51 protein-coding genes and 7 pseudogenes (1 of these 58 running past the window's edge) are annotated in these 56,453 nt (G+C 63.3%); 29 read left to right on the plus strand and 29 right to left on the minus strand.

The window, feature by feature from the left end; translation table 11 throughout:
* Both GQ57_RS18330 and GQ57_RS18335 read right to left on the minus strand, forming a co-directional pair.
* Positions 1-711 (minus strand): electron transfer flavoprotein subunit beta/FixA family protein (locus GQ57_RS18330; protein ID WP_034198632.1); only part of this gene is annotated, 711 nt, incomplete at its 3' end.
* Positions 712-730: 19 nt separating this feature from the next.
* Positions 731-1,903, minus strand: a complete 1,173-nt coding sequence (locus GQ57_RS18335) for an acyl-CoA dehydrogenase family protein (protein WP_031397804.1) — start codon at positions 1,901-1,903, stop codon at positions 731-733.
* A 112-nt stretch (positions 1,904-2,015) separates the two neighbouring features.
* Here GQ57_RS18335 and GQ57_RS18340 point away from each other — a divergent pair, with 112 nt between their 5' ends.
* Positions 2,016-2,945, plus strand: coding sequence for a LysR family transcriptional regulator (locus tag GQ57_RS18340; RefSeq protein WP_034198633.1), 930 nt, complete (start codon positions 2,016-2,018; stop codon positions 2,943-2,945).
* Positions 2,946-3,000: 55 nt separating this feature from the next.
* Here the strand turns inward: GQ57_RS18340 and GQ57_RS18345 are convergent, their stop codons facing one another.
* The 9 genes from GQ57_RS18345 to GQ57_RS18385 form a co-directional block, all read right to left on the minus strand.
* On the minus strand, positions 3,001-4,494 hold the full coding sequence (locus tag GQ57_RS18345) for a class I adenylate-forming enzyme family protein (protein WP_034198634.1): 1,494 nt from the start codon (positions 4,492-4,494) through the stop codon (positions 3,001-3,003).
* A gap of 51 nt (positions 4,495-4,545) precedes the next feature.
* Positions 4,546-5,232, minus strand: coding sequence for a nitroreductase family protein (locus tag GQ57_RS18350; RefSeq protein ID WP_031397801.1), 687 nt, complete (start codon positions 5,230-5,232; stop codon positions 4,546-4,548).
* Between the two features lie 151 nt (positions 5,233-5,383).
* The gene (locus GQ57_RS18355) at positions 5,384-6,550 is read right to left on the minus strand and encodes a CaiB/BaiF CoA transferase family protein (protein ID WP_034198635.1); all 1,167 of its coding nucleotides are present in this window, start codon (positions 6,548-6,550) and stop codon (positions 5,384-5,386) included.
* Positions 6,551-6,552: 2 nt separating this feature from the next.
* Positions 6,553-7,791: a CaiB/BaiF CoA transferase family protein gene (locus GQ57_RS18360; protein WP_034198636.1), complete on the minus strand. Its 1,239-nt coding sequence runs from the start codon at positions 7,789-7,791 to the stop codon at positions 6,553-6,555.
* A 131-nt stretch (positions 7,792-7,922) separates the two neighbouring features.
* Positions 7,923-9,089, minus strand: a complete 1,167-nt coding sequence (locus GQ57_RS18365) for an acyl-CoA dehydrogenase family protein (RefSeq protein WP_031397798.1) — start codon at positions 9,087-9,089, stop codon at positions 7,923-7,925.
* Positions 9,090-9,114: 25 nt separating this feature from the next.
* On the minus strand, positions 9,115-9,576 hold the full coding sequence (locus GQ57_RS18370) for a MaoC family dehydratase (protein ID WP_031397797.1): 462 nt from the start codon (positions 9,574-9,576) through the stop codon (positions 9,115-9,117).
* 31 nt (positions 9,577-9,607) lie between these two features.
* Positions 9,608-10,495: an HpcH/HpaI aldolase/citrate lyase family protein gene (locus tag GQ57_RS18375; RefSeq protein ID WP_034198637.1), complete on the minus strand. Its 888-nt coding sequence runs from the start codon at positions 10,493-10,495 to the stop codon at positions 9,608-9,610.
* Positions 10,496-10,699: 204 nt separating this feature from the next.
* Positions 10,700-11,317 (minus strand): TetR/AcrR family transcriptional regulator, encoded by a 618-nt coding sequence (locus GQ57_RS18380; RefSeq protein WP_034198638.1) that lies wholly within the window; start codon positions 11,315-11,317, stop codon positions 10,700-10,702.
* 167 nt (positions 11,318-11,484) lie between these two features.
* On the minus strand, positions 11,485-12,399 hold the full coding sequence (locus GQ57_RS18385; RefSeq protein WP_031397794.1) for an alpha/beta hydrolase: 915 nt from the start codon (positions 12,397-12,399) through the stop codon (positions 11,485-11,487).
* Positions 12,400-12,778: 379 nt separating this feature from the next.
* Between GQ57_RS18385 and GQ57_RS18390 the strand changes: the two genes are divergently transcribed.
* On the plus strand, positions 12,779-13,933 hold the full coding sequence (locus tag GQ57_RS18390) for an NADH-dependent flavin oxidoreductase (protein ID WP_034198639.1): 1,155 nt from the start codon (positions 12,779-12,781) through the stop codon (positions 13,931-13,933).
* 62 nt (positions 13,934-13,995) lie between these two features.
* Here GQ57_RS18390 and GQ57_RS18395 read toward each other — a convergent pair whose 3' ends face one another.
* From GQ57_RS18395 to GQ57_RS18410, 4 genes are all read right to left on the minus strand, one after another.
* A complete protein-coding gene (locus GQ57_RS18395) occupies positions 13,996-14,730 on the minus strand; it encodes an SDR family oxidoreductase (RefSeq protein ID WP_034198640.1) in 735 nt (244 codons plus the stop codon).
* Positions 14,731-14,742: 12 nt separating this feature from the next.
* Positions 14,743-15,378 (minus strand): SDR family oxidoreductase, encoded by a 636-nt coding sequence (locus GQ57_RS18400; RefSeq protein WP_031397791.1) that lies wholly within the window; start codon positions 15,376-15,378, stop codon positions 14,743-14,745.
* 97 nt (positions 15,379-15,475) lie between these two features.
* Positions 15,476-16,249 (minus strand): SDR family NAD(P)-dependent oxidoreductase, encoded by a 774-nt coding sequence (locus tag GQ57_RS18405; RefSeq protein ID WP_031397790.1) that lies wholly within the window; start codon positions 16,247-16,249, stop codon positions 15,476-15,478.
* Positions 16,250-16,331: 82 nt separating this feature from the next.
* Positions 16,332-17,267 (minus strand): alpha/beta hydrolase, encoded by a 936-nt coding sequence (locus GQ57_RS18410; protein ID WP_031397789.1) that lies wholly within the window; start codon positions 17,265-17,267, stop codon positions 16,332-16,334.
* 329 nt (positions 17,268-17,596) lie between these two features.
* Here GQ57_RS18410 and GQ57_RS18415 point away from each other — a divergent pair.
* A pseudogene (locus tag GQ57_RS18415) lies at positions 17,597-18,421 on the plus strand (PDR/VanB family oxidoreductase); the annotation flags it as partial.
* Positions 18,422-18,558: 137 nt separating this feature from the next.
* Here the strand turns inward: GQ57_RS18415 and GQ57_RS18420 are convergent.
* Both GQ57_RS18420 and GQ57_RS43770 read right to left on the minus strand, forming a co-directional pair.
* On the minus strand, positions 18,559-19,740 hold the full coding sequence (locus GQ57_RS18420) for a porin (RefSeq protein ID WP_034198641.1): 1,182 nt from the start codon (positions 19,738-19,740) through the stop codon (positions 18,559-18,561).
* 450 nt (positions 19,741-20,190) lie between these two features.
* Entirely contained in the window at positions 20,191-20,505 is a 315-nt protein-coding gene (locus GQ57_RS43770) for a hypothetical protein (protein ID WP_235215086.1), read from the minus strand.
* Between the two features lie 505 nt (positions 20,506-21,010).
* Here GQ57_RS43770 and GQ57_RS18430 point away from each other — a divergent pair.
* Together GQ57_RS18430 and GQ57_RS18435 are read left to right on the plus strand one after the other, a co-directional pair.
* Entirely contained in the window at positions 21,011-22,303 is a 1,293-nt protein-coding gene (locus GQ57_RS18430; protein ID WP_034198642.1) for an acetyl-CoA hydrolase/transferase family protein, read from the plus strand.
* A 44-nt stretch (positions 22,304-22,347) separates the two neighbouring features.
* A pseudogene (locus GQ57_RS18435) lies at positions 22,348-22,923 on the plus strand (CoA transferase); the annotation flags it as partial.
* A 318-nt stretch (positions 22,924-23,241) separates the two neighbouring features.
* On the opposite strand, the gene GQ57_RS18440 reads toward GQ57_RS18435, so the two are convergent.
* Positions 23,242-24,438 carry an FAD-dependent monooxygenase gene (locus tag GQ57_RS18440; protein WP_034198683.1) on the minus strand — a complete coding sequence of 399 codons (1,197 nt, stop codon included), beginning with the start codon at positions 24,436-24,438 and terminating at the stop codon, positions 23,242-23,244.
* Between the two features lie 45 nt (positions 24,439-24,483).
* Here GQ57_RS18440 and GQ57_RS18445 point away from each other — a divergent pair, with 45 nt between their 5' ends.
* Positions 24,484-25,140: a PadR family transcriptional regulator gene (locus GQ57_RS18445; RefSeq protein WP_081894835.1), complete on the plus strand. Its 657-nt coding sequence runs from the start codon at positions 24,484-24,486 to the stop codon at positions 25,138-25,140.
* Positions 25,141-25,210: 70 nt separating this feature from the next.
* Here GQ57_RS18445 and GQ57_RS43780 read toward each other — a convergent pair.
* From GQ57_RS43780 to GQ57_RS18455, 4 genes and pseudogenes are all read right to left on the minus strand, one after another.
* A pseudogene (locus GQ57_RS43780) lies at positions 25,211-25,564 on the minus strand (IS6 family transposase); the annotation flags it as partial.
* Between the two features lie 10 nt (positions 25,565-25,574).
* Positions 25,575-25,804: pseudogene (locus tag GQ57_RS39625) on the minus strand (hypothetical protein); the annotation flags it as partial.
* Positions 25,805-26,326 carry a hypothetical protein gene (locus tag GQ57_RS18450; RefSeq protein WP_160257531.1) on the minus strand — a complete coding sequence of 174 codons (522 nt, stop codon included), beginning with the start codon at positions 26,324-26,326 and terminating at the stop codon, positions 25,805-25,807.
* Positions 26,327-26,504: 178 nt separating this feature from the next.
* Complete coding sequence (locus GQ57_RS18455; protein ID WP_034198644.1) at positions 26,505-26,954, minus strand: ester cyclase; 450 nt, start codon at positions 26,952-26,954, stop codon at positions 26,505-26,507.
* A gap of 302 nt (positions 26,955-27,256) precedes the next feature.
* On the opposite strand from GQ57_RS18455, the gene GQ57_RS38215 reads away from it, so the two are divergent.
* From GQ57_RS38215 to GQ57_RS18505, 12 genes and pseudogenes are all read left to right on the plus strand, one after another.
* Positions 27,257-27,736: an adenylyltransferase/cytidyltransferase family protein gene (locus GQ57_RS38215; protein WP_152603293.1), complete on the plus strand. Its 480-nt coding sequence runs from the start codon at positions 27,257-27,259 to the stop codon at positions 27,734-27,736.
* Positions 27,737-27,826: 90 nt separating this feature from the next.
* Positions 27,827-28,402, plus strand: coding sequence for a hypothetical protein (locus tag GQ57_RS38220; protein ID WP_052001372.1), 576 nt, complete (start codon positions 27,827-27,829; stop codon positions 28,400-28,402).
* An 89-nt stretch (positions 28,403-28,491) separates the two neighbouring features.
* Positions 28,492-29,049 carry a methylated-DNA--[protein]-cysteine S-methyltransferase gene (locus GQ57_RS18470; RefSeq protein WP_034198645.1) on the plus strand — a complete coding sequence of 186 codons (558 nt, stop codon included), beginning with the start codon at positions 28,492-28,494 and terminating at the stop codon, positions 29,047-29,049.
* Between the two features lie 205 nt (positions 29,050-29,254).
* The gene (locus GQ57_RS43785) at positions 29,255-29,329 is read left to right on the plus strand and encodes a 2OG-Fe(II) oxygenase (RefSeq protein ID WP_235215090.1); all 75 of its coding nucleotides are present in this window, start codon (positions 29,255-29,257) and stop codon (positions 29,327-29,329) included.
* Positions 29,330-29,343: 14 nt separating this feature from the next.
* Positions 29,344-29,994, plus strand: a complete 651-nt coding sequence (gene alkB, locus GQ57_RS18475; RefSeq protein ID WP_235215087.1) for a DNA oxidative demethylase AlkB — start codon at positions 29,344-29,346, stop codon at positions 29,992-29,994.
* Positions 29,995-30,562: 568 nt separating this feature from the next.
* On the plus strand, positions 30,563-31,114 hold the full coding sequence (locus tag GQ57_RS18480; protein WP_052001373.1) for a methylated-DNA--[protein]-cysteine S-methyltransferase: 552 nt from the start codon (positions 30,563-30,565) through the stop codon (positions 31,112-31,114).
* 2 nt (positions 31,115-31,116) lie between these two features.
* Entirely contained in the window at positions 31,117-31,761 is a 645-nt protein-coding gene (locus GQ57_RS18485) for a DNA-3-methyladenine glycosylase family protein (protein ID WP_034198646.1), read from the plus strand.
* 113 nt (positions 31,762-31,874) lie between these two features.
* Positions 31,875-32,288: pseudogene (locus tag GQ57_RS18490) on the plus strand (methylated-DNA--[protein]-cysteine S-methyltransferase); the annotation flags it as partial.
* Positions 32,289-32,321: 33 nt separating this feature from the next.
* Positions 32,322-33,029: a 2OG-Fe(II) oxygenase gene (locus tag GQ57_RS18495; RefSeq protein WP_034198648.1), complete on the plus strand. Its 708-nt coding sequence runs from the start codon at positions 32,322-32,324 to the stop codon at positions 33,027-33,029.
* A 14-nt stretch (positions 33,030-33,043) separates the two neighbouring features.
* Positions 33,044-33,355, plus strand: a complete 312-nt coding sequence (locus GQ57_RS39635; protein WP_081896694.1) for an Ada metal-binding domain-containing protein — start codon at positions 33,044-33,046, stop codon at positions 33,353-33,355.
* Positions 33,352-34,125 (plus strand): 2OG-Fe(II) oxygenase, encoded by a 774-nt coding sequence (locus GQ57_RS39640; RefSeq protein ID WP_081896695.1) that lies wholly within the window; start codon positions 33,352-33,354, stop codon positions 34,123-34,125. Before GQ57_RS39635 ends, GQ57_RS39640 begins: the two co-directional genes overlap by 4 nt.
* 38 nt (positions 34,126-34,163) lie before the next feature.
* Positions 34,164-34,634 (plus strand): adenylyltransferase/cytidyltransferase family protein, encoded by a 471-nt coding sequence (locus GQ57_RS18505; protein WP_052001374.1) that lies wholly within the window; start codon positions 34,164-34,166, stop codon positions 34,632-34,634.
* Between the two features lie 84 nt (positions 34,635-34,718).
* Here GQ57_RS18505 and GQ57_RS18510 read toward each other — a convergent pair whose 3' ends face one another.
* Positions 34,719-35,315: a flavin reductase family protein gene (locus GQ57_RS18510; RefSeq protein WP_034198650.1), complete on the minus strand. Its 597-nt coding sequence runs from the start codon at positions 35,313-35,315 to the stop codon at positions 34,719-34,721.
* A gap of 335 nt (positions 35,316-35,650) precedes the next feature.
* Between GQ57_RS18510 and GQ57_RS41855 the strand changes: the two are divergent.
* Positions 35,651-36,273: pseudogene (locus GQ57_RS41855) on the plus strand (gamma-glutamylcyclotransferase).
* A 344-nt stretch (positions 36,274-36,617) separates the two neighbouring features.
* On the opposite strand, the gene GQ57_RS18520 reads toward GQ57_RS41855, so the two are convergent.
* Positions 36,618-37,235, minus strand: a complete 618-nt coding sequence (locus GQ57_RS18520) for a TetR-like C-terminal domain-containing protein (protein WP_081896697.1) — start codon at positions 37,233-37,235, stop codon at positions 36,618-36,620.
* A gap of 117 nt (positions 37,236-37,352) precedes the next feature.
* Here GQ57_RS18520 and GQ57_RS18525 point away from each other — a divergent pair, with 117 nt between their 5' ends.
* A complete protein-coding gene (locus GQ57_RS18525; RefSeq protein ID WP_034198651.1) occupies positions 37,353-38,600 on the plus strand; it encodes an alpha/beta hydrolase family protein in 1,248 nt (415 codons plus the stop codon).
* A 41-nt stretch (positions 38,601-38,641) separates the two neighbouring features.
* On the opposite strand, the pseudogene GQ57_RS41860 reads toward GQ57_RS18525, so the two are convergent.
* Positions 38,642-38,767: pseudogene (locus GQ57_RS41860) on the minus strand (IS481 family transposase); the annotation flags it as partial.
* A 128-nt stretch (positions 38,768-38,895) separates the two neighbouring features.
* Positions 38,896-40,266: a flavin monoamine oxidase family protein gene (locus tag GQ57_RS18530; RefSeq protein ID WP_034198652.1), complete on the minus strand. Its 1,371-nt coding sequence runs from the start codon at positions 40,264-40,266 to the stop codon at positions 38,896-38,898.
* Positions 40,267-40,917: 651 nt separating this feature from the next.
* Between GQ57_RS18530 and GQ57_RS18535 the strand changes: the two genes are divergently transcribed.
* The 3 genes from GQ57_RS18535 (at position 40,918) to GQ57_RS18545 (ending at position 44,666) form a co-directional block, all read left to right on the plus strand.
* A complete protein-coding gene (locus GQ57_RS18535; protein WP_052001377.1) occupies positions 40,918-42,366 on the plus strand; it encodes an aldehyde dehydrogenase family protein in 1,449 nt (482 codons plus the stop codon).
* Positions 42,367-42,559: 193 nt separating this feature from the next.
* On the plus strand, positions 42,560-43,051 hold the full coding sequence (locus GQ57_RS18540) for a hypothetical protein (protein ID WP_052001378.1): 492 nt from the start codon (positions 42,560-42,562) through the stop codon (positions 43,049-43,051).
* Between the two features lie 253 nt (positions 43,052-43,304).
* Positions 43,305-44,666, plus strand: coding sequence for an NAD(P)/FAD-dependent oxidoreductase (locus GQ57_RS18545; protein WP_034198653.1), 1,362 nt, complete (start codon positions 43,305-43,307; stop codon positions 44,664-44,666).
* Positions 44,667-44,873: 207 nt separating this feature from the next.
* Here GQ57_RS18545 and GQ57_RS18550 read toward each other — a convergent pair whose 3' ends face one another.
* Positions 44,874-45,536 carry a TetR/AcrR family transcriptional regulator gene (locus GQ57_RS18550; RefSeq protein ID WP_081894832.1) on the minus strand — a complete coding sequence of 221 codons (663 nt, stop codon included), beginning with the start codon at positions 45,534-45,536 and terminating at the stop codon, positions 44,874-44,876.
* A gap of 817 nt (positions 45,537-46,353) precedes the next feature.
* Between GQ57_RS18550 and GQ57_RS18555 the strand changes: the two genes are divergently transcribed.
* The 4 genes from GQ57_RS18555 (at position 46,354) to GQ57_RS18570 (ending at position 53,055) form a co-directional block, all read left to right on the plus strand.
* A complete protein-coding gene (locus tag GQ57_RS18555; RefSeq protein ID WP_031397774.1) occupies positions 46,354-47,718 on the plus strand; it encodes a DUF1329 domain-containing protein in 1,365 nt (454 codons plus the stop codon).
* A 75-nt stretch (positions 47,719-47,793) separates the two neighbouring features.
* Entirely contained in the window at positions 47,794-49,635 is a 1,842-nt protein-coding gene (locus GQ57_RS18560) for a DUF1302 domain-containing protein (RefSeq protein ID WP_034198654.1), read from the plus strand.
* A 61-nt stretch (positions 49,636-49,696) separates the two neighbouring features.
* Positions 49,697-52,057, plus strand: a complete 2,361-nt coding sequence (locus GQ57_RS18565; protein WP_034198655.1) for an efflux RND transporter permease subunit — start codon at positions 49,697-49,699, stop codon at positions 52,055-52,057.
* A 29-nt stretch (positions 52,058-52,086) separates the two neighbouring features.
* Positions 52,087-53,055, plus strand: coding sequence for a WD40/YVTN/BNR-like repeat-containing protein (locus tag GQ57_RS18570; RefSeq protein WP_034198656.1), 969 nt, complete (start codon positions 52,087-52,089; stop codon positions 53,053-53,055).
* A 102-nt stretch (positions 53,056-53,157) separates the two neighbouring features.
* Here GQ57_RS18570 and GQ57_RS18575 read toward each other — a convergent pair whose 3' ends face one another.
* Positions 53,158-54,186: a DMT family transporter gene (locus GQ57_RS18575; protein WP_081896699.1), complete on the minus strand. Its 1,029-nt coding sequence runs from the start codon at positions 54,184-54,186 to the stop codon at positions 53,158-53,160.
* Positions 54,187-54,285: 99 nt separating this feature from the next.
* Between GQ57_RS18575 and GQ57_RS18580 the strand changes: the two genes are divergently transcribed.
* Both GQ57_RS18580 and GQ57_RS18585 read left to right on the plus strand, forming a co-directional pair.
* Positions 54,286-55,293: an alpha/beta hydrolase gene (locus tag GQ57_RS18580; protein ID WP_034198657.1), complete on the plus strand. Its 1,008-nt coding sequence runs from the start codon at positions 54,286-54,288 to the stop codon at positions 55,291-55,293.
* Positions 55,294-55,530: 237 nt separating this feature from the next.
* Positions 55,531-56,172, plus strand: coding sequence for a DUF2325 domain-containing protein (locus tag GQ57_RS18585; protein WP_235212639.1), 642 nt, complete (start codon positions 55,531-55,533; stop codon positions 56,170-56,172).
* 48 nt (positions 56,173-56,220) lie between these two features.
* Here GQ57_RS18585 and GQ57_RS18590 read toward each other — a convergent pair whose 3' ends face one another.
* Positions 56,221-56,453, minus strand: the end of a protein-coding gene (locus tag GQ57_RS18590; protein ID WP_034198658.1) for an Nramp family divalent metal transporter. 1,066 nt of this gene lie beyond the right edge of the window; the window shows 233 of its 1,299 coding nt (coding positions 1,067-1,299); its start codon lies beyond the right edge, outside the window; it ends in the stop codon at positions 56,221-56,223.

The following is a 56,453-nucleotide window of genomic DNA, read 5'->3' on the forward strand; positions in this document are numbered from 1 at the left end:
CGTCTTCACGTCCGGCACCTTCACGCCGGCCGCGCGCTTCGGCGGCTCGACCACCTTCAGCGTCTTCAGACGCGGCGCGACATCCACGCCGAGGTCTTCCGGTTTCACGGTTTCCAGCGGCTTCTTCTTCGCCTTCATGATGTTCGGCAGCGTCACGTAGCGCGGCTCGTTCAGGCGCAGGTCGGTCGTGATGACCGCCGGCAGCGACAGCGACAGCGTTTCCGCGCCGCCGTCGACTTCGCGTGCGACCGTTGCGCGGCCGTCTGCGACCGTCACCTTCGACGCGAACGTCGCTTGCGGGAGACCGGACAGCGCGGCCAGCATCTGGCCCGTCTGGTTCGAATCGTCGTCGATCGCCTGCTTGCCGAGGATCACCAGTTGCGGCTGTTCCTTGTCGACCAGCGCCTTCAGGATCTTCGCGACGGCCAGCGGCTCGACGCCGTCGTTCGACTCGACCAGGATCGCGCGATCCGCGCCGATCGCCAGCGCCGTGCGCAGCGTTTCCTGCGCCTGCGCCACACCGACCGATACCGCGATCACTTCGGTCGCGACGCCCGCTTCCTTCAGGCGCACCGCTTCTTCCACCGCGATTTCGTCGAACGGGTTCATCGACATCTTCACGTTCGCGATGTCGACACCGGATTGATCGGACTTCACGCCGACCTTCACGTTCGCGTCGACCACGCGCTTGACGGGTACGAGAATCTTCATGAAAGACATCCTTCGGGAATCAGTAGGAACGGGGCAGTTGCAGCACGTGCTCGGCCACGTGCCCCAGAATCATGTTGGTGGAAATCGGCGCGACCTGGTACAGGCGCGTCTCGCGGAATTTGCGCTCGACGTCGTATTCGCATGCGAAGCCGAAGCCGCCGTGCGTCTGCAGGCACGCGTTCGCCGCTTCCCAGCTCGCCTTCGCGGCCAGGTACTTGGCCATGTTGGCCTCGACGCCCGCGTTCTGGCGCGCGTCGATCTTCTCGCACGCACGCCAGCGCATCAGGTTCGCGGCTTCCAGCTCGATGAACGATTCGGCCAGCGGGAACTGGATCCCCTGGTTCTGCCCGATCGGGCGGCCGAACACCTTGCGCTCGACCGCGTAGTCGCGCGCCTTCTCCAGGAACCAGTAACCGTCGCCGATGCACTCGGCGGCGATCAGCGTGCGCTCGGCGTTCAGGCCGTCGAAGATCACCTTCAAGCCCTTGCCCTCGGTGCCGAGCAGCGCGTCTTCCGGCAGTTCGAGGTTGTCGAAGAACAGTTCGTTGGTCTCGTGATTGACCATGTTGAGGATCGGGCGCACGGTGAGGCCGTTGCCGATCGCCTTGTCCAGCTCGACGATGAAGCACGACAGCCCGTCGCTCTTCTTCTGCACCTGGTCGAGCGGCGTGGTGCGCGCGAGCAGGATCAGCAGGTCGCTATGCTGCACGCGCGAGATCCAGACTTTCTGGCCGTTGATGACCCAGCGGCCGTCCTTCTTCACGGCGGTGGTCTTCAGCTTGGTGGTGTCGCTGCCGGTGGTGGGCTCGGTCACGCCCATCGACTGCACGCGCAGCTCGCCCGATGCGATGCGCGGCAGGTAGCGCCGTTTCTGCGCGTCGGTGCCGCTGAACACGATCGTGTTCATCACGTACATCTGGCCGTGGCACGCGCCCGAATTGCCGCCGGAACGGTTGATCTCTTCCATGATGACCGACGCTTCCGCCATCGACAGGCCGGGACCGTCGTATTCCTGCGGAATCAGCGCGGCCAGCCAGCCGGCCTGCGTGAGCGCGGTGACGAACGCCTCGGGATAACCGCGCTCCTCGTCGATCTTGCGGTGGTACTCGGCGGGGAACTGGCTGCACAGGCCGCGCACGGCGTCGCGGATTGCCTGGTACTGGTCGGGGGCGGAAAAAATGGAGGCGCTCATGAATCCTGTCTCGTCATTGGCATCGGTTAGGCCCATAATAAGTTTTGATGGATTCGTTAAAAAATAGAATTTTTTGATCGATGTATCAGTTTTCGGTATCGAGGACCCTGCGATGGATCTCAAGCAACTGCGCGCCTTCGTCACCGTGGCCGAAACCGGCAACGTCACGCGCGCGTCGAGCCTGCTGAATCTCGTGCAGCCGGCGGTGTCGCGCCAGTTGCGCCTGCTCGAGGAAGACATGGGGACCGAGCTGTTCGAGCGCGGCCGTCACGGGATGCAGCTCACGCCGTCGGGCAAGACGATGCTCGAATACGCGCGGCGCATCCTCAACGAGGTGGCGCGCGCCAAGGCCGAGATTCAGCCCACCGACGGGCCGGTCGCCGGCATCGTGAGCATCGGCCTGCTGGCCAGCACGTCGGATCTGCTGGCCACGCGGCTGGCGAGCGAGGTCGCGCGGCGTTACCCGCACATCCGCCTGCGGCTCACGATCGGCTACGCGGGGCATCTGCAGGACTGGCTCGAAGCCGGGGACGTGGACGCCGCGCTGCTGTACGGGCAGAAGGAAACGCCCGCGCTGCACGTCAAGGCGTTGATCGAGGAAAGCCTGTGGGCGGTGGCCGCACCGTCGGCCGGGCTGTCGCGCAAGCGGCCGCTCGCGCTGTCGCGCGTCGCGAGCGAGCCGTTCATCCTGCCGTCCGCACCGCAGGGCCTGCGCGCGGCGATCGAGCATGCGGCGGCCGAGGCGGACGTGACGCTGCGGGTCGTCACCGAAACCAATGCGCTGAGCGTGCAGAAGGATCTGGTCGCGCAAGGCCACGGCTGGACGATCCTGCCGGCCGTCGGCGTCACGCGGGAAGTCGAGCAGGGCACGCTGTGCGCGGCGCCGCTCGCGGCCCCGGGCATCAAGCGCACGATCGTGCTGGCGGCGCCCAGCAGCCGGCAGGCCACGGCGCCGGTGCGCTGCGTGGTCGGCGTGCTGCTCGACTGCGTGAAAACCACGTTCGACGAGGGGTGCTGGCCCGACGCGCGCTGGCTGGGCTAGGGCCCCGCGCAAGCCCGTTATCGGCGCGAACGCGCCCTGGGGAGACGCGTACGGGCTAGAGCCGTTCCAGCAATTGCCGCCGCATCAGCTTGCCGTTGCTGTTGAACGGCAGCGTGTCGACGGGGATGATGCGTGCCGGATGCTTGTACGGCGCGAGTTGTTCGCGCAAGTACCGGCGCAACGCGATTTCGTCCGGCGGATGCGCGGCATCGAGCTCGACGAATGCGACGACCGCCTCGTTGCCGTCAGCCTCCTTGTGCCCGACGACGGCCGAGTTCAGGATGCCGGGGAAGCGGTTGAGCGCCTGTTCCACTTCGGCCGGATACACGTTGAACCCGGAGCGGATGATCATTTCCTTGAGGCGCCCGACGATGAACAGCGCGCCGTCTTCATGCAGCTCGCCCAGGTCGCCCGATGCGTACCAGCCGCCGTCGCGCATCACGTCGGCGGTGGCCTGCAGGTCGCGGAAATAGCCGGGCATCAGGCCCGTGCCGCGCAGCCAGATCTCTCCGCGCGCGCCGGCGGGCAGCGTCCGGCCGCTGGCCGGCTCGACGATGCGCAACTCGGCGCCGGGGAATGCGTAGCCCGCGCTGGTGTCGCCGCGCGTTTCGCCGAGGCGGGTGGCGTGCAGCGAGCCCGCGTATTCCGACAGGCCGTAGCCGTGATGCAGCGGCTGCCCGAACAACGCCTCGACCTGCTGCTTGAGCGCCATGTCGAGCGGCCCGGCGCCGGCGTAGAGATAGCGCAGGCAGGGCGCGTCGGGACGGACGATGCCGTGCTCCGCGCAATACCGCAGCAACCGGGAGAACAGCATCGGCGGCCCCTGCACCTGGCTCACGCGGCGGTGCGCGAGCGCGTCGAACAGCTCCGCAGGTTCGAATTGCGGCCGCATTTCGAGTGCCGCGCCCGCGTGCAGCGATGCCAGCAGCACCGTGCCGAGGCCGAAGATGTGCGTCATCGGCGCATACGCGTAGACGCGATCGTCGGGGCCCAGCGCGCGCGATTCGGCCGATACCCGCGCGAAATGCAGCACGCCGCGGTGCGTCATCATCACGCCCTTGGGCGCGCCCGTGGTCCCGGACGTGAAGATGACGGCCGCCACGTCGCTGGCGAGCGGCTCCGGTTCGACCCGCGCCGCGAGCACGGCGCTGCGCGCGAGGCCGTTCACGCATGACGGGCGGCCGCCGTGCCGCGCCGCATGCGCGGCCGCCGCCGGCGATACGCCCGACGTGAAATACAGCACGCGCGCATCGGCCTTGCCCGCGAACGCGTCGACTTCGCCCGGCGCCATGCGCGCATTGACGCCGCACGACCACGCGCCGACGCGGCTGCACGCGATCAGCAGCGCCGCATGTTCGGCGCAGTTCTCGGCCACCACCAGCACGCGGTCGCCGCGGCGCACGCCGTCATCCCGCAGCTCGCGTTCGAGCGCATCGGCCAATGCGCCGACGTCCGCGTAGCTCAGGCTGCGATCGGGGAGATGGATGAACGGGCGCCCGGGGGCCTCGGACAGCCATCGATCCAGCAGTTCGTGAATGCGTGCGGTCATGCGCGATTCTCCTCGTCCCTTGCTGCGATACGCGTGCGACGGCCGGCCGGCTCAGGCGAAGCGCACGAGGTCGTCCACGTCGGCGCGCGTGGTGCGGAACCGGTTGACCGGATGCGCGTCTTCCGCGTAGCCGAACGAGATGCCGCAGATCATCTGCTGCGTATCGGGAATGCCGAAATACTCGCGCACGAACCGGGCATGGCGCGCCAGCGCGCCCTGCGGCGTGGTGGCCACGCCGTGCGCATAGGCCGCGATCAGGAACGACGACACGAAGCCGCCCGCGTCGACGAGCGCATACGGGCCCAGCTCCGCGGGCACCGTGACGATCGCCACGTGCGGCGCGTCGAACAGTCGGAAGTTGCGGAATGCCTGCTCGGCGCTGCGCTCGGTGTCCTTCGGGCCGATGCCCAGCGCCGAATACAGCGCGATGCCCGCGCCGCGTCGCCGTTCGCGGTAAATGCCTTCATAGCTCGGCGGGAAGGGCAGGTCCGATTCGTTGTCCGGATGCGCGTCGACCCGCTGGATCAGCGCCTGCCGAAAGCGTTCGGTGCTCTCGGGCGTTTCGGTGATGACCAGTTGCCACGGCTGCACGTTGCACCATGAGGCCGAGCGGCCCGCCATGCCGACGATGCCGCGGATCAGTTCGGTATCCAGCGCCTGATGTCGATAGGCGCGGCATGTCGAGCGGCCGCTCGTCAGGCGATCGAGCGCCGCGAGTTCGGGGGAGAGCGATGTCATGTCGGTTGCGTCCTTGCCAGTTGCACGGCCCGCGCGCTTCGGGAGCGCGACGGGCGCGAGCGGAAAACCATCGAGGGGAACACACCGGCGAGTGCGCTGACGGCCGCCGTGCGGCGCGCGCGACGCGATCGCCGGCCATGTGCGCCGCCGGTCAGATGAATGTGCCCTGCGCGCGCAAGGCGTCGATGCGCGCGTCGGGCAGCCAGTCCTGCAGCGCGGCGATCGCGTTGTCGGTCGTCGGCGGCGCAGGCGGTTCGGGGTGTGCCGCGGGCGTGCGCGAAAACCGCGGGCCGGGCGCCGGATGCGTGACGCCGTCCAGGTCGATGAACGTGCCGCGCGCCTTCACGTGCGGATGGTCGGGCGCTTCGTCGAAGTCGAGCACGGGCGCCACGCACACGTCGAGATGGCCGAGCCGTTGCGCCCACTCGTCGCGCGTGCGTTCCCTGAATTTCGCGGCGAGGATCTGCTTGGCGTCGGGCCATTGCGCGCGGTCCATCTGCGCCTGCAGCCGCGGATGGTCCTGCAACCCGAGCTGTTCGAGCAGCAGCCGGTAGAACTTGCCCTCGATGGGGCCGACGCTGACGTACTTGCCGTCGGCGCACGCGTACACCTCGTAGAACGGCGCGCCGGTGTCGAGCAGGTTCGTGCCGCGCGCCTTGTCGAGCATGCCGGCGGCATGCAGGCCCATCGTCACCGTCATGATCGAGGCCACGCCGTCGACCATCGCGGCGTCCACCACCTGGCCCTGCCCGGAACCGTGCGCTTCGAGGATGCCCGCGAGCAGCCCGAAGGCCAGGTACAGCGAGCCGCCCGCATAGTCGCCCAGCACGTTGAGCGGCGGCGTCGGCGCCTGCCCGGCGCGGCCCATCGCATGCAGCGCGCCGGTGATCGAAATGTAGTTCAGGTCGTGCCCGGCCACCTGCGACAGCGGGCCGTCCTGCCCCCAGCCGGTCACGCGGCCGTAGACGAGGCGCGGGTTGCGCGCCAGGCACGGTTCGGGGCCGAGGCCGAGGCGCTCCATCACGCCGGGACGAAAGCCCTCGATCAGGCCGTCGGCCCGGTCGATCAGCTCGAGCACCAGCTCGACGGCGGCGGGATCCTTCAGGTCGACGCGCACGGACTTGCGATTGCGCAGGCCCAGGTCGAACTCGACGGGGCGCGGCGCGCCGAGCCCCGAAGGCTCCTTGCGGTCCACGCGGATGACGGTCGCGCCCAGGTCGGCCAGGAACATCGCGGCCAGCGGCCCGGGGCCGATGCCCGCGATCTCGACGATCCGGATGCCCGCGAGCGGGCCGCGACGGGGTGGCACGGCGGTCATGGTCAGATCACTCCCTGTTCGCGCAGTTGCCGCAGGCGATCGTCGGACAGCTTGAGCAGCCCCCGGTAGATCTCGTCGTTGGCGGCGCCGAGTTCCTGCGCCGGCTGGTCGAACTGCACGGGCGTCTGCGACAGCCTGATCGGCAGGCCCATGCCCATCGCGTCGACGTCGGCCAGCCCCGGGTGCTCCAGCTTGACCACGGCGCCGCGCGCCTGCAGCACCGGGTCCTTCAGCACGTCGATCGGCGAGCGCACGGGCGCGGCCGGCACGCCGCGCCTGACCTGCAACTCGGCGATGACTTCCTCGGTGCTGTGGCGGCTCGTCCACGCCTCGATGATCGCGTTGATCTCGGCCGCATGCTTCATGCGCGGGCCGCGCGTCGCGTAGCGCGGGTCGGTGACGATCTCCGGCCGGCCCACGGCTTCCATCAGGTTCTGGAACCAGTCTGGCTGAAACGCCACCATCGCCACGTGACCGTCGCGCGTGCCGTAGACGCCGAACGGCACCAGCCGGTCCTGGAAATTGCCCGAGCGCTTCGAGTAGCCGTGCTTCAGGAACACGTCGAAATGCTCCTCGGCCACCAGCGACGACAGGCAGTCGAGCATCGACACCTGCACCGACTGGCCCACACCGGTGCGGCCACGGTGAATCAGCGCGGCGAGGATGCCGTTGACGGCGTACAGCGGCGTGATCAGGTCGGCGATCGGCAGGCCCGAGCGGGTCGGCGGACCGTCGGCGAAACCGGTCACGTCCATGATCCCCGACAGCGCCTGGACGATGATGTCCATGCCCTTCAGGTTCTTGTACGGGCTCGGTTCGCCGAACGCCTTGATCGATGCGTAGACGATCCGCGGATTGACCTCGCGCACGCTCTCGTAATCCACGCCCAGCCGCGCCGTCACGCCCTCGCTGGCGTTTTCGATGACGACGTCGGATTCCTTGACCAGCGCCATGAACAGCGCCTTGCCCTGTTCCGATTTCAGGTCGAGCGTGATGCTTTTCTTGTTGCGCGCGCGGTTGAGGATGGTCAGCGACACCTCGTCGTCGCCCTTGACGCCGAAGTGGACGCCGTCCTTGCCGACATAGGGGGGATTGTTGCGTGCGATGTCGCCGCCGCCCGGCGATTCGACGCGGATGACTTCGGCGCCCATGCCACCCAGCAGCAGCGATCCGTACGGGCCGGCCAGGGCCACGGTCAGATCGAGCACTCGGATACCTTCCAACGGTCTTGCAGCTGACATGCTTGTCTCCTGAAACTGGTCCGCGGCCGGTGCGCGCCCCGGATGCGCCGGGCGCGGCCCGCAGACAGTTCTTCGTGCCTGTTCGATGCCGGCGTTTCCCGAACCGGGAAAACCCCGGCGGATCACCGGGTTCAATAAGACTTCGGCAACCCGAGCTTGCGCTCGGCAATGTTCGACAGAATGAGTTGCGGAGTGACAGGGGCAATGTAGCCGATCCACGCCTCGCGCATGAACCGCTCGACGTGATACTCCTTCGCATAGCCGAAGCCGCCGTGCGTGAGGATCGACGTCTGGCACGCATTCATGCACGCCTCGGACGCCAGCAGCTTCGCCGCGTTCGCCTCCGAGCCGCACGGCTGCCCCCGGTCGTACAGGTCGGCCGCCGCGAAGATCATGTGGTTCGCCGCTTCCAGCTCCGCCCAGTTGCGCGCGAGCGGATGCTGCACGCCCTGGTTTTGCCCGATCGGGCGGCCGAACACGACGCGCTCCTTCGCATATTGCGTCGCCAGGTTGAGCACCGCGCGGCCGATGCCGACCTGCTCGACGGCCACCAGTACGCGCTCGGCGTTCATCCCGTGGAAGATGTAGCTCAGGCCCTTGCCTTCCTCGCCGATCAGCTCGTCCTTCGACACCGGCAGATCGTCGATGAACAGCTCGTTGGTATCGACCGCCGCGCGGCCGAGCTTGTCGATCTCGCGGATGTCGACATACCTGCGGTCGAGCTTCGTGTAGAACAGGCTCAGACCCTCGCTGTGCTTCTTCACTTCCTCGATCGGCGTGGTGCGCGCGAGGATCAGCATGTGATCGGCCACCTGCGCGGTCGAGATGAAGACCTTCTTGCCCGAGATCAGGTAATTGCCGTCGGGCTGCTTCTTCGCGACGACTTTCAGCTTCGTGGTGTCGAGGCCCGTATCCGGCTCGGTCACCGCGAAACAGGCCTTGTGCTCGCCGCGTGCGAACGGCGGCAGCCACGCCTTCTTCTGCGCGTCCGTGCCGAAATGCACGACCGGCTGCAGCCCGAAGATGTTCATGTGGATGGTCGACGCCGCCGCCTGGCCACCGCATTCGGCGACCGTGCGCATGAACAGCGCCGCTTCCGTCACGCCGAGGTTCGCGCCGCCCACGTCTTCCGGCATGCAGATGCCGAGCCAGCCGCCGCTCGCGACGGCCGTGAAGAACTCGTGCGGGAATTCGTGGTTCTTGTCCTTGTTGCGCCAGTATTCGAGCGGAAAGTCCGCGCAGATTTTCTGCGCCGCATCGACGATCGCGACCTGGTCGGGGCTCAGTTGGTAGTCCATGTCCGGTTCTCCTGCGGAAACGAGGTCAAGCCTGGCCGGCGGGGCGCAGCATCATCAGGCCCGTGCGCACGGCCGTGCACACGATCTCGTCGCGCTGGTTCCGCGCCACGTGCTTGAAGGTGACGATGCCCGAGTCGGTGCGGCTTTTCGACAGGCGCGCCTCGACGATCTCGGTCTCGACGCGGATCGTGTCGCCGTGGAAGGTCGGTTTCGGGAATGCGATCTCGCCGAAGCCCAGATTGCCGAGCGTCGTGCCGAGCGTGGTCTCGTACACGGTGATGCCGGCCACCAGCGCGAGCAGGAACATGCTGTTCACGAGGCGCTGGCCGTACATCGTATTCTTGCTGTATTCGGCGTCGATGTGCAGCGGCGCGCAGTTGTAGGTCATCGCCGAGAACAGCACGTTGTCGGTCTCGGTCACCGTGCGGCGGATCGCATGCTCGATCACCATGCCGGGCTTGAATTCTTCGAAGTAAAGGCCTGCCATTTTTTGTCTCCTGACGTATTCGGGTGCGGAATCAGCGGTTGAACGACTGCGCGAGCGCGATGATTTCGCGTGCCGTTTTCGCGTGGGCGATGTCGATGTGCTCGCCGTCATAAATGCACGACGCGCGGCCTTCCGCCTGGGCCTTGTCGAGCGCGTCGATCATGCCCTGGTAGAACGCGACTTCTTCTTCGGTGGGGCTGTAGGTGCGGTTGACGATCTCGACGTTCGACGGATGCAGCACCAGCTCGCCGCTCATGCCGAGCTGGCGGTCGTTCGCCGACGAGACCCTGAGCCCGTCGAGGTCGTGCACCTGCTGCCACACGCCGCCGATCGGCAGCTTGCCGGCGGCGCGCGCGGCCATCACGATGCGCGACTTCAGGAACTGCGTTTCGCGGCCTTCGAGCGACCAGACGGTCTTGAGCGCGCGCGCCACGTCGGCGTTCTTCGCGGTCGCGCCGACGATCGCCGGCACCCGGTCGTGCTGCGCGATTTCATACGCGAGCTGCAGCGAGCGGGCGGTTTCCAGCAGCGGAATCACCTTGGTATGGCCGACTTCGACGCCGGCGCGGTACTCGGCTTCGGCCAGCATCGACGCCACGGTGTGGATGTCTTCCGGCCCGCACGGCTTCGAGATCACGATGCCCTCGACCACCGGGTTCACGATGGCCAGGATGTCGTCGAAGTCGTACAGGTGCGCGCTGCGGTTGATGCGCACCCAGACGCGCTGTTTCTGCTCGGCCAGCCACGCCAGCTTGGAGCGGACGATCTCGCGCGCCTCGACTTTCTGCGCCGGCGGCACGCTGTCCTCGAGATCGAGGATCAGCGCATCGGCGCCGGACTGAATGGACTTCTCGATCCAGGTCGGCTTGTTACCCGGAACGAAAAGGAAGGAACGGATCGGTTTCATCTGCGTCGTCATGACTGTCTCGGCGTGTTGATGGGGGCAGCGGATGCATGCGTCAGGCTTTACCTAACAACTGGTAGTTAGTTTGATGCGCAAACGCCGGGATCGTCATTGGGGTTTATACCGAGATGCTGACGCTGTGGTGCTTCGGCGCGCACGCCGGTCCCTGGTTCGAAGGCGGCGCACGGCGCTTGCGGGTTGCGGGGAAGCGCGCGGCAATCAGCGCGACGCCAGTCCCGCACCGGAGAAGAACATGGTGCAAAGCTGGTCGGCGATCCGCTCCAGCGAGCCCTTTTGCGGGTTGAACCACGACTGTATCGAGTTGATGCTGCCCAGGATGTGGATGCGCGCGAGGTGAATGTCCACGTCGTCGCGGAGTCGGCCTTCGGCACGCAGGTCTTCCAGCAATCCGTTCCAGAGCGTCTGGTGACGCTCGCGCCGCACGACCTGCCGATCGCGAATCGTGTCGGGCAGCTGGCCCAGCAGCCTGCCGTGGGCGACCGCGAAATCGCCGTGCATGACGAGGCCGCGCATCTGGCCGAGTACCGCCGCGCGGAACCGCTGTTCGGCGGTGGCGCCTGCGCCGAGTGCATCCAGTTGCGCGTTCAGGTGATGGACGATGTGCAAGGCGCCTTGCTCCATCACCGCTTCGACGAGTTCTTCCTTCGACGAGAAGTGGTAGTAGATGCTCGCGGCCTCGATGCCGGCCTGATCGGCGATGTTGCGCATGGTCGTGGCCGAATAGCCTTGCATGCCGAACGTGCGGGCGGCAAGACGGATCAGCAATTCGCGCGTCTCGCACGTGCCGGCGGAATTCGATTTCGATCGTTTGGCCATACCCTGGTTGCCTGCGCATGATGAATCATGCCGACATACTAACAGTAGTTAGGTTTGTGCCAGGGTGGTCGAGATGCACGAACGGATCGCCGCGCGAAGGGGGCGATCCGTTCGTTGTCCGTGCGGTCGGCGCGGTGCGCGGTTGCGCGCACCGGCCGCGTCCCGCGTTACAGCGTGCCCTTGAAGAACGGCGCGAGCACGGAAACCGCCTCGTCGACGTATTGCGGGATGTCGTACAGCGACATGTGGTTGGCGCCTTCGACCACGTGGAAACGCTTGTCGGCGCTGGCCGCGCGGGCGAACAGGTCGTCGCTCATCCACTTGCTGCCCGCGACGCTGCCGGCCACGATCTGCAGCGGCTGCGTGAGGAACGCTTCGGCCTTGTTATACGCGTCGTACGTGATGATCTGGTTGAGGCTGCGGGCGGTCATGAAGCCGGGCGCGTTCGGGTGTTCGCAGCGCGGCGTATGGTAGTACTCCCATGCTTCTTCCAGTTCCTTGTTCGGCGCGTCCTCCTTGCGCATCGGCGCGAGCGGCAGCGTGGCCAGCTGCGCGCCCGACGCATCGCTGGTGCGTGCCTGCGAACCGTGCGCGATGTACGGGATCGCATCGGCGTCCTTCACGTTGTTTTCCCAGCCGTTGCGGAACATCGAACCGATGTTGACCGCGCTGACCGTGCCGAGCGCCTTGATGCGACGGTCGTTGATGGCCGCGTTGGCCGCGTAGCCGCCGCCCGCGCAGATCCCCATCGCGCCGATCCGCTCGGCGTCGACGTACGGCAGCGTGGTCAGGTAGTCGACCACCGCGCTGACGTCCTCGGTGCGGATATACGGGTTCTCGAGCTGGCGCGGCTCGCCGGTGCTTTCGCCTTGGTACGACGCGTCGAACGCGATCGCGACCAGACCGTTCTCGGCCAGCTTCTTCGCATACAGGCCGGCCGTCTGTTCCTTCACGCCGCCGCCCGGATGCGCGACGACGACGGCCGGGTACTTCGCGTTCGAATCGAAACCGGCGGGAACGTGGATCACGGCGGCAATCGTGACGCCCTGGCCGTTCAGGTTCTTGAAGTTGACTTTCTGCATGATGGGTAACTCCGGTGGTGGGTGGCAACGAGGTGATGTGATGTCATGGTAGGCAAGAAATTGATGCAGATATATGGGCTAAAACAGACTTCAGTGTTAAGCCTGTCTTTACATGTGCCGGGAGAGCCCACTTCGCCGCGATACGTTGCCCCGGGTGGCGATTGTTAAGTCTGGCATACGACTGATGTCAGATTTGCGCGCTTGAGTAATGCCAATCGGCCCCTACGATAGGAGGGTCCGCCGCACCGCCGGCCCGGGCCGCGTTTCGCGAGCCCGGCGTCGGCGAGGCGAGCGCCACATCAACGCGGCGTCGAGCCGCACGTTCCACTCCATGCCGCACCGTGATCGTACTGCGTGCGGCAGCCCATCAGGAATTCCCATGACCCAGGCATTTCAGACGCTGTTCCAGCCATTCACGTTTCCCAACGGCGTCACGTTCCGCAACCGCGTGCTGATGGCGCCGATGACCACCTGGTCGTCGAATCCCGACGGCACGGTGTCCGATCAGGAACTCGCGTATTACCGCCGCCGCGCGAACGGCGTCGGCGCGGTGCTGACCGGCTGCACGCACGTGACGGAAAGCGGCATCGGCTTCACCGATGAATTCGCGGCGCACGACGATCGTTACGTGCCGAGCCTTCGCAAGCTGGCGGACGCCGCGAAAAGCGGCGGGGCGCCCGCGATCCTTCAGATCTTTCACGCGGGCAACAAGGCGGTGCCGGCGCTCGTGCCGGACGGCGTGCTCGTCAGCGCGAGCGCGATGAAGGCGCCGCCCGGGCCGTTCAACAGCGGCGAGCTCGAGAGCCGCGCGCTGACCCACGACGAAATCGGCGAGATGATCCGCGCGTTCGGCGAAACCACGCGACGTGCGATCGAAGCCGGTTTCGACGGCGTCGAACTGCACGGCGCGCACGGCTTCCTGATCCAGAATTTCTTCTCGCCGCGCTTCAATCAGCGCGCGGATGCATGGGGCGGATCGCTCGAGAACCGGATGCGCTTCCCGCTTGCGCTGGTGGCTGAACTCAAGCGCGTGATCGCGCTGCACGCGGATCGTCCATTCGTGCTCGGCTACCGGATCTCGCCGGAAGAACCCGATGCGGACGGGCTGCGCATCGACGATGCGCTGACGCTGGTCGATCGCCTGATCGTCGCGGGCATCGACTATATCCACGTGTCGCTGGTGGACCTGCTGAATGCGAAACCGCTCGATGCAAGCGACGAGCGCCGCACGATCGAGCGCGTCGCCGACATCGTGCAGGGCCGCGTGCCGCTGATGGCGGCCGGCACGATCCGGACGCCCACTGAGGCGGAAGCCGCGCTTGCGCTGGGCGTGTCGGTGGTGGCGGTGGGCAAGGGGCTCGTGATGAACCCCGGCTGGGTCGAGCATGCGCGGCGAGGCGACGCTGCCGCGATCAATACGCAGCTGAATCCGTCCGATGTGCCGCAGCTCGGGATTCCCGACAAGCTGTGGGGTGTCATCGACGCGACGACCGGCTGGTTCCCGGTGCAGCGCGACGTGCGTTCGGCCGCCTGACGCAGCGATGCCGCCGGCGGGGCAACCCGGCGGCGGCATCGGTCGCGGCGCGGCCGCGGCGCCTACAGCGTGAGCTGCAGGCTAGGGCGGATCTCGAGTTCATTGACGAGCACGCCCGGCGGTTGCGCGAAGCTGTACACCAGCGCGCGGGCGACGTCATCGGGCAGCAATGCACCGATCGCGTCGCGACGCTCGCGCATCGCTTCGGCCGGGACGTTGTGCCCCCATTCGGTACGCACGGCGCCCGGATAGATCAGCGACACGCGGATGCCGTCGCCGGCCAGTTCCTGCCGCAGGCCTTCGCAAAAACCGCCGACCGCGAACTTGGTCGCGCAGTACACGGCCCAGTTCGGTGCCCCCGTCTTGCCGCCGACGCTGGACACGGTAGAAATCATCGCGCCCGCGCGGCCCTTCATCAACGGAATGGCCGCGTGCGTGCAATGCAGCATGCCGTACAGGTTGGCGTCGATTTGCGTACGCCATTCATCGGGCCGGCTGTGTTCGAACGCGCCGGCGATGCCCATGCCGGCGTTGTTGAACAACAGATCGAGCCCGCCGAAGTGCGCGCGCACCGTGTCGAACAGCGCGGCGACCTCGGCGGCGTCGGAGACGTCTGCCGCCACCGCAAGCGCCGCATCGCCGAGTTCGGCAGCGAGCGAGTCGATCCGCTCCTTCCGGCGCGCAGTCAGCACGACCTTCATGCCTTCGGCCGCCAGCAGGCGCGCGGCGGCTTCGCCGATGCCGCTCGACGCGCCGGTAATCACGGCGATCCTGCCGCTCAGGTTCTGCAACGTCATCCGTGTCATCCCTTACATGAAGTACGGCTTGTCGCCGTCGCTGCCGGGCCGGTTGACGCCGAGGTTCTCGCCCACGTGCAATTCGGGCGAAGCGACGATCCGCACGATCAGGTCGCCCACGCTCTTGCGCGACACCACGGTGCCCTTGAACGGTTCGTTCCTGCCCGTGAGTTCGTAGTCGACTTCATCCTCGTCCGTCAGCCAGGCCGGGCGCAGGATCGTGTACTGCAGGCCGGACGCCTCGATCGCATCGGCCGAGCGGCGGTAGGGCTTGAGGTCTTCGCCGATGATCGCGTTGTTCCAGTCGCCGAACTTGCCGGGCACTTCGTCGTAGATGCCGAGCGACAGCACGAAGACGAGGCGCTTGACGCCCGCCGCCTGCATCGCCGCGATCACGCCCGCCGCCTGCGTGTCGAGGTTCGCGCCGGCAAGGTTCGCGTAGACGATGTCCTGCCCTTGCACCGCGTTCAGCAGCAGCGTCCGGTCGAGCACGTCGCCGGTCACGACCCGCGCGTTCGACGGCGTATCGCCGAGATTTTTGGGGTTGCGCACGAGCAAGGTCTGACTGATGTTCCTGTCGGCCGCGAGTGCGTCGATCACCCAGCGGGCGATCTGGCCGTTTGCGCCCAGAATGAGAACGTGCTTCACGAGATGACTCCTTTTACGATGATTGCGATGCGTCGGCCGGCATGCGGGCCGGCGCGCACGCGGCGCGCCCGATCTCCCGCCACGCCGGCCGGGCCCGTCATGCGCCGATGTAGGCGCCGTTGTCCACCACCAGCACGCGGCCGGTCACGGCCCGGCTCAAGTCGCTGGCGAAATAGAGGATCGCGTTGGCCTGGTCGGCCGGCTGCGTGAAGGGCAGGTCCTGGTTCGCATACTTGCCCGCGTATTCGACCATCGTCGTGCCGCCGGGCAGTTCGCCGGCCGCCCACGCCTGGGCCATCGGCGTGTCGGTATTGCCGGGCGCCACCGCGTTGCAGCGGATGCCGGTGCCCGAGAAGCGCACGGCGATGTTGGTCGTCATCGTGTTCACGGCGCCCTTGGTCGACGTGTAGGCCACGCCGCCGACCGGCAACGAGCCGTTGATCGACGTGACGTTCACGATCACCCCTTCGTTGCGCGGCAGATAGTGCTGGATCGCTTCGCGGCAGAAGCGGAACACGCCCGCGAAGTTGACCTGTACGACCTGGTCGAAGTGCTCGTCCGAGCATTCCTCGATGGAAACCATGTCGCCGTAACCGGCGTTGTTGACCAGGATGTCGACCTGGCCGAAGGCTTCGATGGCCTGCGCGAAGACCGTCTTGGGCGCGCCCGGGTCGGCCGAGTCGGCCGGCACGCCGATGGCCTTGCCGCCGGCCGCGACGATGCCGTTCACGGCCGCGTCGAGGTCGGCCTGCTTGCGCGCGGTCAGCACGACGTTGGCGCCTTCCTGCGCGAACAGTTGCGCGGTAGCGAGGCCGATGCCCTTGCTGGCGCCGGTGATGATGGCGGTCTTTCCGGAAAGCAGTGATTTCATGGAAAATTATTCTGGATGACTAATGGAAAACGGGCGTGAGCCATGCCCGTCCGGTGAGTGGCGTCGCGGCTGGCCGTGATGCCTAGAGGGTTTCCTTGAAGAACGGCACGACCTGCTTCATCGCGATGCCGACGGGTTCGGGTTTGTCGTACAGGTCGTAGTGCGACCAGCCTTCGGCCACGACGATCCGCTTGTCCTTCGATGCCGCGCGGCCGTAGATCTCCAGGCCGTCGCGATACGCGCCGAAGCCGCCCGGCTTGTCGCCGATCACGACCAGCAGCGGCTGGGTCAGCAGCACTTCGGCGTTCAGGAACGCATCCCAGCCCATCGCGGCGCTGCTGAACGACATCAGCTGGCTCGTGGCGCCGTTGGGCTGCTGGCCGCGTGCGGTCTTGTAGTACTCGGTGGCTTCGAGCACGTCGATGTCGGTGATGCCGGCCTGCTTGCCGGCGGCCACGGACTCGGGCAGCAGGTTGGCGACGTGGCGCTCTCCGCCCTGTGCCTCCGCGGTACGCATCGCGGCCATGTTCTCGAGGAACTCGACCGGCTTGAAGTTGGCGAAGCCTTCACGGATCAGTCGGCCGTAGTTCACGCCGGTGATCGACACCAGCGCCTTGATGCGGTGATCCGTGATGCCCGCATGCACGGTGTAGGCGCCGCCGCCGCACACGCCGATCGCGCCGATACGGCCCGCGTCGACATACGGCAGCGACTGCAGGTAGTCGACCGCGAAGCGGATGTCGGACACGCGGATCGACGGATCTTCGATGAAACGCGGCAGGCCGCCACTGGCACCCTGGAAGCTCGCGTCATGCACCAGCACGACGAAGCCTGCCTCGGCCAGCCCCTTCGCGTAGATGTTGCCGGCGGTCTGCTCCTTGCAACTGCCGATCGGGTGCGTGCTGACGATGGCCGGATACTGCTTGCCCTCGTCGAAACCAGGCGGGAAGTAGAGATCGGCGGCCGTGTCCCAGCCGAGGTTCGGGTAGGTGACGGTCTTGATCGGGGTTGTAGTCATGAGTGGCTCCGGTGTGGCGGGGGACGGCACGATTCGCGTCCTCGCAAGGACTCGCTTCGACGCGCGTCGGGAAGACTGTGCGAGCACGGATACGGCCGAGGTAGCGCATGGCGGCACGTCGTACAGCGACACGAAGTTCGCCCCAGCACACGTCGTGCATCGGTTGGCGTGGCTGGCTGCATGAGACTGCAGGTCGTCGCTCGATCGGCGAGGCGTGCTGTCAGGTTCAAATGGTAGGAACCGAATCCACCATCGACAAGTGCCGCCCGGCTACTACACATGTAAGCCTGGCTTGACAATGCACCGACTGGCTTATCCTCCTGGAAGGTGATGCCCTGACGCGCCAGTATTCGCTGTGCAACGCACCTGACGAAAATCATCGCTACAGGATTGCCGTCCTGCGCGACCCGAAATCGCGCGGCGGATCGGCCGGCATGCACGATCGCGTGAACGCCGGCGACACGCTGACGATCGGCACGCCGAGGAATCACTTCGCACTCGCGCACGACGCGACGCGCAGCCTGCTTCTGGCAGGCGGCATCGGCGTGACGCCGATTCTCTGCATGGCGGAGCGGCTGGCGCGCATCGATGCGCCGTTCGACATGCACTACTGCACGCGCTCACGCTCGCGCACGGCCTTTCTCGATCACATCGCACACGCGCCCTATGCCGGCCGCGTGCAGGTTCATTTCGACGACGAAGGCGAAAACCAGCGCTTCGATATCGCGGCACGGCTCGCTGTTCCCGAGCCCGGTACGCATCTGTACGTATGTGGCCCGAAGGGGTTCATGGACGCGGTGCTGACCACCGCGCGCGCGAGCGGGTGGCCGGAAGTGCAACTGCATTACGAGTTATTCGCGGCAGACGCGCGGCAGACGGATCAGGACGGCCGGTTCGAAGTCGAGATCGCCAGCTCGGGCAGGGTGATCGTCGTCGAGAAGAACGAATCGGTCGTGCGGGCACTGGCGAAGGCCGGCATCGCGATCGAGACGTCGTGCGAGCAGGGCGTATGCGGCACGTGCGCGACCCGGGTGCTCGCGGGAGAGCCCGAGCATTTCGATTTCTGCCTGACGCCCGACGAACGCGCGGCGAACGACCAGTTCCTGCCGTGCTGTTCGCGCTCGAAATCCGCGCGGCTGGTTCTGGATCTGTAACGAGCGTGCGTCGACGGCCGGTTCCGGCTCGTCGCAGCAGAGGCAAAATGCAGTGCACCGCACGAACCCGCCGGAAGTCAGCGGCGGATTCGTGCGGCGCGGTACATCGGCGCGACGACCGGAATCGCCGCGATGCGTCAGAACTTGTGTCGCATCGCGATGCGAAGCGCGACCTGATGATTCGACGTCGACGGCGTCAACTGGTTGATCGACGCGACCGCGCTGCGGCCGGTCGAATCGGTTCCGCTTGCACGCTGATACGTGCCGACGAAGTAGACGTCCGTGCGCTTCGACAGAAAGTAGTCGGCGCCGACCGACGCCTGGTTGTAGTGGGCGCCCCCGGTCGCATCGGCGCCGCTGTTCTTCGTATAGACATAGTTCGCGCCGACGATCAACGCCGGTGTGATCTGGTACTTCACGTTCAGCTCCGCGTTGTTGAATGTCGCGGTGCCGCTGATCCCGCCGGCGGGCACGGGGCCCGACGTGGTATCGCCGAGATGACGGTACTGCGTATTCGAATACGTCGCGCCCAACGTCAGCGAACCGATCGTATAGGCCGCGCCCGTGCCGATCACCTGCAGCGTCTGCGCCGACGCATACCCCGAAATCACGGGCGACGCGCCGAAGTTCGAGCCGGGCACTTCGTTGACCGTCGCGGCGACGGTTCCGCCCGATCCGTAGAACGACGTGTTCGGGTTCCGGACGTTGAGGTAGCCCGCGCCCAGCGAAAGCGGGCCGTTCGCGTAGCTGGCGCCGGCCGACCAGATCTGGTTGCGTCCGGTGCGGCCGGGCACGCCGCCCAGCGAATAAAGCGCGGTCGCGGTCACCCCGTGAAATACCGGGCTGGTGTACTTGATCGCGTTGTTGACACGGTTGGTATTGTTGAAGTTGTCGTTGTCGGACGGATGGGCGGCGAGGTAGCCGCCCCACTGATCGCCCGCCTCTAGCAGGCCGACCGAGTCGACGACGGAATCGTATTGACGCCCGAGCGTGACGACGCCGTACGGGCCGGACAGCCCGACATAGACCTGCCGGCCGAATTCGAGACCGCCCTGGCCGAGCTTGCCGGTATTGACGTCGAAGCCGTTTTCCATCACGGCGACCGCACCGTAGCCGCCGCCGATATCCTCCTTCACGCGCAAGCCCCAGCGGCTGCCGTTCAGCACGCCGCTCGCGAGGCTGTAGAGGGGATGGCCCGATGCGTTGCTGACGTAGTTGACGCCTTCGTCGAGGATCCCGTACAACTGCACGCTGCTCTGCGCATGTGCCGCACCGCAGACGCATCCTGCCGCCGCGCAAAGCGCGATCGTCTTTCTCATTGAAAGTCTCCAAGTTTCTTCTGAATTTACGTGTCGTGACGTCGCAATCAGTGGTCGATTGAATGATTTGGATGACTAATTTATGGAGGGCAATGGATGTCATTCTCCAACGCCCCGTTCGATCGTCTCATCCGAAACTTCAACGTCCCGCCGCAGCAACGTTCGGTGATTAGATGCGTGGCCGATATCACCGTCAATCGAGCGGGCGATCCGATTCCGTGCAGTGAAACTGGTGTGGCGCGAGGTCCTTCGATCCGCGTAGAGACCCTTAAGGGTAAAGCCGCGGCGTGCGGGCGCGATCGCATTCTGTCGCGATCGTGCTGCGTTGCGGGTGACAGGTCGTCGACGATGTGGGGGAGGTCGATCGCCGGCGGCGATCGTAGTCGCAGGCGGATGCATGCACCCGATCGATCATGGGGGTGCGATCAGGCAGGATGAACGAAACCGCCGCTACTTCACGAGGCGAATCCTTCGTCCGGATTCGGTGGATGCAGACGGCGTATCGATGCACGCGGTGCCGCCGCCCTCGACGTTTTCCTTTGCGATCCGCATCGCCTGATCGAACTGCGTGCCGGTGGCGACGTGACGATGATCGACGCTGACCAGCCATCCGCGTCCGCTGTGGCACCAGCGTATCCGCCGTTCGTCGAGCAACGCGGCGAACCATCGCCACAGCGCGGCGTCTTCCGCATTGGCGCTCTCGCGTGCCGCGGCGCGTTCGACCATCATGCTCGATAAGTAGTTCTCGGTTCGTCGCTTCTGCATTGTCTGAGCCTCGCAACGAGCCAGGCTGGCCCGTCGATTCCGGCATCGCATCGAACCGGACGCCGACGAGGCCGCCATTGACCACGCGTTCGACCGGAACCCGACCGTGCCGTAGCATCAACAGTGTCGGTCCGGTTATCGCGGCGTCAATAGCGCCCGCCCGATGATTCCGTACTTCGGAAGTCGCATCGGGAATGTGGAATCGGTCCTGCCGGACAGGTCATGCGTCGCGGACGAAAAGGCCCGATGCCGGCGTTCCGACGTACGGAACAACCGCCGGCCGCGGATTGACGGGCCCATGGTGCGCCTCACAGGATGAATGCCGATGACCGTCGCATCGTCCTGCGACCGGGCCCGGTTCCGGAAATCACGCCCCTCCGGAGCTCCCGTCGATGCGCCGCCGCCGCAAGCGCGACGCACCGCAACCTCAATCCGTCACGACGACGAACCCGGACGACTCGAACGATGCCGGAGCATGCGACGTGACCTTCGACCTTGTCCATTCATGAACCACGCAGAACCCGCGATTCCGGGCGGTTCGACCGATGCCCGCCAGGGCGGCGACTGTTCCGCACTCTCCACGCTCGTTCGTCCCGGCAATACGGTGATGTGGGGGCAGTCGCACGCCGAGCCGGTGACGCTGATGCGCGCGCTGGTCGCCCAGCGGCACGACCTGAAACGGATTCGCCTCTTTCTCGGCATCGGCCTCGCCGACGTGCTCGCCCCCGAACACGCCGACGCATTCGATTTCCTCGCCTATTGCGGCAGCGGCGCGAACCGCAAGCTTGCGCGCGCGAACGTGCTCGACATTCTCCCCGCGCACTATTCGCAACTGCCGGAGCTGATCCGCAGCGGCGCGTTGCGGATCGACGTCGTGATGCTGCAGGTCTCGCCGCCGGACGAGCAAGGCCGCCACAGCCTCGGGCTCGCGCGCGAGTACCTGGTCGAAGCGGTGAAGCATGCACGGGCGATCGTCGCGGAAGTGCATCCCGACGTGCCGTGGACCTATGGCGGGCCTTACTTGCGCGCCGCCGACATCGATTTGCTGGTGCCGTCGGACGCGTCGTTCCCGGACGCCGCGCCGACGACACCCGGGCCGGTGGAACAGGCGATCGGGCGGCACGTCGCGTCGCTCGTGGAAGACGGCGCGACGCTGCAGACGGGTATCGGCGCGATTCCGGATGCGGTGATGGCCGCGCTCCACGGCAAGCGCGACCTGGGCGTGCACACCGGCAGTATCGGCGACGGCATCGCGACACTGTGCGAAGCCGGCATCGTGACGAACGCGCGCAAGACGATCGACGCGGGCGTCACCGTCGGCGGGGTCATCATCGGCTCCGCGCACGTGCGCCGTTTCGCGCATCGCAATCCCGCGCTCGAGCTGCGCGGCACCGAATACACGCATAACCCGCACGTGCTGCGCCGCATCGATCGCTTCGTCGCGATCAATTCGGCGGTGGAGGTGGACCTGACCGGCCAGGTCAATGCCGAGGTCGCCGCCGGCACGTACGTCGGCGCGATCGGCGGCGTGGCCGATTTCCTGCGCGCGGCGCAGGCCAGCCGAGGCGGTGTGCCGGTCGTTGCATTGCCGGCCACGGCGGGCGCGCACAGCCGTATCGTGAGCCGGCTGGCAGGCCCCGTCACCGTGCCGCGCAGCGATGCGTGCGTGATCGTCACCGAATACGGGATCGCCGATTTGCGCGGCCTGTCGCTTGCGCAGCGCATTCCGAAGATGATTTCCATTGCCCATCCCGATCATCGCGAGCAGATGGAGCGCGACGCCCACGCGCTCGGCTGAGCGGGACCGCGCGGCACGCCACCACATGCGCGGCGCGCCATTTCCTCGGGCCGGACGCGTGTCTCGCGATCAACCCGGCGCTCGTCTACGGCCGGATGACCGGCTGGGGGCAGGACGGCCCGCTCGCGCAGGCGCCGGGCCACGACATCAACTACATCTCGCTGAGCGGCGTGCTGCATTCGGTCGGCGCGGCTGGCGGCCCGCCGGTGATCCCGCTCAACCTGGCCGGCGACTTCGGCGGCGGCTCGCTGTATCTCGCGCTCGGCGTGGTGTCGGCGCTGCTCGAAAGCCGGCGCTCGGGGCAGGGGCAGGTCGTGGACGCCGCGATGGTCGACGGATCGGCGTCGCTGATGACGCTCTTCTACGGCATGTTTGCGAGCGGGTACTGGAATCACGCGCGTGGCAGCAATCGCCTCGACTCCGGCGCGCCCTGGTACAACGTGTACGAGACGAAGGACGGCCGCTGGGTCAGCGTCGGATCGAACGAGGCGCGCTTCTGGCGCAATACGCTGGCCTTGCTCGGCCTGCCCGAGCGCGACATGCCGGATCAGCACGACCGCACGCGATGGCCCGAGGTCCACGCGAAATTCGCCGCGATATTCCGCACGCACACGCGCGACCCCGGGAACCGTGCTGGTGCAGGGGGCGGGCGGGATGCTGGCCGCGCACGTAGATCACGCCGTCGATCGCGCTGCTGCCGCCGAGGCCCTTGCCGCGCGGCCAGGACACGGTCCGGCCGCCGAGCGTCGGCGCGGGCTCGGTATCGAACGCCCAGTTGAACCGCTTGTCCATGAACCGCTTCCCGGTGCCGGCGGGCATGCGTGCATTCGACGCTCCGCCGGTATCAGCCGTGGTCGATGCCGGCACGACGTCCAGCGACGATCGCCCCGAAACCGCGATCGCGCGGCACATCGCTGCCGAGGGCGCAGACGGGACGCCTATAGCGCAGCGGCATCCCAGTCGATCCGGTAGGCGTGGACGGAACCCAGCATCTTCATCGGATTGAAGACCGTCTTCAGCGCGATGGGCATGACGACGTGCATGATCGCCTTGCCCAGCGGCCCCAGCGCCTTTCGGGTATTGGTGCGTGCCGCGGCCGCCGAGATTGCTTCGACGCGCTCGCGCCGCAACTGCTCGTAACGCGCAAACGCCAGCGAAGGCGTCGGGATGTCGCGCAGGCAACGCGCGAGCTGAATCGCGCTTTCGATAGCCAGCGATGCGCCCTGGCCCGAACTCGACGACGGCGCGTGCACCGCGTCGCCAACCAGCACCATCCTGCCGCTGTGCCAGCGAGGGACGGGCGGCATCAGCTCGCTCGCGATCGGCGCGAACAGCTGGGCCGGGGCGGTGTGCCGCAGCAGCGTTTGCGCCGGATAATCGTCGCGGTAAAGTTCGCGCAGTTGTGCGAGCCACTGCGTCGACGGTATCTCGCGGATCGCCTCCATCGATGCGGGCGTCGCATGCGGCAGATTGCCGAACCAGCAGATACCGCGATCCGGATCCGCCCAGTAGCCGAGAAAGGCGTGCCTGCCGAACACGAAGGTCATCGTACCGGATGGAATGCGCAGCGTATCGAGCGGCGCCAGCGCCCCGAAACCCAGGGTTCCCGCATAGCGTGGCGCAGGCGCGCCGGGATCGATCAGGCCGCGCACGGTGGAACGAATGCCGTCCGCGCCGATCAGGATGTCGCCGCTCGCATGACTGCCGTCCGCGAACGACACGTGTACGCCGTCCGCCGCCTCGCTCGCACTCACGAGCCGCTTGCCGTGCACGATCGGGATCCCGGCGGCCACCACTGCGTCGCGCAGCACCCGGTACAGATCGGAGCGATACACGACGCGACCCGGCTGCATGCCTTCCAGCCCGTCGAACCGCGTCAGCACCTTGCCGCGGGCATCGGCCATTGCCATATGCGCGATCGGCTGGCTCACCGCACGGAGTGCCGCATCCACGCCGACGATCTTCAGTGCCTCGAGCCCATTGGGCGACACCATCAGGCCCGCGCCGATACCGTCCGCGGATGCGGCGTACGACTCGTAGAGGGTCGATCGGATGCCGGCCCTGGCCAGTGCCAGGGCCACGACGGGGCCTGCAATGCCGCTACCGGCGATCAACGCGTGCCGTACCTTGTTCATCGGGATCACCTCATGATCATATTATGACTAAAGTATAGTCAAACTATGAATATGAAGGCAAGCCACGACCCTACTCGACATCAGGATCCGCAATTGAAACCCCGCTCAAGGCAACCTTCTCCGCTTGCGATGGTGATACTCGGCTTTGTGCTGGAGGCCCCGTCGCACGCGTACCGGATGCACGAACTCATCCGGCAGCGCGGCAAGGACAACGTGGTGAACGTCGCACAACGCAACAGCGTCTACCAGACCCTTTCACAGTTGAAGGCTGCCGAACTCATCTGCGTTCGCGAAACCGCGCAGATGGAAGGGCGGCCGGAACGCGTGGTCTACGAGATCACGCCGCTGGGCAGGAAGACGTTCTACGCATGGCTGGAAGCGATGCTCGGCGAACCTCGACGCGAGTTCAACGAATTCCCTGCCGCGCTCGCCACGATCATGGCGCTGACTCCCAAGGTCGCGCATGCGCGGCTGCAGCAACGTCGCGACACGCTGAAGCAGCAACTGGCCGAGGCGGCATCGACATGTCGGCAATGGCAGGACAAGGGCTTGCCGCGTCTCGTGATGCTGGACGACGAATACAAGCAGGTGCTGCTGCAAGCAGAAATCACATGGCTGGACGGTGTGATCTCGGAACTCGCGTCGGGCGCGCTGGACTGGAACGAGAAATGGCTGCGCGAACTCGCGGCGCAGTTTGGGTAAGGTCTTCGGAGGAGGGTGTTGCCAGCTTGGTGGAAGATGACTGGGTGAGATGGAAACCGAATCGGTATCCTTATCCAAGTGCGAGCTTGGCAGTAACGATCACGGTCCAACGATGCCACGCTGCAGGGCGCGCCTTGGGTGGGTGAGATGGGACTGCGCCGTCATGCAACGGCGGGACAATGCAAAGCGTTGACGGATCGGGACGAAGCCGGATGGAAATACCTGCGTGCGAAGCGGATGCGAAATCCGTTCATGGTGCGCTCACGGCGCGCGTAGGTTGGCGACTGTTCTTGGCACGGTTATTCACCCGTGCAGCCGCCTTCACGAACAGGCGCTAGAAGCCCGCCAGTTCTACCATGTCTGCCTTCGCAGTAGGGTAACTGCGCAGTTGGTCGGTGGCGATTTTCCGGGGCACGGGATTCGATCCGCGGCGCTTTTCCGTCCCGCAGCAACTGCGATGGGGTATGGAAGCCCATCGGCTGGCTGTTGAGCCGCGCCGTCAGAAACACGGCCAGCTCGTGCCGGCGCACCAATCGTTCGCATGGACGAGCAAGAAAAAGCTGGCAGCATGGCTTTCCGGGAAGCGGTACTCGCCGAAGCCATCGATTTGCTCGCTGATCGATTCAGCGAACACGCGATCGTAGTCGCGCTCGAGCATGCCACTCTATGCGGAGCCACGAGGGTCGACCGCCAAAGAGTTTGAGAGGTTGAGGCATGCTCTCAATGCGCCGTAAAGTTGCATGGCGATATAGGCGGGGAGCAGATCGGTGCGTTGCGTGCCGTCCATATGGGTGCATCTGATTTCGCACGCGTCACCGCGGTCAAGAACCACAAAGGATTTCACGCAATGTTTCTCGAGACCAATGCGATAGTCCCGCTCCGTCAGTATCGGCCGCTCACCCCGCATCGTGTGAATCGGATGTCGAGCCGGCAGCCCCGTGCCGAAAGAGGTATCTTCAGAAACGCGCTCTAGATCGGAACCGTAGTAATGGACCGCGCTGTAATGCTCGACGCAATGGTACAGCGCCCGCAGTTGCTTCGCATCCCACTGAGACAAACGAAACGTGCCGTTGTACATCGATAACTTGATGCACACGCTCTCGGCAGGGCCAGTTCCACTGAAGGCAGCCGTGAAACTACTCACAAGATTTGGCTCATCGCTCGCCTTGCGTTTTATGAGGGTCATCATGTGCTCCTGACCAATTTATGGTTCGTGGCTGACCGCGAGAAATTCCCTGGGGATTTAGCGGTGGAATCCGTTTGACCTCAGCACCATGGGTCGAAAGAAAAGCGGATCGGCCAAGGCCGATCCGTGCTCACGTCATTGCATAAATGGGCGAGCCGTTACACCCGGGTTCGTTCGCTCATGCCTTCCTGATCAGCTCGAGTTGAGTCAGCGCCGTCACGCCATCGTCCAGACCGAGTTCTTCAACGATCAGACCGTCCTTCAGACGAAGAACCGTCGTGCCGGTGAAGTGCATACGGCGCCCCGTTGCAGCGGGCAGTCCGCCGATCAGGAAGTCGTCGAATGCCGGGCCCGTATGCGTGCCTCCACCTTCCCACTGACCGACGACGTAGTCGCCTTCGGCGATCAGGTCGGTCACACCCCAGAAGTTGAGATCCGGGAAAGCAGCGCGGAAGTCGGTCATGAATGCCTTGATGTCGTCACGGCCGCGGCGCGCCTCGTGCAGCGAATACTTCAGCAGCATGTCCGGCGCTGCAATCTGGTCAACGATGCCGAGATCGCACTTCTCACCCCAGAAGTTCGTGAACCAGCGGCCGACGATTTCCTTGTTGTCCTGCTCCTTCGACATGTTCGACTCCTTTCTACTCTCGGTTGACGGGGAAGCGGAACTGCTCCGCCCGAACCGAACAATATCGATAGGGGCGGCCCGCTTCTATCCGTTTCTTGCGGGACAATTCACATCGCGCGCTCCCATATCTCGGACAACATATTCATCGAATTTACGGAGCAAGAAACGGAGCGAATATCCGGTTCAGCGCACTTATCCTGTGACTCATCGACGTGACCAATCACGAGCGCACGGGAAGGATCGACGTTGCGATCGCTGATCCGCAGTCGAGACCCACCACCTGGACACGGACGAACGCAATCATGAGACTGGTTGGATATCTGTCTGACACGTTCGATTTATTTCATGTCGGTCATTTGAATATTCTTCGCTACGCGAAAGAGCATTGTGACTATCTCGTTGTCGGCGTCGCTACGGACGAGCTCATTCACAAGACCTCGGGCATGCATCCTGTCATCCCGTTCAATGAGCGGCTTGAAATCGTTCGCAGTGTGCGCTCGGTCGACTCGGCGATCGCGGATGCAACAGGCGATTGGATTGATGCATGGGGCGTATTGCAGTTCGATTGCCTGTTCGATCGGGCGGCCAACGTCGTCTCGTCCGCTGAAAAGCTCGGTGCCGGAATCGCAATCCCCGATGTCGAGGTGGTTCACCTCAAGCCACTCCCGACCACCTCCAGCGCGTCGCTTCGCGACACACTGGAAAGTATCAATCGTCTGGCGCGCGACGTCTGCTTCGACGTGGATCCGGCATCTCTCGCGATCCGACGCGCGCTGCAATAGCACCGACCGAGTCGGCGCTCTCTCAAGCGCGTTTGAGGTGGCAACTGAGGTCATGCATCGACCAGCCGAGAAACGTCTTGTTGATTTCCAATGTACACGTACACCCGAGCACCTTCGCTTGTCGCTACCACCACGCAGTCTGCGGACATCATGCTGGGCGCGCTGCATGATGCAGCACGGACAACTATTTCTGCGGACGAAATCCGGCTCGATCGGCTCGTCTTTTCGTTGCTCGATATGGACGACGCCGAGGCAAAGCAGATCGAGGCACTGACTGGCGAACCGGGTGGCTCGCCCCTGAGAGAGCCTCGCCGATTTCATGAAACGCTGACTCTCGCGATCCGGGAACTCCGGCTCACATGGTTTTTCTGCCAATCCGATCAAGGTCCGTATCACCGGGCCATTTGTCCGAGCGCATATGACGAACGACGCGGTGAACACCATCCCGCGGAAATGGCGGAATGGCGCGCCCGTTTTCGTGCGCACGCTCCCGAACGACAGATGGTCGTGGCGACGATCATCTGGCTCTACCGATCGGGGCCCGACTCAATCTGGCTTCGCCGCGTTCCGTGCAACTGGCGCGCAATCGACGCATTGCGGTACATGGGCGATGCCGGCTGCCTCTCCATATGGATTCGACTGATCACAAGGTATCCGGGCTGGTAATCGATCGAGTTTCACCGCAAGGAACGGAGTGTGGTCGCGGGAACCGATGTCTAAACTGCAGACATTCTTTAATGAATGGGAGGTCAATCATGAAGAACCGTCCGTCCACGGCTTTCAAATACAACTTCCGGGCGCCGGGCAGCGATATCGAAGGCCCGATTCGCTTTGCCATCGGCAAGACCGTGCGAGAAATGATTCTGGTCGGGAAAAGCCCGCAGGGGATCTGCGCGATCTTCCTCGATGACTCGGAAGACGCGCTGCGCAGGCAACTCGAGGCCGAATTTCCGAAGGTGAAACTGGAAGCGGATCAGATCGGGCTGCATCGCGAGTTGCGCCAGGTGATCGCGTTCATTGACAAGGATATCGCCGAGGGAGTGATTGACCTCGACATCGGCGGCACGCCGTTCCAGCAACAGGTATGGCAAGCACTGTGCGGCATCCCGGCAGGGCAAACACGCAGTTACGGCGATGTTGCGCGGGATCTGGGCGTCCCGGAGGCGGTGCGTGCGGTAGCCAGCGCCTGCGCGGCCAACGTGCTGGCGATTGCGATACCGTGCCATCGTGTCGTTCGTCGCGATGGCGCGTTGTCCGGCTATCGTTGGGGTGTCGATCGCAAACGCGCGTTGCTCGCGGAGGAGCGCGAGTAATGCGCGCGAGCGCCGGCACACCGCACGCCTATCCACCGCTATCCGATACAGGCGTCGATTTCGAGGGCGGAGCATTCACGATGATCGAGAACTCGTCGCGCGGGCAGCGGGTCGATGTGGTTGCATTGGGGTAAGGGGACGGCGTGGCGTTCACGGTGCATCAGCGACCGGCGCTGGCTCTCGAAACCAGGCGCGCAAAGTTGCGATGCGTCATGGTGTGGACGTGATCCGGCGTGGCAAACGTCACCCGCTCGGACTGATTTTTCATGATTCGCGGTAGATCTACGTTATCGGATGAACATGCTGCCCAATTTGTTGCTCCCGCTTTCAGACGAGCGGGAAGTCCTCGGCCAGGAGGCCTTCGTTCTTCGAGGATTTGCGCTGAGCGAGACCAGCGAGTTGCTTGACGCGATTTCAAGAATCGACGCTCGTGCTCCGTTCCGTAACATGGTGACACCAGGTGGTTTCACGATGTCCGTGGCACTCACCAATTGTGGCGCCCTGGGATGGACAACGGATCGAAGCGGCTATCGCTACACCACGTTTGACCCTGATTCCGGCGAGCAATGGCCGGCGATGCCAGGCGTCTTTTCCGATCTGGCAACCCACTCTGCAGCCGCTTGCGGCTTTCCCGACTTCAGGCCCGACGCATGCCTGATCAATCGCTACCTTCCGGGGGCGCGGCTCTCGTTACACCAGGATCGGAACGAGCGTGATTTTGATGCACCGATCATGTCCGTCTCGCTTGGCATGTCTGCAACGTTTCTGTTTGGAGGCAATACGCGGACGGACAAGGCGGAACGCATTCCGCTACATCACGGAGACGTGGTCGTCTGGGGCGGCGTCGACAGGATGCGGTTTCACGGGGTCTCTCCCATGAAAGATGCGCCGCACCCGGTATTGGGAAGCCAGCGCATCAATTTCACATTCAGAAAGGCGGGGTGACCGATTCAGCGTCACCGCAAAACGAGTAGCGCGATCAATTGACAGCGAAAAGCAAGATGACAGCCAAAAATCCTGGAAGCATGAATCTGAGCGCAAGAGTCGGAGTGTTGCGATCGCGACGACACAGTACAGTAGAGCCAATGAATCGCGGTTCGAAAGGGGCATGGCTCGCCAGTTGTGGCTGAGAGCGTCGAGTCCGAGTGTTCCGAGACTCGTCTCTGAACCGGATTGCCGATATGTCACCGCGATGCCCCAGTCAGCAGGAACACCGAGCCACCCATGTCCATAAGCCAGCGCCCACCACCTCGTTTCCTGCCATCGGATTACGAAGAGGCAATGTCGGATTCGCGACGCCAGGTTGAACTGTATTGCCAGGATCTCGTTGACGCTGGTGTTGCAAGATGGCGAACGAATGACGCCGGGGACACCGAGTTGTGGATGGAAAGCGGCGAGAGATATCTCTTTGGTGAGCATGGCGTCACCCGACGCAACTGACGTTCGGGCCGGCAGGCGACACGAAATTTCCCGACAGGACCAACGTAGTCTCTTCACGAATTGGGAGCTGACCATGCAACTCCTTCAAAGTCGCCTCCATACGCCTCTGGGCGAGATGTTGCTTGTGACCGATACCGACGGTACGATTCGCGCGCTTGGGTTTTCGGACCACAAGGCTCGCTTGCTTCGTGGGCTGCGTGAACACTACGGCACGAGCAAACTGGCGACAGGCCAAGCACCGGAAGCGATCGCGCACGCGATGGAGCGATACTTTTCCGGTGAGCTGACTGCTATCGATGAACTGCCAACGGCCGCTGCCGGCACCGAGCTGCAGCGTCGCGTCTGGGCCGCGCTTCGAGAGATTCCGGCCGGCACCACGACCACCTACGGAAAAATCGCCAAAGAGCTGGGGTTCACCGATCCCCGTGCTGCGATCGATGTCGGGGCGGCGAACGGGGCCAACCCGATCGCGATCGTGATTCCTTGTCATCGGGTGATCGCAAGCAATGGCGATCTCAAGGGCTACGCCTGGGGTGTGTATCGCAAGTGCTGGTTGCTCACGCATGAAAATGTTCCGGCATTCGCGAAACGAGTGCCCTATACCATGTCGCTTACGGGGTTTTAAAGTTGGCAGAAACATCCTCTACTTCCACTTCACGGCGGGAGTTTCGTCAGGCTGCGCGCTTTTTGTCTGGACTTGACAATGACTGGGCTCGACATATCGCCAATGTTGGCCCGTGCAAGCACGAGGCGAAGCCGACGCGAGAACCTTATGAGGCGCTCGTGCGCGCGATTGCGTATCAGCAACTGCATGCGAAAGCGGGCGACGCTATCCTCGGGCGCTTGCTCGCACTCTATCCTGATGTTGCCTTCCCGTCACCCGAGCGTTTGCTTGGCACCGATCCTGCGCTTCAACGGGCATGCGGATTCTCTGCTTCGAAGCTGGAGACCATTCGCGGGATCGCACAGGCAATGGTCGATGGTCTCGTGCCGTCGCGCGAAAGCGCTTTGCTACTTCCGGATAATGCGCTGATCGATCGTTTGACGACGTTGAAGGGTGTCGGTCGCTGGACTGTCGAAATGTTCCTGATCTATACGATGGAGCGGGTCGACGTTCTTCCTGCGGACGACTTCGGTGTCAGGGAAGGCTATCGGCGATTGAAGAACCTCGAAAAGACACCGACCGCTCGCGAAATGCGCGCACTCGGAGAGGTGTTCAGCCCGTGGCGCACCGTGGCCGCGTGGTATTTGTGGCGCTTGCCTGCCCGTTAGAGTTTGTTCGCAAGAATCGGAGTTCTTGCGATTCGGGTCCCGGCTATTCTGGTTCCGGGATCAGTACTCCGGGACAACAGCAATGCACTCCATTTCATCTAATGTTTCGTCGTATGGGCGATGACCCGGACGCGCTCGTGAAGGATCTGCAGGATCAGTTTCCCAAGGCCGATCTCATTGGCGGCGATGCGGAGTTCGAGAAGCTGGTCGCAGAGGTCGTGGGGGTCTTCGAAGTACCGTCGATCGGCCTGAATCTTCCGCTCGACGTGCGAGGAACCGCATTTCAAGAGCGTGTTTGGCAGGCGCTGCGGGAGATTCCGCCCGGAGCAACGGTGAGCTATTCCGAGATAGCTGAGCGGATCGGCGCACCCAAGGCTATGCGAGCCGTTGCGCAGGCCTGCGGAGCGAACCATCTTGCCGTGGCTATTCCGTGTCATCGCGTCGTCAGACAGGACGGCGATATCTCCGGATATCGATGGGGCGTGGATCGAAAGCGTGAGCTGCTTCGGCGCGAATCGGCATCGTGATCGACAACGACAATCACAGCACGGAACTCGAACATGACGGACTCCACTTTGAAATTCGCCCACCTGGACTGGGATGACATCGGTGCCCAGCTTGATGCCGAAGGATATGCACTTCTTCCAGGAATACTCTCGCCCGCGGATGCACGCGACCTGTCTCGACAGTACCTCTCGCTGAAGACGCTCCGTCACGTCGAGCTCGCGGCCGATGATCTCGGGCATGGCGATGTGATGCGCCTCGGGCTCAGCCTTCCGATGCCGTGGGCCAATTGGCGTGCCGCCCTTTACCGGCATCTCGTGCCGATTGCGAACCGCTGGAATGCAACACTAGGCATCGCCTGTCGGTACCCGGAGGATTTGGCCACCTTTATTCGGCAGAATCACGACGAAGGTCAGACGGAACCGATGTCGCACCTTAGTCGCCTGGCCGCCGGCGACTACCTCGCGTTGAGCCAGAACAACGCGGGCGAGCACGTGTTTCCGATGCAGATCGTCGCTCTGTTGAGCGAGCCTGGGGTTGACTTCGAGGGGGGAGAATTCGTGCTTGCCGAGCAACGACCCCGTATGCAGTCGCGCCCGATGGTGCTCCCGCTGAAGCTGGGCGACGTTGCCATCATCAGTACCGCACAGCGGCCGTTCAAGGGAAGCAGCGGCTACTACCGAGTCAACATCAAGCACGCGATCAGCCGCGTCCGATCGGGCGAACGTATCGGGCTTGCGTTGTATCTTCACGATTCCCCTTGACGCGAGTAGTGGCCATGATCACGAGGTCATCGAAGACGTACACCTTGCTCGGCTCGGACCTGAGATCGTACGCAAGCCCGATACCGGGTACGTTCGGCGGACACCGCAGCAGCCGGATATATGGTCGCCTTGATTGTCGTTCCGCCTTGCAGGCTATTGCTCGTGGAGGGTACGTTAAAAATCGGGTCTTTTTCCTCGACGAGCAGGCGGCCGAAGCGGCCGGATACCGGCCGTGCGCGGTATGTCTTCCCGAAAAATACGCCGCGTGGAAGGCTCGGACCGCGGCGATCGCATTAACGACGACAAAAAAGGGGCGTCACTCATGAACACGCAAGCGTCATTGCTGCTTTCACCGGACGGCGTCGAACGCCTGGAAACTGCACGAGACGTCGCCATCGAATCAAGAATCGGTGCGCTCGACTGGTCGGGAGTCGAGATCAATCTGACGTGTAACGGCTTTACGGTACTACCCGGGATGTTGGAACCGCGACAATGCGACGAGTTGGCCGTGCTTTTTCCACAGGACGAACGCTTCCGGAGCCATATCGTGATGTCTCGTTATGCGTTCGGGCGGGGGGAATACAAATACTTCGCGGAGCCTCTGCCTGATCTTGTCGGGTCGCTGCGCACGTTGCTCTATCCGCACCTTGCTCCGATTGCGAATCGCTGGCATCAGCAGATGCGAATCGGCGAACGATTTCCCGCGACGCATGCCGAGTTTCGCGATGTCTGTCGTCGTGCGGGTCAAAATCGTCCGACGCCTCTCCTGTTGCGATACCACGAGAACGACTATTGCTGTCTTCACCAGGATCTTTACGGGGAACACGTATTCCCGTTTCAGGTCGTCTTTCTCTTGAACGAGCCGGGGCGCGACTTCACGGGTGGCGAATTTGTGCTTGTCGACAGTGATCCGAAGAAACCCGGGCGGGCGGAAGTCGTTCCCTTGCGGCAAGGCGACGCGGTCATCCTGGCTGTCAATCATCATCCGGTGCGATCGGCGCGCGGCTTCTATCGTGCAGGGCTACGCCACGGCGTCAGCAAGCTTCATCGCGGCACGCGGCATACGCTCGGAATAATCTTCCATGATGCCAAGTAGTAGCCGATGCAGTCCAATAGCCAAACCAGGGGGGCATCATGCAAAGAATCGGGTACGCGCCTGGCGCATACGACCTGTTTCACATCGGTCATCTCAACCTGCTTCGTCAGGCGAAACAGCGATGTGACTTTCTGATCGCGGGTGTTGTCGCGGATGACGTGCTGACTCGCAACAAAGGGGTCACGCCGACGATTCCCCTGTCCGAGCGTCTCGAAATTGTGCGAAGTGTGCGGTTCGTCGATGCGGCGATTCCCGCGATGACGAATGACAAGGTCGAAATCTGGAAGGCCATGCACTTCGACGTCTTGTTCAAAGGTGACGACTGGCAGGGTACCGACAAAGGTTTGAAGCTCGAGCGCGAGTTTGCTGCACTGGGCGTTGAGGTCGTCTACTTTCAATACTGCGCATTGACGTCCAGCAGTGCGCTGCGTCGCACGTTGCGTGAGATCGACCTGCTGGCGCATGCATCATCGCATACGAAATACAAGTCGCTTTCGCGGGCGGCCTGACGCATATCGAGCGTGTTTTCGGTCGGATGCGATCCATCCGAGACGCCCCCCAATCACGGGGCGTCTCGTCGAAACGACGCCGGGCTACGCTCTAAAATTCGTTCCCAGGTGCGGCCCAAGCGAGAAATACTGGCGAAAGACATAGTACAGCGGGTGCCATCGCTCGAGATGGATTCGATCTGCGCCGGAAAGCAGTCCGGAATGTACGTGTACCCGCAGTGCTTTAAGTTCGGCGGCGACCATAGCGTCGACCTCCTTGCCTATCCTGTGGATACGGACCATGCGCGCTTCGATCTGTATCGGGCATTCAGCTACTCGCATTGGAGCGATGCATTCGCTTGCTTTCCTGGTGAGGCCTGCGCACTTGAATTTATCGTGCTCGAATCTGTATCCCATCTGCTTCTTCGTGTCAGGCATGGCGTCAGACCCAGAGGTTGCTGCGATAGCCTCGACGTTCGCCCACAGCGGTGCATCCGGCAAGTTGAGTACCAGTTCCTCGCACCGTTTCAGATTGCGGCGGCATTGACCTGTTTCGCTCAGTCCAACCAGAAACGTATCGGACAGCGCCCAGTAGGACGAGATCGGGCTGAGATTCGTGGTGCCATCCGGATTCAGGCTGGAAACGAGGGCGACCGGTGTGCCGAAATACAAGACAGGGAGGCTGACGCTACGGGTTTCCATGATATTTGAACGAGAGTTTCCACACCCTATTTTCGACGTGATCCGGATCACGTCGTTTCGGTGTTGCATGAAACGTCAATGCATGACGCCAACTCGTTTCATCGCAAGAAACGGAGTTGCCGGACAGCCGTTTGCAGGCAAATTGTCGCCACGTGCACGTCGGATCAGTGCACACGGTCACGAATAGAAATGAGAGAGCAATGACGGCAAACGATGTTTCTCGGTGACAATTTCCCTGTATCGATCAATCGAACGCTGCACCAACACTCACACGGAAACTGCTTGAAGAGGGCGGGATTGACGCCATTGCGGCTGTCGATTCTCCTGGCATGAAGATGCTTACGGAAGTTGAACGGCTGCAATCGCTTCGCGAGACGCTTGCCGTGCGTCCGCCTGGAGACGTGTGGGTCTTCGGATATGGCTCACTGATCTGGAATGCGGCTATCGATGCCATTGAGCGACGTGTCGCAAGAATTGATGGTGGCATCGTTCATTCTGTCTCTCGATTACCGCGCTTCGCGCCACGGTCGATCGTCCGGGGTTGATGCTGGCGCTGGATCGTGGCGGATCTTGCTTTGGTGCTGCGTATCGACTTGCGGAGGAGCGCGTCGAACGCGAACTCCTGCTGCTTTGGCGCAGAGAAATGGTTTGTGGCGCCTACGTGCCCCGGTGGGTTGAAATGAAGGACATCGAGGGCAAGGCGCTTGGCTTCGCGATCACCTTCACCATCGATGCTTCTGCGCCACAGTATGCCGGCGATCTCGATCAGGACGTCGTGGTCGATCGCTTGGCCACCGCCGCGGGAGGGTTGGGCAGTTCGAGCGAGTATCTGTTTCAGACGTGCCAAGGCTTGCGTTCAAATGGTCTTCGCGACGCTGAGCTCGAACATCTGGCGTCACTGGTTCGCATCGCACATGAAGACCAGGGGGGGTCGGGCCCCCGTTCGCAGGCATATTGACGATCCGAAAATGCCTGTGCGGGCTCCGGATGGGCAAGGGCGGGTTCATCGGGCGATGCATGAACACACCGTTCATTCCGGCGCAGGATTTCGAGATCGCGAGGGGTTTGGGCGTCGGCGCGCGGGTGCGGAGATGAGCCGCCGACCAGAACATCGAAGGCTTACGCCATTCGCGACGGATCGGATTTCTGTTGGACTCATCTTGCCGCCTACGCCACCTTCGTCGCCAGCTGGTGCTCGTGGCAGGGCCCGCTCGCGGTCGGCGAGGATCTCGCACGGCTGCGCGCGCCGGGATGGATCAGGTGCGAGCCACGCGTCCACGTTCGACGATTGGGATTTGATGACTAGCCCGTCGCATCCTTTCCAGCGCAGTCCCGAGCAGCTTCGATACCGGCCAGCAGGAACGCCCGGTCGACCCGTCGAGTCGTACCTTCCAGCGTCTGCGGCGAGCCGGCAAACAGCGCCTGCATATAAATCGGTGCGAGCACGACTTCCGCGATCAGCCCGGCGCTGGGCACGACGTCGCCGCGTCTGCGCGCCGCTTCGAGCATTTGATCCAGCTCTTCCAGCCGCCGTCCAATGGGCGTACTCATGATGTCCCGCTCCTCTGTCGCAACCTGAGGCGTCATCGCCATCACGCGCAACAGCGACAGCGAATGCTGGTTGTTCATGGAACGCGCGATCGACATCGCCCATGTCACCAGGTTCTCGCGCACCGATCCACCGGTCGGAATCGGCTCTTCGCGAATGAGCCGGTCAATTGCGACGTCGGCCATCAGATTCCGGATATCGCCCCAGCGTCTGTACAGGCTCGTCTTGTTGACGGCAGCCCGCTCCGCGACCTCGAGCATGGACGGAATTTCGCCGTGCCGCTCGATCAGAAGCGCTTCCACCGCGTCGAATACCGCGTTCTTGACCCGCGTGCTCCGCCCCCTCGGGCGCTTTTGTGGTGTCTCAGTCATGTCTAATTAAAGCAAATTAAGTTGCATTTTGTCCAGGGGTGTGTAAAAGTGAATTTAGTTGCTTTAGCTTGGCGCGCCTGGCCCCCGGGCGATTGCCGATTTCTTGAGGAAACAGCCATGACCACGCACGCAGTTGCAAGCCCGCCCGTACATTCTGGCCCCCTTCTTTTCCCCGGCGACGAACAGTTCTGGTTCGAGACGGTGCGCATGTTCGGCGCCGACGAATACGGCGGCGGCTCGTTCGGCGAGGTCATGGCCGTCAGCGCCCGCATCACGGCGGGCGACTACGACAGTTGGTACGAAGCATGGAACGCCATGGCGGATCGCATCGCTGCGGAGGGCGATCGCCAGCTCGCCCGCAGGCACGGGATCAGCGCTCGCGACAGCTATCTGCGCGCCTCCAACTATTACCGTTCCTCGGAGTTTTTCCTGCATGCCAATCCGCAGGATCCCCGTGTCAGCCGAGCATATGAGCGCTCGGTCGCCTGCTATCGGTCCGCGGCGGCGCTCTACGATCCTCCGATCGAACCGGTGGACATTCCCTATGAAGGCACCACGTTGCCGGGCTATTTTCACCACGCCGGCGAGGGCGTCCGGCCGTTGCTGATCCTGCATAGCGGCTTCGACGGCTCCGCCGAGGAACTACACTGGAGCGGGGCGCGGGCAGCGGTGGAGCGCGGCTATCACGTGCTGTGCTTCGACGGCCCCGGGCAGTGTGGCCCGCTGCACAGCGAGGGGCTGGTTTTCCGGCACGACTGGGAGAACGTCGTCACGCCAGTGGTCGATTTCGCGCTGACACTGCCCGGTGTCGATCCATCGCGTATCGCACTGCGCGGGGAAAGCCTCGGCGGCTATCTCGCGCCCCGCGCGGCGGCCTTCGAGCATCGCCTTGCGGCCCTGATCGCCAACGACGGACTTTACGACTACGGTGCGCCCCACGTGAGCCGCATGCCGGAGGCCGGGCGGGACGCGCTGTTGAACGCGTTGCGGGCCGGTCCCGTGCCGCAGATAGATCGGGCGATGGAAGCGGCCATGGCGGCGTCGCCGGTGGCGCGCTGGGCGATGACTCACGGCATGTGGTGCTTTGGCGCCACAACGCCCAGCGAATACATCGGCAAGACGCTCGACTACACGCTGGCGGGCGGGATTGCCGGGCAGATTCGCTGCCCGACCCTCGTGTGCGAAGCCGAGGACGACCTGTTCTTCAAGGGGCAACCTCGGCAGCTTTACGACCATCTCACGTGCCGGAAAACCCTGATGACATTCACTAACGAGGAGGGCGCGGGCGCGCATTGCGAGGTCGGAGCCGGCCGTCTTGCCAATGCCCGCATGTTCGACTGGCTGGATGAGACACTGGGGATGTGAAGTCGTATATATCGTGGGATGTGCGGTTCGCAGACATCGGTTCACTTTCTTGAAGACCGTGTCTTTGGCGTGTCGGAACCAGCGGCTCCGGTAGGGGACACGGGTTCCGACACGCACCGATGAGGTTCGCCGAGGATCTTGTCGACCCGCCATTCGCGGTGGCGAATTATCGGCTAATGGAACCGCGCGGCTATCTCCCGCCTGCCGAAGCGGAGGCAAACTGCTGCAGGCGCCGCCGAAATGCCTCTAACGTGTCCGCATTAACCTGACCACCTCCAGAATTCCCCGGTGCGGTTCATTGGCGCAACAGCCCGATCACCTCATTGGCGGCCCGGATGCCGGACTCCAATGCGCCTTCGAAATATCCAATGCACTCTGTTGCTGTCTCGGTGCCAGCCCAATGAATGCGACCGAACGGTTCGCGAATACTGTCTCCGTATGAGGTGAGCACACCGGGAGGCATGTGGCAGGCGTAGCCGCCGAGCGCCCATTCGTCCGTTGTCCAGTCGTAGTCCGCATAGCCGAGAGGTACCGCCGCTTCGTCACCGAAGTAATGCACCAGATCGGCAACGATATGCTCCCGGCGCGCCTCCTGGCTCAACCCGCTCAGTTCAAGCGCGTGATTCCCTTCGATCAGACCGACCAGTACGCCGACACTTTCGTCTTCCGGCGACTGATCGAACACAAAACCCAGATGATGGCCGACGCTGGCAACCGAGCCATTCAGCCCGCGACGGCGCCAAAAGGGCGTGGGATAAGCCACATGTATCTTGATGACCGCACCCATGTGCATTCTTTGCAGCAATCCTGCTCGCTTGACAGGCAGCGGGGGCCTGAAATGAATGCGGGATGCCAGCGGAGGCGGTGCCGTCACGATCGCGTACCGCGCATCGAACGTACCCTGTGCGCAGGTGATGCGCACACCGTCGGCATGTTGCTCGATCGCGCTCACGGGCGCGTTCAGCAAAATGCACCCGTCCAGGCGCTCTGCCATGCGTTTCGGGATCTGCCAGGCGCCGCCAAGGAACTTGTCCTGTTGGGCGCCACCTTCGACGCCCATCATCGTTTCCAGGCCGCCGCCCTGCCGGAGGCATTCCAGGAAGAACAGATAGGAGACGTGCAGGGACTCGGTGCAGGTAATCGCGCTCGTGACAAGGCGGGCAAAGTCGCGGGCGGCGGTAGTGTCGACATGCCTGTCGAGCCATGCCTCGATGGTCATCGCATCCCATTGAAGGGCATTCTCCGCAAGCCACGGGGCGCCGGCGGGAAGGGTCTGCATGTCGCGCTTCCAGCGGTGCAAGGTCAGGCCAAGCTCCAGGGTGGATAAAAACGGAAGCTTCGGCGTGCTTGAATAGGCGTGAACCTTGCCGTCGATATTTACAAGGCTGTTGCCGTTCGTGTATTGGCGATACGTCGGTACGCCAAGTTCCGTGGCTTGTTCCCGCAACAGCCTTTGTGACGCGCCGAGCCATTGGCCACCGAAGTCCACTGTTTGCCCGCCGACTTCTCCCGGCATCGATCTCCCGCCGACCCGGTCTCGGGCCTCGAGAATCAGCACCTGCTTCCCGGCTTTCCTGAGCTCGAGTGCCGCTTTCATTCCCGAAAGGCCGGCTCCGATAATGAGGACATCCGATTTCCGGTCAGCCGAATTGACAGTAGTTGCCACGATGCTCCTCTCTTGGTCACATTTCCGCCGTGCTGGGTCACGACAAGCCCGTCGTCCAGCGTAGCCGACTTCAAAAAACTTCATCCCGCCGCCGATACGCCGCTGGCGAGGGCACTGCCCATGGTTTTACGTTGGCACGCGACGGCGCACGAAGCTACCGTGCGGCGTTGCGCATCGGGCAAGCGCTCGCGATGCCGGGATGCATTGTTATAGGTCGATAGACCAATTTTTGCAAGTCTCCGGATGACTTTCCACGGGTGCTCCGCGGGAGGAACATGCACGTCATCCATCCCGGAAATCGTATTCAGCGCCGCGGGACGACACACGACGCTGGCCGGAATAACGTCTGACGATTAGCCAAAATTCTCAAATATCTCGCGGAAATCGAGTCGTTTCGTCCATCGAGCAGCCCCCCGGCCTGCTATCGGAGCCGATGTCACAATAGGGTTTTCCGCGCTGCAGCATCGTTTCAAGTTGTCCTGAGTCAAGATGTGTTGTATAACGCGAATTAGGTCATTCGACATATTGTGTGGTGCTGACTACGAAGGGCACCCAACTACGTGTGTACGGAACGTGTCGTTCGCCGCCCGTGAAGCGGGGCGGATGATCGTGGGGCCCATATCCGGCGGCTCATTTTGATAAGGAACAACCATGACGTATGAAAAGGCGGAGCTGGAACGCATTCTCCATGTTCAGCGTGCGGCATTCCTTGCCGAGGGCGGTGCGTCCGCGGCGGTGCGAAAGTCGCGCGTGGGGCGGCTCGCGATTGCGATTCTTTCGAATTTCGATGCGATTGCACAGGCTCTGAGCGCCGACTATGGCAACCGTCCGCCCGAGTTGACCAAGGCGCTTGAAGCGCTGCCGTGGTCCGAAGACATTCTCCACACGCTCGACAACATCGAGAGATGGATGGAGCCGGAGGAAATCCCGGGCGGATTCATTCAGCAAAAGCCCAAGGGCGTCGTCGGCGTCATGGGTGCGTGGAATTTCCCGGTGACACTCACCTTCGAACCGGCCCTGAGTGCGTTGGCGGCCGGCAATCGAGTCATGATGAATTTTCCCGAATATCAGGTTCAAACCGGGCGTCTGCTGGCGAAAATCGTCTCGGAAACCTTCGATGAGGCTGAGGTGGCTTTCATTCACGGTGACCTGTCGACGGCCCAGTCATTCTCGGGGTTGCGGTTCGATCATCTGTTCTTTACCGGCTCTCCCAACATCGGATCGATCGTCGCACAAACGGCGGCAAGCAATCTCGTTCCCGTTACAACGGAACTCGGCGGAAAAAATCCGGTGGTCGTGGCGCCCGACGCCGACCTGGATCTGGCCGTCAGCCGAATTGCAACGACACGCATCGTGAATGGAGGGCAGGTTTGCCTTTGTCCGGATTATGTCTGGGTGCCGAAAGGCATCGTGACGACCTTCGTTTCCGGGCTGATCGATCAGTACAACTCGATATTCACGACTTATCTTGAGAATCCCGCTGTCGTTTCCGTCGTCAACGAGCGAAATTTCGACCGCGTCGTCGACCTCGTGGATGACGCGGTCGCAAAGGGCGCGAAAAAGTACGTAGCGGTGCCGGAAGGTGAAGCCGAGCGGTTGCCCGATCGTGCGTCGCGAAGAATTCCGCCGACTATCCTGATCGATGTGCCTGAGACGGCCGAGATTACCAATGAGGAGGTATTCGGCCCGGTGCTTGTCGTGTATGGATACGACGACTTGCAGGAAGCGATCGAATACATCGCGGCACGCCCCGAGCCGCTCGCTGCCTACTGGTATGGCGGCGATGGCGACGATTTTCAGGACTTTCTCGATCGCACGACGAGTGGTGGGGTCACGCGCAACGACGGGTTGCTGCATGCCATGCTTCCCGGCGCTCCGTTCGGTGGAATCGGTAACTCAGGGTCGGGTGCCTATCATGGCAAGACCGGTTTCGATACGTTCACACATCGTCGCCCAGTGGCCTCGGTGACCCGTCCGGACGGGGTCGCCAATCCGCTCGTTGGCGACTCGTTGGTGTCGGCGCAGATGCAAGGCTATCTTGACGGCGCGATAGCGTCCGTCATCGAGGCGTTCAAAGCCAGGCTGACTGACGCCAAGTAGTTGAAACGCGTTGCGATGTCGGGTCGCGGCATGCGTCTTGCTCGTTCCGGGCAAGCCTGCTTCTGCCGCACCAACGACAGATAGACGCGCCGCCCGACCTCTTCGCCAGTCATGTGGTTTGGATCGGGATGTCTGAAATCCCGTCGCGGGAATTTATTTTTTGGCCAGGCACGCGTTGCGTGAGGTAATTGTCATGATGCCTTCCAATGAGTTTTCAAAGGGATTCAAAGGCGAAATCCAGAATCGGGCGTTCGCGCTTCGCGCCATCGGGCGACTGGCAAATCGTCTCGAGGGTGATCCGCGTCAGCCGCTCTGGGCGGCCTATTTGAGGCTCGAAGAGTTCAACGAGCCGATCTATCGTCAGGTAGCAGGCCGGTGGGGGATGGATGTGACGCCTGGAACCGGAACGCTGATCAAGGCGTGGGTACTCGGCTCGGTACCGAAATTCCTGTTAAAGCCATTTTTGAAACTCGTTTATTCGAAAACGGTTGTCTATTGTGACGAGCTACGAAAACTCAGAAGCATAGGACCATCGAATTCCAGGGATTTCCTGGACTACATGGTCGATCAGGAGGATTTCCAAATAGAAATGATGCGGCTCTCGCTTGACGGTCAGGATGCCGTGCTTGCCCGGAAGATTGATTCGTTCGTTCAAAAGTACGGTCGAACGTTCATGGCCAGGTAGCGTCGCAAAGATCGACACATCTGAGTCGACCGGGCAACGACAGATGTTGCGGGTGATTGCCGTGATGACACGGCGGTCGTTCCTGAACCCGGGGCGCGCATCTTGTAGTGAACCCGCCTGCTTCCCGAAGGAGACAGGCGGGAAAGCATGGTCCATACACCGGCCGGACTATCTGGCCACTTTGTCGCCCCGGTACCTTGGCAGAGGAACCCGGCTGCTCCTGAGTTTGATCCCGTCACGTGGAAACGTCACTATGTCATTTGATCAAGCATCACTTCTTCAAAGCAGGTCGTTCTGGCAGCACACCTATGGGCCATATTCGCCGAATCCACCTTTGGGAGAAGATCTCAAGGTTGACGTGGCGATTGTCGGCGGCGGATTCACGGGGCTGAACACGGCATGGCAGTTCAAGAAAGACAATCCCAATGCGCGTGTAGTCGTGCTTGAAGCCGCTATCGTCGGCTTCGGTTCCAGCGGTCGGAACGCGGGCTTCAGCACGAAAATGTTCGGTCTCGAGCCCGAGATGGTTCTGTTGCGCTGGGGCAAGCAGAAGATGGTTGACGCCCACCGCTATTTGCAACTGGCGGTGGCGCATACCAGGCGCCTGATCGAAGAAAACAATTTTCAGTCGGACTACTGTCACGGTGGGCTGGTCCGCGCCACCTATACAAAGCAGCAGTTGAGCCGAATGCAGAAGACCCATGAGCTGTTCCAGCAACTCGGCATCGACGAGGACATGGAGTGGCGGAGCGCGGAACAATTTCAGCAGGACTTCCATTCGGAGCGTTTTTTCGGCGGCATCTACGAATCGGAGACCGGATACCTCAATCCTTGCAAGCAGGTACGGGCCCTCAAGACCTTGGCGGAATCGGCCGGCGTCTCCGTTTACGAGACTACCCAGGTGACGAATGTCGAAAGGACGTCGTCGGCGATCGTCGTCACCACATCGAACGGAAAGGTCACGGCGGACAAACTGGTCGTTGCGACCAACGCATACACTCGGGGGGTTCCCGGCCCGCAGAAGTTGCGCTCGCGCCAGTATCCGCTTTGGACCTATCAAGTTGTCACCGAGCCGCTGAGCGATGCCCAATGGAAAAGTATCGGCTGGAACGAGCGGCAATCGTTCGGCGACAACCGGCAGATGCTGCATTATTTCAGGCCCACGGCGGATGGTCGGATCGTCATGGGCGGCGGCGACGCGATCACGTACCGGACGGGCGCCATGGAAGAGGCCTCCGCCCCGGCTGCCTGGCAGCATTGCGAAGATCATCTCAAGTGGATCTATCCTCAACTCAAGAATACGCGCATCGATTATCGATGGGGCGGCCCTGTCTCGATCACCCTGGACATGGCTCCCGAAATCAGCTTCATCGACGACGAACGCATCATTTACTCAGGCGGATGCTTCGGGCACGGTGTCGCATTGACGCATCTCAATGGCCGGACGATCGCCGATCTCCTTGCGGGAACGCGATCCGAGCTGACTGACTTCTGGATTGTGAACAGAAAGTCGTTGTCGATGAAAAGCGATGCACTCTCCTATCTCGTGGGCAGGGTGGCGCGCCAGGCGCTCAAGTCTTGGGATTGGTGGGAGGAGAAAGGCCTCAGGAGGTAACGTCGACGGCCGTCGCGGTTTTGCAACTGCGGCATTCGACGGAACGGCAATGCGTCGTCGGTATCGCGCGGGGTATTCGGCGGTCGCTCGACCTTGAACCCCGCTTCATCGCACTTGCCGTGTCAACCACGGGCTTGCCGTCGCTTTCGGTGCATGTCCCTTGCCATGCGTGACGGCTACCGGACTCAGTCGCTTGCGGGGCGCCTGTCACGGCATGGATGCAACCGTGAGGATCGCCTTCACGGCTTCGTCCTCGATGCCTTTGATATCCGACGGGAAGCGGTTGCGCTGGGGGATGAGCACCAGGAGCCCTTCGATTTGCCCCGCTATGAGCGCGGCGCGACGAGCACGCACATTTGGGGACAGCCGTGGGTTGACGGCTGCGACGAAGCCGCCAATCATGCGGCGCTGGAACAAATACGCGTCTTCCATGCTCTTGCGCGCGAATTCCTGCATTTGCGCCAGCGCCCAGAAATTGACAAAGAGGCTTTGGGTTCGCGGTTGTTTGCCGTCTTCGATGAGCAGGCGGACAAGCTTCTCCAGCCGTTGCTCGGGGGTGAGCGACGCGTCGGTTCGAATGCTGTCGTAGTTTCCCGAATACTCCGCGGTCGTCTCGGCAATGATCGCCGCGAAGAGGTCTTCGCGCGTAGGAAAGTAGTGCTGCAAATTCGATAGCGCCAGCCCCGCTCTGGTCGCCACCTTGCGCATGCTGAGCCCACCGTAACCCTCTGCCACGAAAATCTCGATGGCGCTCGCGAAGATACGCGCAACCGTGTTGCGACCACGGTCCGTCAAAGGACGGGTCACGCCACCGACCGATGGCGCAAGGGACGCATTGCCACTTCCGCCTGTCAACGATCTCACGGCCATCGGGTTCGCTTCCTGAGTTGAGCTGTGAACGCATTCCTGCGTTTGCAATAACGGATTGCCGGTCGGGTGACCTTATTCGGCCAGGCGATTGCTTGACGACCTTCGATACCGGGCGCGGCGTCACCCCGACCTGAACCGGGATCCACAACTCGCAGCAGATCGAAAGTGCACAGCGAGACCGCATCGCGGCCTTTTCCCCCAAGTTTAACCCGCGCAAAACACTTTTGGATCGTCGTGCTGCGGACCGGCGCGGCGCCTCCGAGAGCGGGTCGATAAACGCACCTCCGCCCCGATGGTCAGTCGCCGTTCCGTGTTCCTCGGCGTAGCTCAATCCATCGAAAGCTTTATTTAAGGTCGGATGACTAAATCATGTGAATGCGGCGGTGTGCCGGAAGGGCCGGTTCCCGGCCCCCGCGCTGACGGATGCGGTCATTTTTCAGACGCTGCAGGATCGATGTTTTTATCAATGAGATCAAGGTCTCAGACAGGATCTCCGTCGACATTCCGCGTGCCTCCGCTACGTGCAAGGGTTTAGCCTTAGTTGCGATCAAAAATACCCGTGTGTATAACGACAAATAGGTCGAACGACCAATTTATGGCTGGATGAACAAGGATCAGGCGGTAAAGGTGCAACTGCGTCCCTCCATGCGGGACGTGGTATCCGCGGTGGCAGTGATCGTTGTTGTCAGTTGGCCGGGATCAAGAACGACGGGGATTTCGCATCGACGATTCGCGGCGTTCCACATCAACGTCCTGCATGGTTCACGCCGAAGAGCCGTGGTCCGTGTGCGAGAACAGAGACAAGAGGAGAGTGACGATGTACAAGCGAAAAAACGTAGGCGTGTCTTGCTTGGCTGCCGCGCTGGTGCTGGTCAGTGCGACGGCCGTCGCGGACGGCGATCTCACGCCCGCCGGCGCGGAAAGTGCGGCAAGCAAGGACGGCCTTGTTCCTTCGTTCGTCGGGCGACAAGCGCCCGCATCGGGTTGGGAATGGGGCAAATTCCGGGGGAGCTTCTGGAAACATCGGACAGAGAAGCCGCTTTACTCGATCGATGCGTCGAACGTCGACAAGTACGCCGACAAGCTCTCGCCCGGCGAGATTCAGTTGGTCAAGCAACTGAAGGGCTATCGCATGGACGTGTATCCGTCCCACCGTGAATGCCAATTGCCGGATTTCGCCGAACAGAACTCGAAGTCGAATCTGACGACGGCGAAGCTCGATGCATCCGGGGAAACGATCCAGACCGCCGTGTTTCCCGGCGTGGCGTTTCCCCAGCCCAAGTCGGGGGCCGAAGCGATCCTGAATTACGAAACCCGCTATCGGGGCGTAGGGGTCGAGTGGGCGCCGATCGTCACTTCGATTTCCCCGCGTCCGGGCAGTAGCGACTGGATCGATGCGGTCGGGCCGCAAGTCTTTTTCTCCCCGTACGGGAAGAGCGGCAAGACGGCGCCGCAGGACGTGGATCAGCTCAGCCTGGCTGCTTACTTTTCGGCGACTTCTCCGGCCGCCCTGGCAGGACAGGCCTTTGTTCAACGCCAGTATTTCAACCGGGATTCGGAGACGTACTACTACTTTCCCGGCCAACGCCGCGTGAGACGCATGCCGGCCTACACGCACGATGCGCCGCTGATCGGCTTCGAGAACCAGTATCTGATCGACGAAGCCAACATGTTCAACGGCGCTATCGATCGCTTCAACTGGAAGCTGGTGGGCAAGAAGGAGATGATCGTTCCGTACAACGACTTCGGTATGTACGCGTTCAAGGACAAGTTGCATGACGTGGCGACGCCTGGCGGCATCTCGCCGGACCATCGCCGTTACGAGGTGCATCGTGTCTGGGTGGTCGAGGCGACGGTCAAGCCCACCGCCCGTCATGCTGCGTCGAAGAAGGTGTTCTATCTGGACGAGGACAGCTGGCTCGCGCTCGTTGGCGAAGACTATGACGCGCAGGGCAAGCTCTGGAAGGTGCGCGAGAGCTATCCGGTTCCGGTGTGGGAACTGGGCGGCGCTTGCGACAACGAGCCGTTCGTCCAGTACGACCTGATCAATGGACGTTACGTATTCGACGGTTCATCCGTCGGTCAGGGCAAGGACCTTCACTGGTACGAGCGCGCCGACGATCCGCGCCTCAAGTCCGACTTCTTCACGGCCGAATCGCTGAGATCGGCCAGCGAACGCTGATTGCCCTGAAAAAAGAAAGCAGGCCCGACGGTCGCGCGTGCGCCGTCGGCATCCGGTCTGGAGAAGAGTGACGCGATGAAAGCAGGTAATATCGTTAAGAGTACTACGGTATCGATTGCAATGCTGGGTGCGGCAACATCGACTGCATACGGGTACGAGTTCACGCTCGATGACGGCAGCATTCAGGGATCGTGGGTGACCAATCTCACCGCGGGCGGCGGGATCCGCACCAAGAATCCGAGCTGCTCGCTGACCGGAGATCCGAACGCGTATGGTTGCGGCGCGGCCGCCAATACGAACCAGTGGGGCTATGGCGACGAAGGCGACCTCAACTATCGCAAGGGACAGCCGTTCAGTACCTACGTGAGCGCGACCAGCGAGCTGCTGCTGAAGATGCCGGCCGAAGGACTGAAGTTCATGGTGCGCGGTACGGGGATGTACGACTTCCTTGCCGGGAACACGGCCCGAACGCCGCTGTCGAGCACGGCTTCCGCGCAGGTGGTGTACAACGCACAGCTACTCGATCTGTGGGCGCAGAAGGACTTCACGATCGGCGGGCAGAGTGCTCACGTTCGGCTCGGCAATCAGGTGATCAACTGGGGCGAGAGCATGTTCGCGCAGAGCGGCATCAACTCGACCAACTCGATCGACGTGCAGAAGCTGCTGATCCCGGGTTCGCAGCTCAAGCAGGCGCTGCTGCCGGCCCCGATGCTGAGCCTTGCGGCCGACCTGTCGCACGGGTTCAGCACCGAGGGCTATTACCAGTTCCAGTGGAACGGCAACCGCCTCCCGCCGGTCGGCTCGTACTGGTCGCTGGCGAACGTCATCGGGCGAGGCGCCGAGCCTTTCACGATCAACACGAACAACCCGAACGTGGCGGGCCCGGGCGTCGGCACGATCGCCAACGCAATCGGCGGCGGGGCGGCGGCGGGCAACCAGGATACGCTGAATGCGATCCGGAACGGGCTCGTCAACGGCACGTACGCCGGGCCGCCGTTCAACGACATCGGCGTTCCGGTCACGACGCAATTGCCGTCGAAGTACCGGCCGCAGTTCGGCGTGAAGTTCAATTACTCGCCGCGCGCATTCGATGCGAACTTCGCGTTCTACTACCTGAACTACACGGACAAGTCGCCGGTGCTCTCAACGCTGGCGAATGGCACGGCCCAGTGGTCGTATCTCCAGAACCGGCAGTTGTTCGGCGCGAGCGCGAACTTCGGGGTCGGCCCGTGGGCGATCGGCTCCGAGCTGTCGTACCGGCCGCGCGATGCGGTCGCGCTGTCGAGCTGCTACGGCGCCGGCGGGCCGACCGACCTGATCACGAACGGCGTGCAGGGCGTCAACTGCCAGCAGTGGGCCGACAAGAAGAAGCTCCAGCTGGACGTCAACGGGCTGCTGGCGCTGACTCGCAGCGAGTATCCGTTCCTGAAGCTGATCGCCGCGGATTCCGCGACGCTCACCTGGGAACTCACGTGGATCTACTACCCCGGCCTCGGTTCGGACGTCACGCGCACGCTCGACGGGCAGGCGGTCACGCAGGTGCCCGCCACCGGCTATTTCCCGTGGCTGAACAACAACTCGGGGCTCGGTTATCCGATCACGCAGGGGCAGGGCACGTCGAGCTCGGTGGGGGCGACGATCGATTTCAACTGGACCTACGACGGTTCGCTGATTCCCGGCTGGCAGGTCACGCCCGGCGTAACGTTCTCCGACGGCCTGTACGGCTATACGCCGACGTTCACCGCGAACTACATGCAGGGCGCGAAGTCGGTCAACGTCTACGTGCTGTTCAACCAGAATCCGCCGACGTGGCAGGCGGGCATCAACTTCGCGGCATTCTTCGGCGGCCACAACACGGTGGGGAATCCGTATGCGGACCGAAATTTCGTCGGTGTGTTTGCTACCCGGAACTTCTGACGGGAATAAACGCAAGCGAGCGCGTGTCGAGCATCGCCGGTAATCATGAAGGGGTCATGCAGTGCTTAATCGTCTGGTCAGTCGCCTTGAAAGGCTCTTCTTCGGTCATCGCGCGATCGTGCTCGCCGCGATCGGCCTGTTCACTGTCGTGATGGCCGTGTTCGCGCTGCAACTGCGCATGGATGCAGGTTTCGAAAAGCAGATGCCGATCGGTCACGAGTACATCCGCACGTTCCAGCAATACCGGAACGACCTGCTCGGCGCGAACCGGATCACGGTCGTCGTGCGCGCGAAGCACGGCTCGATCTGGACGCCCGATGGTCTGACAAGGCTGTACAAGGTGACCCAGGCGGTGACCTACCTGCCGAACGTCGACCGGATCGGCGTGCGCTCGCTGTGGACGTCGAACGCGTTCGTCAATGAAATCACCGATGAGGGGTTCCGCGCGGAGCCGATCATTTCCGGCACGATCACGCCGGATCAACTGACGCCGGAGAGCGTCGAGAAGATCCGGCGCGCGACGACGCTGGGCGGCTATGTCGGCACGCTCGTGTCGCACGGCGAGGACAGCGCGATGATCACGGCCGAGCTGAACGAGCGCGACAGTGCCGGCAAGGTGCTCGATTACGTCGCGTTCAATCATTTGCTGGAACAGAAGATCCGTCAGCCGTTCGAGGACGCCGGCTATGAAGTGCAGATCATCGGCTTCGCGAAGCAGATCGGCGACATCGCCGACGGCGCGAAGGGCGTGCTCGGCTTCTGCGGCATCGCGCTGCTGCTGACCGCGCTCGCGGTGTACTGGTATTGCCATTCGCTGCGCTTCACGGTGCTGCTGATCGCGTGCTCGCTGACGTCGCTGGTCTGGCAGTTCGGCACGCTGAAGCTGCTCGGCTTCGGCCTCGATCCGCTCGCGGTGCTGGTGCCGTTCCTGGTGTTCGCGATCGGCGTGTCGCACGGCGTGCAACAGGTGAACTACATCGTCCGTGAGATTTCGCACGGACACAGTTCGTACGAGGCGGCGCGGCGCAGCTTCAGCGGCTTGCTGATTCCGGGCGTGCTGGCGCTGATTACCGCGTTCGTGTCGTTCATCACGCTGCTGCTGATCCCGATCCCGATGGTGCGCGAACTGGCGATCACCGCGTCGCTCGGCGTCGCGTACAAGATCGTGACGAACCTGATCCTGCTGCCGGTGGCCGCGTCGTGCTTCAACTTCACGAAGCGCTACGCGGACAATGCGCTCAAGCGCGGCGAGCGTCGCGGGGCCTGGCTGCGCCCGCTCGCGCGCATCGCGCAGCCGAAGTATGCGGGCGCGACCGTCGCACTGACGCTCGTCGTGTTCGCGCTGGCCGCGTGGCAAAGCCGCGATCGCGTGATCGGCACGCTGCAGCCGGGCGCGCCGGAACTGCGCGCGGACGCACGCTTCAATCGCGACGCGACGGCAATCGCCGGCAACTACGACATGGGCCTCGACTGGCTGACGGTGGCGATCGAGTCGGCCGGCAAGGCCTGCGACAACCCGGCGGTCGGACTGTACGAAGACGATTTCGCGGCCACGATGCGCACCGAGCCGGGCGTGGTGTCGGTGCAGTCGTACTCCGGCATGCTGCGCGCATACAACCAGGGCTACAACGAAGACTATCCGAAGATGAACGTGGTGCCGATCGACCCGGAAAACTACGGAGCGGTGTCGGTCGACGTCGGGCGCGTGAAGGGCTTCATGAAGACCGACTGCACGATGTCGGCCGTGCACCTGTTCCTGGCCGACCACAAGGCGACGACGATCAACCGCATTCTCGACGACGTGAAGCAGTATCGCGCGTCGCATCCGTTCCCGGGCATCACCGTGCGCCTCGCGGCCGGCAACGCGGGCGTGCTGGCGGCGACCAACGAGGAAGTCGCGGAAAGCGAGTTGCCGATGATGCTGTACGTGTACGGCGCGATCCTGATCCTCGTGTTCCTCGCGTACCGCGACTGGCGCGCGATGATCGCATGCTGCGCCCCGCTGTCGGTGGCGACCTTCATCGGCTACTGGTTCATGAAGGAACTGCAGATCGGGCTGACGGTGGCGACGCTGCCGGTGATGGTGCTGGCGGTGGGGATCGGCGTCGACTATGCGTTTTACATCTACAACCGGCTGCAGGTGCATCTCGCGGGTGGCCAGCACATCGTGAAGGCCGTGCAGCACGCGATGCTCGAAGTCGGCGTCGCAACGATTTTCACGGCAATCACGCTCGCGATCGGCGTGGCGACGTGGAGCTTCTCGGCGCTCAAGTTCCAGGCCGACATGGGCAAGCTGCTCGCCTTCATGTTCCTCGTCAACCTGCTGATGGCGATGACGGCGCTACCCGCGCTGGCCTCGGTGCTGGAGCGCCGGTTCCCGCGCCGCAAGCCGGCCCGCGCGCCTGGGTTGTTCAGCCACTGATGACAGACCCATTCAAGGAGATCCGCGTCATGATCAAGAACCTCGTTGTCTGTATCGGGCTGTGCCTGGCCGCGGCGGTCCTTGCGCAACCCGGTGCCGGGACGGTCGCCACGTGGGCCGAAAAGCCGGCCCATGCATGGCCCGCGCCCACACATATGATGCTGACCGATGCGACGCGTGCCGGCTCGCGGGTCGTCGCCGTCGGCGATCACGGCATCGTGCTGCTGTCCGACGACGACGGCAAGACCTGGCGGCAGGCACGGCGCGTGCCTGTTGCCGCGACGCTGTCGGCCGTTGCATTCGCCGATTCGCGGCACGGCTGGGCCGTCGGCCAGTGGGGGACGATACTCGCGACCGACGACGGCGGCGAAACCTGGACGACGCAGCGTATCGACACGTCGGCCGACCAGCCGCTGTTCTCCGTGCTGTTCACGACGCCGCAGGACGGGCTCGCGGTCGGCCTGTGGTCGCTGATGCTGCAAACCCATGATGGCGGCAAGACCTGGACCAGGGTGACGCTGCCCAAGCCGCCGGGCGGCGGCAAGGCCGACCGAAACCTTTATCGCGTGTTCGCGGACGCTGCGCGCGCGCTCTACATCGTGTCGGAACAAGGGACGGTGCTCAAGTCGACGGATGACGGGGCGACCTGGGTGTATTTGCCGACGGGCGGGAAGGGGACGCTCTGGTCGGGCGTCGCGATGCCCGACGGCCGGCTCGTGGTCGGCGGCTTGCTTGGCAGCCTGTTCGAGAGTCGCGACGGCGGCATGACGTGGTCCGCGCTTGCTACGGGCACGAAGAGTTCGATCACCGATCTCGTGGCAGACGGAAACGGTCTTGTTGGCGTGGGTCTGGATGGCCTTGTGCTGAAGCAGGGTGCGAGCGGGAAACCGTTTGAGCGCAAGCAGCGCGAGGACCGTTCCGCATTGACGGCAGCGATCATCGACAAACTGGGACATCCGATCCTTTTCTCCCAAGACGGCGTGCTGGCCGGATCGTAGGCATACGCGTCGAAACCGTCTCGTCCATTCCAGCAGATTCGACGCCACCGGCAGGCGATGCGTCGAATCCGTCGTCCCCCGTTTTTGCCGCGCGCCGGCGTGCTACGAATTCGACACGGAGGCTTCGTCACGTGGCCGTTTGCCGAGCAGCTTCCTGATCACGCCGAGCACGCTCTCCAGCGACGATGCGAGCAACAGCACCACGCCGCCGCTGATCTGGGCGATCGTCAAGGGTTCCTTGTTGACCAGCCCGAACACGCTCGCGAAGACGAGATCGAGATTGAAGATCACCGACGTGCGGGCGGTGCCGACCCGTTGCTGATACCGGGTTTGAAGCACCACGGCGAGTGCGGTGGACATGACGCCCATGAAGAGGATCGCCGTCCAGACCTGCGGGTGCGTCAACGGTTCCAGCGGACGCCGGATCGGGAAGTACGCCAGCGCGACGGTGCCGAACAGGATCTGGAAAAACGCGAGGGCGAGACGGTTGACGCCACCCTGATGCGCGGTCAGCTTGCCGATGATGCCTATGTTCATCGCGATTGCGAAGGCGGCCGTGAGCCCCCACGCGTAACCGACGTTCAGGCTGTCCAGTCGCGCGCCGAGAAACACATAGGCGCCGACCAGCCCGATCGACACCGATGCGATATCGATGCGCGACGGCAAGCCGTGCCGAAGCGCGAGCATCACGAACGGAATGAAGACGATGCTGAGGGTGACGCAGAACGCCGCGCTGGCCGACGACAGGTGACTCAGCGCGTAGCTCTGGCTGACGATGTTCAGCGCGCTGAAACCGCCCAGTATCAGCCCGCCGATCACGGTGCGCCGGTTGGCCTTCGCGACGTATGGCAGCGCAAACGGTAGCAGCGCGAGCGTGGCGACGAGCGAGCGGGAGAACGCGTAGAGGCCGGGGTCCACCTGCGCGACCGCGTTGTGCGTCAGCGGAAAGCCGATACCCCAGATCAGCGGGATGGAAAAGATCGCCCAGAGCGCAATTCTGTCCTTGGCTGCTTCGGCGGCGGTTTCGTTGGCGGTAGTCGACATATCCGTAGAGGCTTTGAGGTTGATAAGACCACGAAAAGCACGGGTTGCCTGGCCCGGCAAAATTTTTGTACGTCGGCGGGCGCGCATGACGAGAAGCCGCTCCAGCTGATCCGTTTCAGGAATTCCGGACCGATCCGAGTGCGGGTTTTGCGGCAAACTTGCCGCTGAACCAGGAGGTCGTTAGTCATGAAACGGAAACGCTTTCCGAACGAATCGATCGTTACGTCGTTGACGCAGGCAAAACGGCGGTTGGGACCCGGCGTGAAGCACGGCCTGTATGCAGGCATCGTCGCGATGTGCATGACCGGCCACTTCGACGCCGTTGCGGGACCGGCGGAGACCGCTGCCCATCCGGCGTACTGGCAGCGAGGCGACGGCCAGCCGTATGAAGTCGCGGACACCGAAGTCCGCGACGTGCCGGACCCGGCTTCCGGCCGCGACTACCAGGTGTTCGTCGCCCTGCCGCCATCTTACGGCAGCCAGCCGCAACGCCGCTATCCCGTCCTCTACGTGACGGATGCCGACTATGCGTTTCCTCTCGTCAAGCAGATTTCCCGCCGTCTTAACGGAGAAGGGCCCGTGGTCGAGGAGTTCATCCTCGTCGGCCTGTCGTATGCGCGCGGCGAAACCGGCGTGCAGAGCCGGCGGCGCGACTACACGCCCACCGCGGCAGGCTCTCCCGACGCACCGGCCGATGCGGTCCACGGCCAGGCCGGCGCCTATCAGGCGTATCTGCGCAACCGGGTTCTGCCGTTCATGGCGAAACAGTACCGGACCGACGAAAGCCGCCGCTTCTTTCTCGGCCATTCATACGGCGGCCTGCTCGGCATGAGGATCCTGCTGACCGAACCGGACCTGTTCCGCGGCTATCTCATCGGCAGTCCGTCGCTGTGGTACGACCGTCAAGCGATGTCGCGTATCGAGGCTGCCTACGCGGCAAGCCACCACGACCTGCCGGCGTGCGTGTTCATGTATGTGGGGGAGTACGAGGAAGTCCGCAAGAGCGACCCGCGCTTTGCGAGGACCTACAACATGGTCACCGATACGCGAAACATGGAAAAGGCGTTGCGATCCCGGCAATTCCGGTCGCTCCGGCTGCGGGTCGACGTGCTCGACGACGAGAATCACCTGACGGTCGCGCCGCGCGGCTTCACGCACGGTCTCGAATATCTGCTGCCTGCCCGGGCGCGATAGCGGGCCCCGGATGTCCGGCGCCGGAGCCGGCACGCGCGCGATAACCAGCCGTATCGCCGTTGCGCCGCCCGGTACGCCGCCGCGGCGATGGGCGCATGGCCATGTCGACCGGCCACGCTTCTCGTAAATGAGAATCATTGCTAACATGCGGTAATCGTACGGCATGGATGCCAGTTGGGGTGAAGCGGAATGACGGCGGCGGATCGAAACGGAATGTGCCCGTGCGGCGAGCGCGGCTTGGCGGTTCGACACTCAGCGGATGCGGCGCGGTGCGCGGAGGGCGCGCCCGACGACGGCACGCGGACGGTCGCCGCGCTGCAGGCCGAGGTCATCCGGTTGCGCGCCGCGGTGATGATCCGCGAGACTGCGCTGGCCTGGGCGCGCGACGAGCTGCAGGCGGTGAAGGCGGCGATTCCCGGTTTGCCGAAGCGGCTCGCGCTGGCGCAGCAGGTTCGCATGCTCGAGGCGCGGGTTCATGCGTTGATGCAGGCCGAATCGCAGCGTTCCGTGGAGCGGAGACAGGTGCCATCGCCGACAGAAAACACCATGCCGATCCGGCCGGCGCGAGATCGACGCAAGGTCGTGATGTGGATCAGTCGACATGACCGGCACACGGCCGGCGTCGAGCTTGCGATCGCGAAAACCGGTGCGCAGGTCGTCCATGCAAACGAAGTCGATGCGAAAAAGCTCGACGCGAAACTGGCCGACGCCGACCTCGTGATCTGCCAGACGGGGTGCGTGAGTCATGGCGACTGGTGGCGCGTCGAGGATTACTGCAAGCGCACCGGCAAGCAATGCGTGCTGATCGAGCAACCGGATGCGTTGCAGCGCGTGATTGCGTCGACGACGCGAAAGGAATCGGTCGGTGCGATCGACTAGACGCGCATCCGTCCAACTACCTGCCGTCGCCGTTCGGATCGTCGGCGGTCAACCCGTGAAGCCGATATTGAAGGTTTGAAGCAGTAAGGCCACATTCAGCGCCACGATGACGCCTGTTGCCGCGACCGCGGCGATGTGCGTCGTCCGGCCGTTCGCGAATTCCCCCATGATGTCCCGACGCCGCGTCAAATACACCAGCGAAATCATCGGGATCGGCAGCGCGAACGACAGCACGACCTGACTGACGATCAGCGCCTGCGTGGCGTTGACCCCGAGTGCCA

Origin of the sequence: Burkholderia sp. MSh2 (assembly GCF_000731655.1) — a bacterium.
In the GTDB taxonomy this organism is placed as follows: domain Bacteria; phylum Pseudomonadota; class Gammaproteobacteria; order Burkholderiales; family Burkholderiaceae; genus Burkholderia; species Burkholderia paludis.

Coding starts and splice junctions, on each gene's coding strand:
- GQ57_RS18335 (WP_031397804.1), bottom strand. CDS start 1,903: ATGAGCGCCTCCATTTTTTCCGCCCCCGACCAGTACCAGGCAATCCGC.
- GQ57_RS18340 (WP_034198633.1), top strand. CDS start 2,016: ATGGATCTCAAGCAACTGCGCGCCTTCGTCACCGTGGCCGAAACCGGC.
- GQ57_RS18345 (WP_034198634.1), bottom strand. CDS start 4,494: ATGACCGCACGCATTCACGAACTGCTGGATCGATGGCTGTCCGAGGCC.
- GQ57_RS18350 (WP_031397801.1), bottom strand. CDS start 5,232: ATGACATCGCTCTCCCCCGAACTCGCGGCGCTCGATCGCCTGACGAGC.
- GQ57_RS18355 (WP_034198635.1), bottom strand. CDS start 6,550: ATGACCGCCGTGCCACCCCGTCGCGGCCCGCTCGCGGGCATCCGGATC.
- GQ57_RS18360 (WP_034198636.1), bottom strand. CDS start 7,791: ATGTCAGCTGCAAGACCGTTGGAAGGTATCCGAGTGCTCGATCTGACC.
- GQ57_RS18365 (WP_031397798.1), bottom strand. CDS start 9,089: ATGGACTACCAACTGAGCCCCGACCAGGTCGCGATCGTCGATGCGGCG.
- GQ57_RS18370 (WP_031397797.1), bottom strand. CDS start 9,576: ATGGCAGGCCTTTACTTCGAAGAATTCAAGCCCGGCATGGTGATCGAG.
- GQ57_RS18375 (WP_034198637.1), bottom strand. CDS start 10,495: ATGACGACGCAGATGAAACCGATCCGTTCCTTCCTTTTCGTTCCGGGT.
- GQ57_RS18380 (WP_034198638.1), bottom strand. CDS start 11,317: ATGGCCAAACGATCGAAATCGAATTCCGCCGGCACGTGCGAGACGCGC.
- GQ57_RS18385 (WP_031397794.1), bottom strand. CDS start 12,399: ATGCAGAAAGTCAACTTCAAGAACCTGAACGGCCAGGGCGTCACGATT.
- GQ57_RS18390 (WP_034198639.1), top strand. CDS start 12,779: ATGACCCAGGCATTTCAGACGCTGTTCCAGCCATTCACGTTTCCCAAC.
- GQ57_RS18395 (WP_034198640.1), bottom strand. CDS start 14,730: ATGACGTTGCAGAACCTGAGCGGCAGGATCGCCGTGATTACCGGCGCG.
- GQ57_RS18405 (WP_031397790.1), bottom strand. CDS start 16,249: ATGAAATCACTGCTTTCCGGAAAGACCGCCATCATCACCGGCGCCAGC.
- GQ57_RS18410 (WP_031397789.1), bottom strand. CDS start 17,267: ATGACTACAACCCCGATCAAGACCGTCACCTACCCGAACCTCGGCTGG.
- GQ57_RS18420 (WP_034198641.1), bottom strand. CDS start 19,740: ATGAGAAAGACGATCGCGCTTTGCGCGGCGGCAGGATGCGTCTGCGGT.
- GQ57_RS43770 (WP_235215086.1), bottom strand. CDS start 20,505: ATGCAGAAGCGACGAACCGAGAACTACTTATCGAGCATGATGGTCGAA.
- GQ57_RS18430 (WP_034198642.1), top strand. CDS start 21,011: ATGAACCACGCAGAACCCGCGATTCCGGGCGGTTCGACCGATGCCCGC.
- GQ57_RS18440 (WP_034198683.1), bottom strand. CDS start 24,438: ATGAACAAGGTACGGCACGCGTTGATCGCCGGTAGCGGCATTGCAGGC.
- GQ57_RS18445 (WP_081894835.1), top strand. CDS start 24,484: ATGAATATGAAGGCAAGCCACGACCCTACTCGACATCAGGATCCGCAA.
- GQ57_RS18450 (WP_160257531.1), bottom strand. CDS start 26,326: ATGACCCTCATAAAACGCAAGGCGAGCGATGAGCCAAATCTTGTGAGT.
- GQ57_RS18455 (WP_034198644.1), bottom strand. CDS start 26,954: ATGTCGAAGGAGCAGGACAACAAGGAAATCGTCGGCCGCTGGTTCACG.
- GQ57_RS38215 (WP_152603293.1), top strand. CDS start 27,257: ATGAGACTGGTTGGATATCTGTCTGACACGTTCGATTTATTTCATGTC.
- GQ57_RS38220 (WP_052001372.1), top strand. CDS start 27,827: ATGTACACGTACACCCGAGCACCTTCGCTTGTCGCTACCACCACGCAG.
- GQ57_RS18470 (WP_034198645.1), top strand. CDS start 28,492: ATGAAGAACCGTCCGTCCACGGCTTTCAAATACAACTTCCGGGCGCCG.
- alkB (WP_235215087.1), top strand. CDS start 29,344: ATGAACATGCTGCCCAATTTGTTGCTCCCGCTTTCAGACGAGCGGGAA.
- GQ57_RS18480 (WP_052001373.1), top strand. CDS start 30,563: ATGCAACTCCTTCAAAGTCGCCTCCATACGCCTCTGGGCGAGATGTTG.
- GQ57_RS18495 (WP_034198648.1), top strand. CDS start 32,322: ATGACGGACTCCACTTTGAAATTCGCCCACCTGGACTGGGATGACATC.
- GQ57_RS39635 (WP_081896694.1), top strand. CDS start 33,044: ATGATCACGAGGTCATCGAAGACGTACACCTTGCTCGGCTCGGACCTG.
- GQ57_RS39640 (WP_081896695.1), top strand. CDS start 33,352: ATGAACACGCAAGCGTCATTGCTGCTTTCACCGGACGGCGTCGAACGC.
- GQ57_RS18505 (WP_052001374.1), top strand. CDS start 34,164: ATGCAAAGAATCGGGTACGCGCCTGGCGCATACGACCTGTTTCACATC.
- GQ57_RS18510 (WP_034198650.1), bottom strand. CDS start 35,315: ATGGAAACCCGTAGCGTCAGCCTCCCTGTCTTGTATTTCGGCACACCG.
- GQ57_RS18520 (WP_081896697.1), bottom strand. CDS start 37,235: ATGACTGAGACACCACAAAAGCGCCCGAGGGGGCGGAGCACGCGGGTC.
- GQ57_RS18525 (WP_034198651.1), top strand. CDS start 37,353: ATGACCACGCACGCAGTTGCAAGCCCGCCCGTACATTCTGGCCCCCTT.
- GQ57_RS18535 (WP_052001377.1), top strand. CDS start 40,918: ATGACGTATGAAAAGGCGGAGCTGGAACGCATTCTCCATGTTCAGCGT.
- GQ57_RS18540 (WP_052001378.1), top strand. CDS start 42,560: ATGATGCCTTCCAATGAGTTTTCAAAGGGATTCAAAGGCGAAATCCAG.
- GQ57_RS18545 (WP_034198653.1), top strand. CDS start 43,305: ATGTCATTTGATCAAGCATCACTTCTTCAAAGCAGGTCGTTCTGGCAG.
- GQ57_RS18550 (WP_081894832.1), bottom strand. CDS start 45,536: ATGGCCGTGAGATCGTTGACAGGCGGAAGTGGCAATGCGTCCCTTGCG.
- GQ57_RS18555 (WP_031397774.1), top strand. CDS start 46,354: ATGTACAAGCGAAAAAACGTAGGCGTGTCTTGCTTGGCTGCCGCGCTG.
- GQ57_RS18560 (WP_034198654.1), top strand. CDS start 47,794: ATGAAAGCAGGTAATATCGTTAAGAGTACTACGGTATCGATTGCAATG.
- GQ57_RS18570 (WP_034198656.1), top strand. CDS start 52,087: ATGATCAAGAACCTCGTTGTCTGTATCGGGCTGTGCCTGGCCGCGGCG.
- GQ57_RS18575 (WP_081896699.1), bottom strand. CDS start 54,186: ATGCGCGCCCGCCGACGTACAAAAATTTTGCCGGGCCAGGCAACCCGT.
- GQ57_RS18580 (WP_034198657.1), top strand. CDS start 54,286: ATGAAACGGAAACGCTTTCCGAACGAATCGATCGTTACGTCGTTGACG.